57 protein-coding genes, 1 tRNA gene and 1 pseudogene (2 of these 59 only partly in view) are annotated in these 56262 nt (G+C 48.4%); 34 read left to right on the top strand and 25 right to left on the bottom strand.

Annotation, left to right across the window (positions count from 1 at the left end; genetic code table 11):
* The 6 genes in view from NC980_RS07965 to NC980_RS07940 are tightly spaced (at most 52 nt apart) and all read left to right on the top strand, a layout consistent with a single transcriptional unit that may run on beyond the window.
* A protein-coding gene (locus tag NC980_RS07965; RefSeq protein ID WP_190378377.1) for a polysaccharide biosynthesis tyrosine autokinase crosses the window boundary here: on the top strand, positions 1 to 1739 show its 3' portion. Its footprint begins 535 nt before the window's first position; only the last 1739 of its 2274 coding nucleotides appear in the window; its start codon lies beyond the left edge, outside the window; its stop codon occupies positions 1737 to 1739.
* Positions 1740 to 1791: 52 nt separating this feature from the next.
* Positions 1792 to 3192: a hypothetical protein gene (locus tag NC980_RS07960; protein ID WP_190378376.1), complete on the top strand. Its 1401-nt coding sequence runs from the start codon at positions 1792 to 1794 to the stop codon at positions 3190 to 3192.
* A 49-nt stretch (positions 3193 to 3241) separates the two neighbouring features.
* A complete protein-coding gene (locus NC980_RS07955; protein ID WP_199298650.1) occupies positions 3242 to 4408 on the top strand; it encodes a glycosyltransferase family 4 protein in 1167 nt (388 codons plus the stop codon).
* On the top strand, positions 4405 to 5559 hold the full coding sequence (locus NC980_RS07950) for a glycosyltransferase family 1 protein (protein ID WP_190378375.1): 1155 nt from the start codon (positions 4405 to 4407) through the stop codon (positions 5557 to 5559). The genes NC980_RS07955 and NC980_RS07950 overlap by 4 nt, the downstream gene beginning before the upstream one ends.
* Before the next feature lie 13 nt (positions 5560 to 5572).
* Positions 5573 to 6532: an FkbM family methyltransferase gene (locus NC980_RS07945; protein ID WP_190378374.1), complete on the top strand. Its 960-nt coding sequence runs from the start codon at positions 5573 to 5575 to the stop codon at positions 6530 to 6532.
* A gap of 6 nt (positions 6533 to 6538) precedes the next feature.
* Positions 6539 to 8065, top strand: a complete 1527-nt coding sequence (locus NC980_RS07940; protein ID WP_190378373.1) for a lipopolysaccharide biosynthesis protein — start codon at positions 6539 to 6541, stop codon at positions 8063 to 8065.
* A gap of 102 nt (positions 8066 to 8167) precedes the next feature.
* Here the strand turns inward: NC980_RS07940 and NC980_RS07935 are convergent, their stop codons facing one another.
* The gene (locus NC980_RS07935) at positions 8168 to 9124 is read right to left on the bottom strand and encodes a glycosyltransferase family 2 protein (protein ID WP_190378372.1); all 957 of its coding nucleotides are present in this window, start codon (positions 9122 to 9124) and stop codon (positions 8168 to 8170) included.
* 262 nt (positions 9125 to 9386) lie between these two features.
* Here NC980_RS07935 and NC980_RS07930 point away from each other — a divergent pair, with 262 nt between their 5' ends.
* From NC980_RS07930 to NC980_RS07905, 6 genes are read left to right on the top strand one after another with little or no spacing between them, the layout of a single operon-like run.
* The gene (locus NC980_RS07930) at positions 9387 to 10004 is read left to right on the top strand and encodes a class I SAM-dependent methyltransferase (RefSeq protein ID WP_190378371.1); all 618 of its coding nucleotides are present in this window, start codon (positions 9387 to 9389) and stop codon (positions 10002 to 10004) included.
* 16 nt (positions 10005 to 10020) lie between these two features.
* Positions 10021 to 11187 (top strand): glycosyltransferase family 4 protein, encoded by a 1167-nt coding sequence (locus tag NC980_RS07925; protein WP_190378370.1) that lies wholly within the window; start codon positions 10021 to 10023, stop codon positions 11185 to 11187.
* A 41-nt stretch (positions 11188 to 11228) separates the two neighbouring features.
* Positions 11229 to 12329: an acyltransferase family protein gene (locus tag NC980_RS07920; protein ID WP_190378369.1), complete on the top strand. Its 1101-nt coding sequence runs from the start codon at positions 11229 to 11231 to the stop codon at positions 12327 to 12329.
* A 25-nt stretch (positions 12330 to 12354) separates the two neighbouring features.
* Positions 12355 to 13281 carry an FkbM family methyltransferase gene (locus NC980_RS07915; protein ID WP_190378368.1) on the top strand — a complete coding sequence of 309 codons (927 nt, stop codon included), beginning with the start codon at positions 12355 to 12357 and terminating at the stop codon, positions 13279 to 13281.
* A 3-nt stretch (positions 13282 to 13284) separates the two neighbouring features.
* Positions 13285 to 14385: a glycosyltransferase family 1 protein gene (locus NC980_RS07910; RefSeq protein WP_190378367.1), complete on the top strand. Its 1101-nt coding sequence runs from the start codon at positions 13285 to 13287 to the stop codon at positions 14383 to 14385.
* A 3-nt stretch (positions 14386 to 14388) separates the two neighbouring features.
* A complete protein-coding gene (locus NC980_RS07905) occupies positions 14389 to 15585 on the top strand; it encodes a glycosyltransferase family 4 protein (RefSeq protein WP_190378366.1) in 1197 nt (398 codons plus the stop codon).
* A gap of 335 nt (positions 15586 to 15920) precedes the next feature.
* Here NC980_RS07905 and NC980_RS07900 read toward each other — a convergent pair whose 3' ends face one another.
* From NC980_RS07900 to NC980_RS07880, 5 genes are all read right to left on the bottom strand, one after another.
* Positions 15921 to 16631, bottom strand: a complete 711-nt coding sequence (locus tag NC980_RS07900) for an HpsJ family protein (protein ID WP_190378364.1) — start codon at positions 16629 to 16631, stop codon at positions 15921 to 15923.
* A gap of 15 nt (positions 16632 to 16646) precedes the next feature.
* A complete protein-coding gene (locus NC980_RS07895) occupies positions 16647 to 17318 on the bottom strand; it encodes a cyanoexosortase A system-associated protein (protein ID WP_190378363.1) in 672 nt (223 codons plus the stop codon).
* A 17-nt stretch (positions 17319 to 17335) separates the two neighbouring features.
* Complete coding sequence (crtA, locus tag NC980_RS07890) at positions 17336 to 18253, bottom strand: cyanoexosortase A (protein ID WP_190378362.1); 918 nt, start codon at positions 18251 to 18253, stop codon at positions 17336 to 17338.
* A 164-nt stretch (positions 18254 to 18417) separates the two neighbouring features.
* On the bottom strand, positions 18418 to 19332 hold the full coding sequence (locus NC980_RS07885) for a hypothetical protein (protein ID WP_190378361.1): 915 nt from the start codon (positions 19330 to 19332) through the stop codon (positions 18418 to 18420).
* Between the two features lies 1 nt (position 19333).
* Positions 19334 to 20431, bottom strand: a complete 1098-nt coding sequence (locus NC980_RS07880; protein WP_348253915.1) for a hypothetical protein — start codon at positions 20429 to 20431, stop codon at positions 19334 to 19336.
* A gap of 398 nt (positions 20432 to 20829) precedes the next feature.
* On the opposite strand from NC980_RS07880, the gene NC980_RS07875 reads away from it, so the two are divergent.
* Positions 20830 to 21345 carry a L,D-transpeptidase gene (locus NC980_RS07875; protein WP_347272776.1) on the top strand — a complete coding sequence of 172 codons (516 nt, stop codon included), beginning with the start codon at positions 20830 to 20832 and terminating at the stop codon, positions 21343 to 21345.
* 48 nt (positions 21346 to 21393) lie between these two features.
* Here the strand turns inward: NC980_RS07875 and NC980_RS07870 are convergent, their stop codons facing one another.
* Together NC980_RS07870 and NC980_RS07865 are read right to left on the bottom strand one after the other, a co-directional pair.
* Positions 21394 to 22872, bottom strand: coding sequence for a mannitol dehydrogenase family protein (locus tag NC980_RS07870; RefSeq protein WP_190378359.1), 1479 nt, complete (start codon positions 22870 to 22872; stop codon positions 21394 to 21396).
* A 137-nt stretch (positions 22873 to 23009) separates the two neighbouring features.
* Complete coding sequence (locus NC980_RS07865; protein ID WP_190378358.1) at positions 23010 to 24977, bottom strand: amylo-alpha-1,6-glucosidase; 1968 nt, start codon at positions 24975 to 24977, stop codon at positions 23010 to 23012.
* 171 nt (positions 24978 to 25148) lie between these two features.
* On the opposite strand from NC980_RS07865, the gene NC980_RS07860 reads away from it, so the two are divergent.
* The 3 genes from NC980_RS07860 (at position 25149) to NC980_RS07850 (ending at position 28069) form a co-directional block, all read left to right on the top strand.
* Positions 25149 to 25892, top strand: coding sequence for a sucrose-phosphate phosphatase (locus NC980_RS07860; RefSeq protein WP_190378357.1), 744 nt, complete (start codon positions 25149 to 25151; stop codon positions 25890 to 25892).
* A 9-nt stretch (positions 25893 to 25901) separates the two neighbouring features.
* Entirely contained in the window at positions 25902 to 26528 is a 627-nt protein-coding gene (ruvA, locus tag NC980_RS07855) for a Holliday junction branch migration protein RuvA (RefSeq protein WP_190378356.1), read from the top strand.
* A gap of 182 nt (positions 26529 to 26710) precedes the next feature.
* Entirely contained in the window at positions 26711 to 28069 is a 1359-nt protein-coding gene (locus tag NC980_RS07850; protein WP_190378355.1) for a DUF3370 domain-containing protein, read from the top strand.
* On the opposite strand, the gene rdgB is transcribed toward NC980_RS07850, so the two are convergent.
* Together rdgB and NC980_RS07840 are read right to left on the bottom strand one after the other, a co-directional pair.
* Positions 28070 to 28642, bottom strand: coding sequence for an RdgB/HAM1 family non-canonical purine NTP pyrophosphatase (gene rdgB, locus NC980_RS07845; RefSeq protein WP_190378354.1), 573 nt, complete (start codon positions 28640 to 28642; stop codon positions 28070 to 28072).
* Positions 28639 to 29331, bottom strand: a complete 693-nt coding sequence (locus NC980_RS07840) for a GDSL-type esterase/lipase family protein (RefSeq protein ID WP_190378353.1) — start codon at positions 29329 to 29331, stop codon at positions 28639 to 28641. The genes rdgB and NC980_RS07840 overlap by 4 nt, the downstream gene beginning before the upstream one ends.
* A 154-nt stretch (positions 29332 to 29485) precedes the next feature.
* Between NC980_RS07840 and NC980_RS07835 the strand changes: the two genes are divergently transcribed.
* From NC980_RS07835 to NC980_RS07825, 3 genes are read left to right on the top strand one after another with little or no spacing between them, the layout of a single operon-like run.
* Entirely contained in the window at positions 29486 to 29731 is a 246-nt protein-coding gene (locus tag NC980_RS07835; RefSeq protein WP_190378352.1) for a DNA-directed RNA polymerase subunit omega, read from the top strand.
* A 54-nt stretch (positions 29732 to 29785) separates the two neighbouring features.
* Complete coding sequence (locus tag NC980_RS07830) at positions 29786 to 30250, top strand: hypothetical protein (RefSeq protein ID WP_190378351.1); 465 nt, start codon at positions 29786 to 29788, stop codon at positions 30248 to 30250.
* On the top strand, positions 30247 to 30630 hold the full coding sequence (locus NC980_RS07825) for a DUF1818 family protein (RefSeq protein WP_190378350.1): 384 nt from the start codon (positions 30247 to 30249) through the stop codon (positions 30628 to 30630). The genes NC980_RS07830 and NC980_RS07825 overlap by 4 nt, the downstream gene beginning before the upstream one ends.
* Here the strand turns inward: NC980_RS07825 and NC980_RS07820 are convergent.
* From NC980_RS07820 to NC980_RS07810, 3 genes are all read right to left on the bottom strand, one after another.
* Positions 30627 to 31352, bottom strand: coding sequence for an SDR family NAD(P)-dependent oxidoreductase (locus tag NC980_RS07820; RefSeq protein ID WP_190378349.1), 726 nt, complete (start codon positions 31350 to 31352; stop codon positions 30627 to 30629). The two genes, NC980_RS07825 and NC980_RS07820, sit on opposite strands and share 4 nt — an antisense overlap.
* A gap of 336 nt (positions 31353 to 31688) precedes the next feature.
* Positions 31689 to 31964, bottom strand: a complete 276-nt coding sequence (locus tag NC980_RS07815) for an NIL domain-containing protein (RefSeq protein WP_190378348.1) — start codon at positions 31962 to 31964, stop codon at positions 31689 to 31691.
* Between the two features lie 143 nt (positions 31965 to 32107).
* Complete coding sequence (locus tag NC980_RS07810; RefSeq protein ID WP_190378347.1) at positions 32108 to 32578, bottom strand: DUF4383 domain-containing protein; 471 nt, start codon at positions 32576 to 32578, stop codon at positions 32108 to 32110.
* 250 nt (positions 32579 to 32828) lie between these two features.
* Between NC980_RS07810 and gltB the strand changes: the two genes are divergently transcribed.
* Positions 32829 to 37418, top strand: a complete 4590-nt coding sequence (gene gltB, locus NC980_RS07805) for a glutamate synthase large subunit (protein WP_190378346.1) — start codon at positions 32829 to 32831, stop codon at positions 37416 to 37418.
* A 124-nt stretch (positions 37419 to 37542) separates the two neighbouring features.
* Positions 37543 to 39021, top strand: coding sequence for a glutamate synthase small subunit (gene gltD, locus NC980_RS07800; RefSeq protein WP_190378345.1), 1479 nt, complete (start codon positions 37543 to 37545; stop codon positions 39019 to 39021).
* A gap of 69 nt (positions 39022 to 39090) precedes the next feature.
* Here the strand turns inward: gltD and NC980_RS07795 are convergent, their stop codons facing one another.
* Complete coding sequence (locus NC980_RS07795) at positions 39091 to 39513, bottom strand: hypothetical protein (RefSeq protein WP_242027101.1); 423 nt, start codon at positions 39511 to 39513, stop codon at positions 39091 to 39093.
* 134 nt (positions 39514 to 39647) lie between these two features.
* Here NC980_RS07795 and NC980_RS07790 point away from each other — a divergent pair, with 134 nt between their 5' ends.
* Positions 39648 to 40001 carry a phenylpyruvate tautomerase MIF-related protein gene (locus tag NC980_RS07790; protein WP_190378344.1) on the top strand — a complete coding sequence of 118 codons (354 nt, stop codon included), beginning with the start codon at positions 39648 to 39650 and terminating at the stop codon, positions 39999 to 40001.
* Here NC980_RS07790 and NC980_RS07785 read toward each other — a convergent pair.
* Entirely contained in the window at positions 39998 to 40528 is a 531-nt protein-coding gene (locus NC980_RS07785; RefSeq protein WP_190378443.1) for a DUF2808 domain-containing protein, read from the bottom strand. The genes NC980_RS07790 and NC980_RS07785 overlap by 4 nt on opposite strands.
* Before the next feature lie 553 nt (positions 40529 to 41081).
* On the opposite strand from NC980_RS07785, the gene NC980_RS07780 reads away from it, so the two are divergent.
* Positions 41082 to 41552, top strand: coding sequence for a DUF4149 domain-containing protein (locus NC980_RS07780; protein ID WP_190378343.1), 471 nt, complete (start codon positions 41082 to 41084; stop codon positions 41550 to 41552).
* A 61-nt stretch (positions 41553 to 41613) separates the two neighbouring features.
* Here the strand turns inward: NC980_RS07780 and NC980_RS07775 are convergent, their stop codons facing one another.
* Genes NC980_RS07775 through NC980_RS07765 form a run of 3 tightly spaced genes read right to left on the bottom strand, consistent with a single transcriptional unit; the run spans position 41614 to position 42680 of the window.
* Positions 41614 to 41910 carry a TMEM165/GDT1 family protein gene (locus NC980_RS07775; protein WP_190378342.1) on the bottom strand — a complete coding sequence of 99 codons (297 nt, stop codon included), beginning with the start codon at positions 41908 to 41910 and terminating at the stop codon, positions 41614 to 41616.
* Between the two features lie 3 nt (positions 41911 to 41913).
* Entirely contained in the window at positions 41914 to 42270 is a 357-nt protein-coding gene (locus NC980_RS07770) for a TMEM165/GDT1 family protein (RefSeq protein ID WP_190378341.1), read from the bottom strand.
* Positions 42271 to 42329: 59 nt separating this feature from the next.
* Positions 42330 to 42680, bottom strand: coding sequence for a YkgJ family cysteine cluster protein (locus NC980_RS07765; protein WP_190378340.1), 351 nt, complete (start codon positions 42678 to 42680; stop codon positions 42330 to 42332).
* A 111-nt stretch (positions 42681 to 42791) separates the two neighbouring features.
* Between NC980_RS07765 and NC980_RS07760 the strand changes: the two genes are divergently transcribed.
* Positions 42792 to 42868 (top strand) — tRNA-Met (locus NC980_RS07760).
* A 44-nt stretch (positions 42869 to 42912) separates the two neighbouring features.
* Here the strand turns inward: NC980_RS07760 and NC980_RS07755 are convergent.
* From NC980_RS07755 to NC980_RS07740, 4 genes are all read right to left on the bottom strand, one after another.
* Complete coding sequence (locus NC980_RS07755; RefSeq protein WP_190378339.1) at positions 42913 to 43506, bottom strand: CPBP family glutamic-type intramembrane protease; 594 nt, start codon at positions 43504 to 43506, stop codon at positions 42913 to 42915.
* A 92-nt stretch (positions 43507 to 43598) separates the two neighbouring features.
* Positions 43599 to 44645, bottom strand: a complete 1047-nt coding sequence (locus tag NC980_RS07750) for a DUF3326 domain-containing protein (protein ID WP_190378338.1) — start codon at positions 44643 to 44645, stop codon at positions 43599 to 43601.
* Complete coding sequence (locus NC980_RS07745; RefSeq protein ID WP_190378337.1) at positions 44638 to 44805, bottom strand: hypothetical protein; 168 nt, start codon at positions 44803 to 44805, stop codon at positions 44638 to 44640. The genes NC980_RS07750 and NC980_RS07745 overlap by 8 nt, the downstream gene beginning before the upstream one ends.
* Positions 44802 to 45125 (bottom strand): 2Fe-2S iron-sulfur cluster-binding protein, encoded by a 324-nt coding sequence (locus NC980_RS07740; protein WP_190378336.1) that lies wholly within the window; start codon positions 45123 to 45125, stop codon positions 44802 to 44804. Before NC980_RS07740 ends, NC980_RS07745 begins: the two co-directional genes overlap by 4 nt.
* A gap of 106 nt (positions 45126 to 45231) precedes the next feature.
* On the opposite strand from NC980_RS07740, the gene NC980_RS07735 reads away from it, so the two are divergent.
* Positions 45232 to 46260 carry a hypothetical protein gene (locus NC980_RS07735; protein WP_190378335.1) on the top strand — a complete coding sequence of 343 codons (1029 nt, stop codon included), beginning with the start codon at positions 45232 to 45234 and terminating at the stop codon, positions 46258 to 46260.
* Between the two features lie 58 nt (positions 46261 to 46318).
* Positions 46319 to 47314, top strand: a complete 996-nt coding sequence (locus NC980_RS07730; protein WP_190378334.1) for a pentapeptide repeat-containing protein — start codon at positions 46319 to 46321, stop codon at positions 47312 to 47314.
* 7 nt (positions 47315 to 47321) lie between these two features.
* Here the strand turns inward: NC980_RS07730 and NC980_RS07725 are convergent.
* From NC980_RS07725 to NC980_RS07715, 3 genes and pseudogenes are all read right to left on the bottom strand, one after another.
* Positions 47322 to 47777 (bottom strand): annotated as a pseudogene (locus NC980_RS07725) (M23 family metallopeptidase); the annotation flags it as partial.
* A 543-nt stretch (positions 47778 to 48320) separates the two neighbouring features.
* Positions 48321 to 50060, bottom strand: a complete 1740-nt coding sequence (locus NC980_RS07720) for a TolC family protein (protein ID WP_190378332.1) — start codon at positions 50058 to 50060, stop codon at positions 48321 to 48323.
* Positions 50061 to 50321: 261 nt separating this feature from the next.
* Positions 50322 to 50492 carry a type II toxin-antitoxin system HicB family antitoxin gene (locus tag NC980_RS07715; RefSeq protein ID WP_347272813.1) on the bottom strand — a complete coding sequence of 57 codons (171 nt, stop codon included), beginning with the start codon at positions 50490 to 50492 and terminating at the stop codon, positions 50322 to 50324.
* Between the two features lie 171 nt (positions 50493 to 50663).
* Here NC980_RS07715 and NC980_RS07710 point away from each other — a divergent pair, with 171 nt between their 5' ends.
* The 8 genes from NC980_RS07710 to atpA all read left to right on the top strand — a co-directional run.
* Positions 50664 to 51263, top strand: coding sequence for a hypothetical protein (locus tag NC980_RS07710; protein ID WP_190378331.1), 600 nt, complete (start codon positions 50664 to 50666; stop codon positions 51261 to 51263).
* 399 nt (positions 51264 to 51662) lie between these two features.
* A complete protein-coding gene (locus NC980_RS07705) occupies positions 51663 to 52073 on the top strand; it encodes an ATP synthase subunit I (RefSeq protein ID WP_190378330.1) in 411 nt (136 codons plus the stop codon).
* Positions 52074 to 52134: 61 nt separating this feature from the next.
* A complete protein-coding gene (atpB, locus tag NC980_RS07700; RefSeq protein ID WP_190378329.1) occupies positions 52135 to 52887 on the top strand; it encodes a F0F1 ATP synthase subunit A in 753 nt (250 codons plus the stop codon).
* 40 nt (positions 52888 to 52927) lie between these two features.
* Positions 52928 to 53173 carry an ATP synthase F0 subunit C gene (atpE, locus tag NC980_RS07695; RefSeq protein ID WP_017289641.1) on the top strand — a complete coding sequence of 82 codons (246 nt, stop codon included), beginning with the start codon at positions 52928 to 52930 and terminating at the stop codon, positions 53171 to 53173.
* Positions 53174 to 53243: 70 nt separating this feature from the next.
* Positions 53244 to 53666: a F0F1 ATP synthase subunit B' gene (locus NC980_RS07690; protein WP_190378328.1), complete on the top strand. Its 423-nt coding sequence runs from the start codon at positions 53244 to 53246 to the stop codon at positions 53664 to 53666.
* Positions 53667 to 53768: 102 nt separating this feature from the next.
* Positions 53769 to 54314 (top strand): F0F1 ATP synthase subunit B, encoded by a 546-nt coding sequence (locus NC980_RS07685; protein ID WP_190378327.1) that lies wholly within the window; start codon positions 53769 to 53771, stop codon positions 54312 to 54314.
* A 4-nt stretch (positions 54315 to 54318) separates the two neighbouring features.
* Positions 54319 to 54876, top strand: a complete 558-nt coding sequence (gene atpH / locus NC980_RS07680; protein ID WP_190378326.1) for an ATP synthase F1 subunit delta — start codon at positions 54319 to 54321, stop codon at positions 54874 to 54876.
* Positions 54877 to 54920: 44 nt separating this feature from the next.
* Positions 54921 to 56262, top strand: partial view of a F0F1 ATP synthase subunit alpha gene (gene atpA / locus NC980_RS07675; protein ID WP_190378325.1) — the 5' portion only. 176 nt of this gene lie beyond the right edge of the window; 1342 of the gene's 1518 nt are visible here — the first part of the coding sequence; the start codon lies at positions 54921 to 54923; its stop codon lies off the right edge, out of view.

The raw sequence follows: 56262 nt of genomic DNA, 5'->3' as shown, positions 1-56262 counted from the left end.
GTGAGCAACTGCGAAACCGCAATCTGCAGCAGGGAATTAAGTTTGTTGAGAAGCAACTGCCAACGCTCTACGATCGCGTGAATCAGATCCAAAGCAAGCTTGAAGGATTTCGGGAACAAAATAAGATAGTCAATCCTGAAGACCGCGCTCAGTATTTAATTGAAATGAGCGCCAAAATCGAATCCGACCAAAAGGCGACGCAGGCGAAATTAGCCGAGTCAAAAGCGCTCTATGGCACGTTGAGAAAGCAGGTGGGTAATAGTCCTGAAGTGGCGATCGCAGCCTCTGCACTCAGCGAGTCGAAAAACTTTCAAGCCTTGCGCGAACAACTTCAGCAGCTAGAGACGCAACTTTCGATGAACATCGAGCGTCTCACTCCCGACGCGCCGCCGGTGCAAGCCTTAATCAAGCGGCGGGACGGCGTTTTAGCACAACTGGAGCGAGAAGCAAAACGCACCCTGAGTAATACGGGTATTAAGCAAGCCTCTGGAAACCTCAGCGGAACCCTGATTGATCTCAATCGTCAGCTTGTGGCGGTGAGCAACGAGATTCAAGGCTTAGAAGCCAAAGATCGATCGCTTGTTGGCACTGCGCGGGAACTTCAATCTGCTCTAACTACGATTCCAGCCCTAGTGCGCCAAAATGTTGATTTACAGCGCGAACTGAAAGTGGCAAATGATAGTCTCGATCGCTTTCTTGCAAGTCGCGAGAGTTTGCAAATCGAAGCTGCTCAAAAAACTCAGCCATGGCAAGTGATTGCGTCTCCGGCTCAATATCCTGCTCCGATTTTCCCGACGATTCCTCAAAGTGCAGCCTTGGGATTCTTGGGCAGTATGTTTGTTGGTGTGCTTGCAGCATTGCTGGTCGATAAGCTTGATGATGTGCTGTACTCGGCAGATGACCTGAAGCAAGATGCAAAATTCCCTTTGCTCAGCGTGATTCCGTTCTACAAAAACTTAGGCGAACTCAGCTTACCTGCAATGACATCGCTGCGGAATCTGCCTGCATCGTCGATCGAAGCTTCAACTCACCCTGCTCAAACCTTCTCGATCGATCTGAGTGAAGATGCAGCCATCTTTCGCGAAGCGTTTCGTAGTTTGAACCTCAGCCTCTCGATGTCGAACTTGCAAAATCCCCTGCATTCGGTCGTGGTGGCATCAGCATTAGCAAGCGATGGTAAATCGACTGTCACCCTAAATATGGGGTTAGCAGCCGCAACAATGGGGCAGCGCGTTTTGATTGTAGATGCTGACCTGTATCGCTCCAAGCTTCACACCTACGCCAAAGTCTCAAACGAACAAGGATTAAGCCAATTCTTGACTTCCGATGCAACCGTGCATCACTTGATTCAACAATCGCCGATGGAGCAAAATCTCTTTGTTCTCACGGCTGGTAAGCCTCAAATGGATGCAAGCCGCTTGCTTTCTTCCGCCAAGATGAAACAGATGATGGAAGATCTCAAGGAGGATTACGACCTAATTATCTATGATGCTCCGCCGATTTTAGGATTCTCAGATAGCTTAATTCTGGCGGGTCAAGCGGATGGCAGCATCATTGTTGTAGGGCTTGGAAATACAGGACGTACTGCATTGATTGAATCGCTGCGAGGACTACAACTTTCTAGTAGTCCAGTTTTAGGCATCGTTGCAAACTGCCTCAAGCCTGGGACACACCTTGCACACAAATACCACGAGTACGTGCGGCGCAACTACAATTCCGAAACGGTAGGAACAGCTTGATTGTTGCGTTGTAAAGCATCAGGGCAACTTCAGATCAAGGATGAAACGCAGCATGAACGCAAAATATACTAGGTCAGTAGAGCGATCGACGCAATTTTCCCCAATTGCGCTTCCCACTTGGCGAATTCCGCTGCCGAAAGTCACTTGGTTGCATAGCTTTGTGTTGATGCAGTTTCTTCTTCAGGTTCTGTTATTAGTGCCTGAAATTGCAGACTTCAGAATTTTGATGCGTGCAGGGTCGTTTGCTCTAAGCTTGGGACTGCTGTGGAAAGTTCCCAAAGCTGGCATCAAACTTCCAGCGAAACCTTGGGTGATCGTAGTGCTATGCATTATGGCATTAGAGTTGTTTTGGCATCCTTATCACAGCAGCACGCTTGCAGCGGTGGCACAATGCCTGATGTACTTGGCGGTGCTTGCACCCTTGTTTTGGGTGAGCCGATTAGAGATTAGCGATCGTTCTTTTCGCGGACTACTCTACCTCATCTGGGGATTTCACGCCATAAGCTCAATGGTCGGGGTGCTGCAGGTCTACTATCCAGAGATGTTTGAGTTTGCTGTGTCTGCCGTGATTCGGAGCAATCCGTTTGGCGGAGAGAATTTAAAGATTGTGCTAGCGAATGGCATCTCGATCTACCGTCCAACCGGACTATCCGATGTACCAGGGGGGGCTGCAACCTCCGGCTTTTATGCGCTGCTTCTCGGAACAGGTATCGCATTGCAAGAGCGCAATCTCATCTTTCGATTATTAGGTATTGCGAGCGTTCCCGTGGGGTTGTTCTGTCTCTATCTGTCACAAGTGAGAACGTTGTTCATTCTGTCGTTTATCTGTTTGATTGTGATCGCGTTGATGCTCATTCAACTTAAACGACTTGGGCAGGTTGCAGCCATGTGCGCGATCGCAATAGTCGTTGTGATGATAACGACTCAATGGGCAATCAATGTGGGTGGAGAGACGACGAGCGATCGCTTTCTCTCACTGGTCGCGGATTCTCCTAATAAAGTGATTCATGAAAATCGCGGGACATTTCTTGAACATACGATTACCGAATACCTACCTGAGTATCCATTCGGAGCGGGCTTAGGACGATGGGGCATGATGAATGACTATTTCGGTAATAACTCCAATCCGATCACTTCTCCACTGTGGGCAGAAATTCAATGGACGGGTTGGTTGCTCGATGGTGGAATTGCATTAGTGCTTGCTTATGCAGGAGCAATTGTTGCAGCTTGCTCTGGAACTTGGCAGGTCATTTCTAATCGGCGGTCATCGCTGCAATTATGGGGTGCAATTGTCTTTGCTTACAACGTGGGTGTGATCGTGTTTACCTTTAGTTATCCTGTGTTCATCGGTCAGTACGGACTAGAGTTCTGGTTGATTAATACAGCGCTATTTGTGGCTGCACGGTCTGAAGCACGATCGCACCGTATTCTTTTCACTCAAAAAGAAGGATGAAGCTTGTTCCTATTGATAATCGTCAAAGTAATGAATGCGAGGGAAAATCATGGCTAAGAAAGTGATTCTGGTCATGGCTTCACCGCCTGTTCCCTTTGGCAAGGCAGATAGCCATTGGTACTATGTTCTGCTGAAAGGACTGGTCGATCGTGGTCATCAAGTTTCAGCGTTTGTCGCTTGTGAAACGCCAGAGGAAATTGAGCAAACTCAAGCTCTATTTACTGGCTATGATCTGCAATGTTATCTTTTCCGTCCGCCTCAAGGACTGCGGGGAAAATGGCAAAGCTTCCGTCGTCCTCACTCTTATATGTTTGATTCTGCCTTTCGTCAGGCGGTATCAAAGCGATTGGCTGAGCCATATGATGTTTTACAGTTGGAGGGGCTTTGGAGCGGATGGTTGGGACTAGCTCAACCAGAAAAGACAGTTACTAGCGTACATTATCTATTTTGCGAAGATGGTACGTTTGAATCTCCCCAGTGGAAGACAAGGCTTCAAGGGTGGATTAGTTATGGTGCAGAGCGGTATCTGTTAAAGTCATTGCCGCGATTTATTACGCTTTCAGAGCGCTTAGCCGATCGCATTCATCAGATTCACCCCGATGCAATCACGCATACTATTCCGCTTGGATTTGATCTTTCACACTCTCCGTTTAATCAGGACAAATCCCAACAGAGTCAGCCGATCGTCGGCTTGATTGGAAGTTTCGGTTGGAAGCCGACCTATTCAGCAGCAGAACGGCTTTTGACGCGCTTATGGGCAGAGATTAAGGCTCAAGTGCCAAATGCTCGGCTTCAAATCGTCGGACGCGGTGCTAGGGAAAGGCTTGCCGCTTTTGAGGGTCAGCCTGATTTGTCGATTCATCAAGATGTGCCAGATATTGCGCCTTACTTCAACCAGATGGACGTGCTGCTGTATGCGCCGAGTGCGGGTAGTGGGATGAAAGTAAAAGTGATGGAATCTTTTGCGTTTGGAACCTGTGTTGTGACAACCCCCGAAGGAGTCGAAGGACTACCCGCACAAGATGAGGTTCATGCTGGAATTGCTGAAGACGATCGCGCCCTCATTCAAAAAACTGTGGCATTACTGAAAGATCCGACTCGTCGAGAAACTCAGCGTCGCAATGCTCGATTGCTGCTAGAACAAACCTGTAGTCCTGATGTGACACTGGCTCAAGTTGAGCGCGTTTATGATGCGATCGTGGAGGCGAATCAATGAAGGTTGGATTCGATGCGCGGCATTTGAGAGCGAACTCGCTGCGCGGCATGGATCGCTATACGATTGAACTGATCAAAGAGCTAACCCGATTAGGAGTCGGTGTAACGCTCTTTCATCGAGAACGGGAGCCCTTAAATTTAGCTCATGTCCAAGGTTTCGATTGTCGAGTCGTGGGTTTGTCTGATTACTGCGGTTTGCATTGGGAGCAAGTTGCAGTTCCGATGGCACTGGCTCAGGGAAAGTTCGATCTTTACCATGCTCCAGCAGAACGGGGAGTTCCTTTATTGGCTCCGTGTCCTGTTGTGTTTACAGTGCATAGTGTGACAGCACATAGCTATTATCATTTTGTTCAACAAGGATTTCTACCGGGGACGGTGGCTGACTATCTGGGCTACGATTTTCAGCCGAATGCGATCGACTTCTGGAAGGTTCTGTTTAAATTACAGCTTAGAAAAGCCCGTCACATTCTTGCACCTTCTGATTTTTGTCGCAGTGAACTCCTTCAGTTTCTCGGTCTTTCACCCGATAAAGTGACAACAACGCATCTGGCAACAAGCGACAGTTTTCAACACGATCAACAATCAAAAATGCTGCTCGGACGCCTGAACATCAATCAGCCTTACATTCTGTATGTCGGAGGCTATGAACCTCACAAGAATGTATCAGGATTGCTTAAAGTGTTCGCTTTGGTGAAACAACACTGTCCTGAAGTCATGCTCGTGGTCGTTGGAACGCAATTTCCTTTTAAACAACTACAGCAAGAAGCTATCGCGCTTGGGTTAACGCTCGATCAAGATGTTCTCTTTCTCGTTGATCTCGGTGATGAATTGGTCGCACTCTACCGCAATGCAGAGCTGTTTGTGTCACTGTCTTGGCGCGAAACCTTTTGCTTGCCTGCACTAGAAGCCTTGACTTGTGGAACTCCAGCCATTGGTAGCAAATTTGGTGCTTTTCCTGAGGTGACAGGTGAAGCAGGAATTACAATTGATCCGCGTGATCTTCAGGCGACTGCAGAGACGATCGTTCAAAAGCTGAGAATACAACTAAAAGAACAGGTGCTTGAGACAGCTTATCAGCAGTCACAGAAGTTCTCTTGGACGGAAACCGCTAAAAAAACGTTAGGCATCTATCAAAAGCTTCTTGCTCATTAGAGAGATATTCAATATGACTACTGTAATTGAACATTCCTCCAGTTCCTTGCGACAAGAAATTCAGCGTCGCTTGCTGAATGTTTGGGGTGTAATGACGATCGCTCCAGGCTGGCACTACCAGGCTTTTGAGAAGTTTGGCGAGTGTCTCTCAAATCGTTCGATGTGCCGAGCAGTGCTTCCGAATGATTGTTCTCTCATGTGCGATCTCAGAGATCACGTACAGCGACAAATCTACTTTTTGGGAACTTACGAACCGATCGAGGCTTACTTGTTCAATCAATTGCTCAAACCCGGAATGACGGTGATTGATGCAGGAGCAAATATTGGGCAATACACGCTACTGGCGGCAACAGGTGTTGGAGAAACGGGCGCAGTTCATAGTTTTGAGCCTGTTCCTACAACATTTTCTCAGCTTCGTCAAAATGTTGAAGACAATTCTCTTCCTAATGTCTATCTCAATCAAGCAGGTCTCTGGTACAAATCAGCCTCGATTGCTCTGGGGTTGTCTTCTGAGATGCTGCAAAACTGTGGTGCTTATAGCATTGGTGTACTCGACCAAGCAACTGAAGTCAGCGCGATCGCACTAACTTTAGATGACTATGCAGCACAGCGCAACATTCAGAAGGTCGATCTGATCAAGATGGATATTGAGGGAGCAGAATACGCTGCCCTGATGGGAATGCAAGCGATCATTCAGCGCGATCGCCCGGTGTTTCTGATGGAAGTGAATACCATTGCGCTCGATCGCATGGGTTATCAAAAATCTCAGATTTGGCAGTTCATGGTCAAAGAACAGGGTTACACTGCATACGGGATTGGGATAACGGCTTGTAAACTGCTGCAAAACTTGGATGAGATCGCTCAAAGTAATGTAATTTTTGTCCATCCATCCTGCGGAATCGATCTCACTCAGACGACTTGGAATTTTAAGGGTGTTCTGCGTTGGAGTAGACGTTGTAAAGCATTGCTGTGAACCTGAATGACTCAAACCGTGACGAGATCGCGTCGATCAATCAACAATTTTGCTTCTGCACTGTTGCTACAAGTTGTTACAGTCGGAATTGGCATCGTCAGTACCCCGTTATTGCTGAAGTGGTTGGGTAACGATCGCTTTGGCGCATTTCGATCCGCAAGCGATTGGCTCGGTCATCTCAAACTCCTGGAACTTGGATTAGGTGGCTCTTTGATGCCGTTGATCGCGATCGCGTTGGGGCAAGGCGACCAAGCAAAGGTTCGTTTAACCCTTTCTGTGGGCATTCGTGCTTATTTCAAAGTTGCTTGCTTGATGTTGAGCGGCGCGATCGTTCTGGGCTATTTGATTCTGCATCTCGTTCCGGTTCAGGCAGCACTGACTCAAGAACTTCAGCTTGGCTACTGGCTCGGTCTCTTAAGTTTAATCTGGCTTCCTCTTACGCCTTTTCGATTGCTTGCAGATGCAGCACAACGCAGTGATTTAGTTAATTTTGTGTTTATTGTGCAAAGTTTAATTATCACTGGACTTTCGCTTTATCTGGCTCAGGCGAGTGTGGGTATACCTGGACAATTTTTGGCAGTAGTTGCAGGAACTGCGATCGCAAGTCTTCTCTTGAGTTGGCGAGGTATCTGTCGTTGTCCTGATGCGTTCTCAGTGGCGCTGCGCCCTCCTCGATCGGCAACTCACGCAATTCAGCAGCAAATTGATCAGCTTAGTGTCCCAACCCTTCTGTTTAATGTGTCAGGGCACATGAGTTTGCTGACCGATAATATGGTCATTGCCTATTTTCTTGGCTCTGCCAGTGTTGTTCCCTTTGTTCTGACTCAGCGGCTGGGTGCTCTAGCACAAGCACAAGTCCAAGTCATAGGGAACGCAGCTTGGGCTGCTCTAGCAGATTTGTATGCCAATAAACAACTGGCGGCATTTAACGCAAAGACTGTTTATCTGACAAAGCTGGTTGTGATTCTGGGCTTGATGCTAACGATTCCGATCACACTGTACAATCCAAAATTTGTGCAGTTGTGGGTTGGTCCAGAACAATTTGCAGGATGGCAAGTCAATGTTTTAGCGGCAATCAATGCGGTTTTGCTCGGAGTGTTATCGCTTTGGGGCTGGTGCTTTACTGGCACTGGAAATATCACCAAATTTCTACCGATCGCACTAACAGGATCGAGCGTTAATATTGCGGTCAGTTTGCTTGCGACCCCTGTTTTTAAGATGTCAGGACCACTGCTTGGCACGTTTGTTGCCTTGATTACGGTTTATCTCTGGTGGATACCTTGCCGGATGAAGCAAGTATTTGGCACGTCTGTAAGAGCCTTAATCGGCGCGATCGCACGTCCTTTGCTGGTTGCACTGTTTTATCTTCCGGGTGCAATCTGGTTTGCTCAAACTTATCCTCCAGATGGATGGCTAACGCTTGGCTTCTCGATGTCCGCGATCGCCATAACCTTTCTAGGAATTGCATGGTTGAGTCTACTCAACTCAGAAGAGCGATCTGAATGGAGCCAACGCTTCAAGCAGTTCTTTTAGCTCAACATCGAGGTAACTGTTTGAAGGATAGCGCATCCAACAATTTCTAGAATCTGATTCGAGGGTAGCGATCGCTATCCTCGTTTAACGTGGTTTTAATAGTTAGATTCCTCGTGCCTGGAGTCCATCCTGCCATCCTGCTATCCGCTCTGCCCAGACGGTTTGCAAAATCTTTAATTCTCGATATGGATGCCCATATAGTTGAATGGCTCGTAAACTTGCGAGTAGCCCAGGTGAATTAACAGAACCAAATAGGAACAGATAAAAAAGTCGCCAAAATCGGAGATGGACAGGGCTAAATTTTGCAAGAATGAAGCATTCGTTGTAGCAACCATTGACGATTTTTACCTGCAAATCTCCACCCCGACCACTGGTATAAACCGTATTCGTTGGATAGTGATTGACAACATTCGTAAAATCGAACAGGACCTGGTATCCTCTTGCTTTCACCTGAAGACAGGCATCGAGTTCAAACTTTTGCCAGTAGGGTCTAAGCGCGGATTCAAATCGATCGAACGCACTGCGTCTGAGGCTCATGTTGTATCCGACCAAATGATCACACTCGATCGGTTCACGATTTGTCCAGGCTTCGATGTGATCATACATATTGCCGTGGCTCTTGCCGTACCAAGTTAAGCGTCCGATTGGCTTGACCGATCGCTTTGGAAAGGGCGAAGCATCAGGATGATGATTGTTTGCTGATCCACCGACTGCTCCAACTGAGGAATCTGCATAAAACGATAGATGTCGAGCCAGCCAAGTTTCAGGCACAATCACATCATCGTCACACAGCAGAATAATGTCTGAGATAGCAGCATCGAGGGCTGCATTTTCCGCGTTTACAATTCCTGCTTCAGCGCAATGAAGTAAGCGCAACACATAAGGCAATGAGGGTAGCAGCCATTGCACGACATCACGAGTAGCAGTATCGTCTGCTTGCCAAACTACAATCACTTCATCTGGGAGTTGAGTTTGAGTAGCTAAGCTCAGTAAGCAACGACGCAAATACTCAGGGCGACGAAAGCTAGGAATGAGAACACTAGAAGACAACGACAGCATAAGTTTTCTTGCAATTTCGCTTAAATTTTGCCTTGATCAGGCTAAGCAAAAATCCGTAAATTTGCGCTATTCGATGCAATCGTCAATAGAATTCCCGTGTTTCTACGCTGGGTAGAATCGCACAAACATTACATAGTTCTACTCACAGAAAGCGCAATGCTATTCGCTTCAAGGATCTAATCTGAGTAGAGTTACTCAAGCTTGAGAAGACTCTGAAGATTTTGACCGGCGATAGTCGTTATACGAGGCTAACGTATTTTCCATGGATGTCATTTATCTGCTCCGTCGGATTGCTTACAAGTTCTACGAAGTTCTGCATCCAGATGAACCCTGGATTGCTCAAGGAGCAATTCAATATTGCGATCGTCATCTACAAAGAGATCAAGTCGGGTTTGAATGGGGAAGTGGTCGGAGTACCGCATGGTTTGGTAAACGCTTGCGGACGCTCGTTAGCATTGAATTTGATCAGGAATGGCATAACAAGGTGACAGAGAAGCTGCGTCGTCAAAATCTTACAAACGTGGAATGTCGCTATATTCCAGTAGAGCATCCTTTGTCGGAGCCGACTCCCGCCCATTATCCGAAGACGCCAGCCTATGTTATTGCAATCAACCAGTTCGACGATAACTCTGTTGATTTTGCTATGGTAGATGGCCACTATCGCCAAGCTTGTATCTTAGCGGCACTTCCTAAGTTAAAGCCAGGTGGTTTACTGCTAGTTGACAACACAGATTGGATTACACTTTCCGAGTGGGGTGTGCCTGCTGACTGGCAGATTGTTCATCAGAGCAGAAATGTTATGACCCAAACCACGATTTGGCAGAAGCCTGTTGCACAGCAATTGGAGCAGACGTTTGGCTCTTCGGGATTGTTCGTTTAGTGGCGTAATCGCAATTATGAAGTCTTTTCCCCGAAAACTCTTAACAATCGGGCATTCCTACATTGTTCCGCTCAATCGTCGTCTTGCAAATGAAATGTCCCGTGTGGGTCAAGCAAATTGGGAGATTACGGTTGTCTCGCCTTTGGCACTCAAAGGCGATCTGCGTCCTCTAAAGTTTGAGCCAGACCTGCACGATCGCGCCTCGGTTGAAGGAATTCCAGTTCTGTTTGATCGAGTTCCACACCTCATGCTGTACGGCAAGCGACTGCGGGAAATCTTGCACCAGGATTGGGATTTAGTCCATTGTTGGGAGGAGCCTTACGTTTTATCTGGTGGACAGATTGCTTGGCACACTCCTGCTCAAGCTCCTTTGGTTTACTTCACCTTTCAGAACAATTCCAAGCGCTATCCACCGCCCTTTAACTGGATTGAAGCTCAGACGATGCAGCAATCGGCAGGATGGATTGCCAGTGGTCATACAGTTGCAAATGCACTCAAGCACCGTCAAGGGTACGATCGACCGATGCAAATTATCCCTCTTGGAGTTGATGTAGAGCATTTTTCTCCATCTCCTGCAATCCGGCAAAGCATTCATCATCAATTGGAGTGGGATCACAGCGATGCTCCGGTGATTGGCTTTTTGGGGCGATTTGTGCCAGAAAAAGGACTGTCGATGTTGATGCGGGTGCTTAATCGCCTTGCTCAACCTTGGCGAGCGATGTTTGTCGGCACAGGAGTCATGGAAGCAGAACTGCGATCGTGGGCAGCTCAGTATGGCGATCGCGTCCGCATCTGTACTACGGTTACTCATGATCAAGTGCCACAGTATCTTAATGCAATGGACATGTTGTGTGCGCCTAGTCAAACGGCGCTCCATTGGCGTGAGCAGTTTGGGCGAATGCTGATCGAAGCCTTTGCTTGTGGTGTTCCAGTGATTGGTAGTGATAGTGGTGAGATTCCCTATGTGATTGGAGATGCAGGAATTGTGCTGGGTGAGAAAGATGAACAGGCATGGTTGAGAGCCATTTCGACGCTGCTAGATAATCCGACGCAAAGAACGGCACTGGCTGAAAGAGGACTCGATCATGTCCATTCTGTCTATCAATGGTCAGTGGTGGCACGACAGCATTTGAAGTTTTTCGACTCAATTTTAGGAGAAAAGCGAGTTAAGCAATATATTTAGCTCAACTTTCGGCAGCTAGTAGGATGAGGAAGTAAAAGACGATGCCATCGCAGCGATTGGTCGGGTTTGATTGCTTAAAAGTTGCAGCAGCTTACGGAGTCGTAGTGATTCATGGTTTAGGAGAAATTCCTAAGACCTACTGGGCAAGTACATTCTCTAGTTTTTTTGTCCAATTTTCTGTGCCTGTTTTCTTGATGATGGCATTCTACTTTGGCATCTCTAGTCTTTACAACTCAGATTGGAGAAAGTATCTGTTTAACCGCTTTAAGCGTCTTCTGGTTCCTTTTTATCTATGGTCAACAATCTATTTACTTGCCAGATTACTCAAGCAAGTTTTACTAAAAGATGAGTCGCTAGGAAAGCTTTTGGCTGATCCAATCTCGCTTTTGTTAGGGAGTGCAGGAGTTCAGCTCTACTTTCTGCCGTTGCTATTTACGGGGATGGTTGCTGCGGTTTTTATCACTCGTTGGGTGCGACCCGATCCATTTTGGGTGCCCTTTTGCCTCCTGATGGGAAGTTTGTGTCTCAGTACGCCGCTACAGATGAATGGTGGGTTACTAGATGCTCAGCAAATTATGGCTGTTACTCAAAGTTTTATTTTGGTGAATTGTTATAGCCTCCTGCTTAGGCTTGGACGGTCTCAGCAAATTGCTGAGGGCTTTGTGATTGTGGTTGTTTGGGTGTTATATTGCTTGCCCTACATATGCGTCAGCATTCTGTTCCTCAATTCCGAAGTGCGATCGCTGCTCACTCGATACACCAATAGTCGATCAGTTGCGATCGTTGGTATCTCTTTAACCCTTACCTTAATTCTCATTGTTTTCTTTGGATTTCATTGGCTGCGATTTCTAGTTCCTGTGTTAGCGTTGCTTATTGGTGTTTTAAGCTCGAAAATGCTGAGACAGAGATTGATCTGGATCGAGCGTTTTAGCTACCTCAGCTTTGGTATCTACTTAGTTCATGGTTTACTCACCGCAGGACTCAGCCCGATCTTGATTCGGTTGAATTTTATGGCTTCAACTATGAAGCTCTCTTTACCTGGTCTATTGATCATTTCTACGCTAATTTTCTGCCTAAGCGCGTTAATTACTGCTTTGATTGCACGTCATAAGCAAGCTGCTCAGCTTCTATTTGGTATATAGCTCACTCTTCAGGAGAAGCCCAACAGTGCTAAAATCTAACCTTCGCGACCCGATCGCAGCAATTTTCAGAGCTTTACCTTACTTTCGGGGTAAGTATCGCTTAGCTCCAGGATTACTGCCTTTGATGACGGATTATCAAAATGAGCAGGATTGTTTAGTCGATATCAAACTGCGGGACGGCGGCTTGATGCGAATCGATCTACGAAGCTTTACAGAACAAAGAGCCTTCTTTGCGGGAGATTATGATGGTGGGGTGCTGAAGCGCTTTGCCTCAATCCTGAACTCAGATAGTGTTGTGTTAGATGTGGGCGCAAATGTCGGGTTTTATTCGATCGCGCTCGGTCGAAGACTACAACAGCTTGGGAATGGGAAGCTTTGGGCAGTTGAGCCTGTTCCAACAAATTATGATCGTCTACTCTACAATATACGGCTCAACCATCTAGAGGATGTTGTGTTTCCGCTACAAACCGCGCTCGGAAATCATACAGGTACAATTCCTCTGCACTTAGGAAAAGGGACTGACAATCTAGCAACTACGGGCAATGCTTTTATCTGTCAAGGCAACACTGCAACAGAGATCGCGCCAAATTGCTCTGCGCCAATTACGACTCTAGATGCGTTGGCTCAAACTCATAATATTACAAGCTGCACTTTCATCAAGGTTGATATTGAAGGGGCGGAACTTGACTTTCTTCAAGGCGGTCAAAAACTTCTGGCTCGTTGTAGACCAATAATCTATGGGGAGTTTAGCCCCTATTGGTGTCAGGAGTTTGGCTACTCTTTCTTAGATGTCGCAACACTGTTCTCAGAGTGGGATTATCGCTTTTATCAACAAGTCGGACGCGCTCGCTTTGTTCAAGTTAAAGCGATTACTCCAGAGCTACAGGATGTTTTACTGGTTCCGCAAGAAACGAGTGCAGAGATTTTAGCCAAGCTCGGAGCTTCTAATTAAGTCATGCGTGCGGCTCTAATTCTCGACTATCCGGAGGAACAATGGCACAGTATGGATCTCTGCGCTCAAATGTTGTTGAATCATTGGCGCAGCGATCGTACTTGGCAACTCGATCGCATTTGTCCCTCGTTTCAGCATCGCCTAACGCGCTTTCCCAAGTTTGGAAGCCGTAAAGCTGCGTTTAATAGCGATCGCTTACTGAATCGCTTCTGGGACTATCCCAACTATGTGAGAAGGATTACTCCACAGTTTGATGTGTTTCATGTTTGTGACCACACTTATGCTCAGCTAGTCCATGAGCTACCTGCGAATCGAGCAGGAGTGTATTGTCATGATATTGATGCGTTCCGATCTCTCGTTGAACCCGAACAAGAGCCTCGCCCTCGTTGGTATCGAGTAATGTCGCAACGAATTTTAGACGGTTTGCAGAAAGCTGCGATCGTGTTTTATTCCACTCAATTTGTGCGGCAACAATTAGAACATTATCAATTGGTTAATCCGGCTCAATTAGTTCATGCCCCTTTAGGCATTGCGCCGGAGTTTTCGATTGATTCAGGGGTTCCTGTGTCGATCAAGTATCCATTTATCCTGCACATTGGAAGCTGTATCCCGCGTAAACGGGTTGATATCTTGCTGGATGTATTTGGTGAGCTAAGCCGATCTTATCCTGATTTGCATCTGGTGAAAGTTGGGGGCGACTGGACATCTGAACAACGGCAACAACTCTATCGCTTGAACATTCGCTCTAAGATCATTCACTTACACAATCTTCCGACTGCGACGATCGCAGCTTTGTATCGTCGGGCTGAAGTGGTGCTGATTCCTAGTGAAGCAGAAGGGTTTGGGCTGCCGTTGATTGAAGCGTTAGCGTGTGGTGCGATCGTGGTTGCCAGTGATTTACCGGTGTTGCGCGAAGTGGCTGGAGATGCAGCGCTCTACTGTCCGGTCGGCGAGATCTCAATTTGGGTGAAGACAATCCAAACTGTTTTGAACAACCCTGACAAAGCTCCAGATCGATCGCTGAGACTCGTTCAAGCGAGCCGATATTCCTGGCAAACTCACGCTGACACAATTATGCAAGCTTATCTTCGACTCGGAGCTTAGGTGATGAGACTGTTGTTTTTTAATGCAATTGGGGCGATCGGTGGAGCAGAACGATCGCTGTTAACGATGCTGGAAAGCTTACGCAAGCTTGATCCATCAATCGAGATTTTTTTAGTGGTTGGCACAGAGGGAGCGCTGATTGAGGCGGCTGAAAAGCTTGATGTGAGAGTGATTTGCTTGCCTCTGCCCCAGTCGATTAATCGCTTTGGGGATAGTGGAGCACGATCGCAGTTCTCAAAATTGAAACTTTTATTCAAAGCTGGAATTGCTCTACCAAAGTTTCTCAACTACTTGAAACAGATGCGTAGAACAATTCAAAGAATTCAACCAGACTTAATTCACTCAAACAGTATTAAAACTCATATTCTCCTAGCCTCTCTACCGAGAGTTCAAGCCCCGATCGTTTGGCATATTCATGATTTTTATCAGTCTCGTCCTCTAGTTGCACAGATTCTACGCTGGGCACAACGGTCGGCAACAGGCGCGATCGCAGTTTCAAATGTGGTTGCTAAAGATGCAAAGCGGTTACTGTCTCATCTGCCGATTCAGGTGATTTACAATGCGGTTTCTGTGTGTTCGATTCGCGATCGTTCCACTCAGAATCAGTGTGTTCGAATTGGATTGGTCGCAACGTTTGCACGCTGGAAAGGACATGATGTATTTCTAAAAGCGGCATCGCAAGTGGTGGCACAGTTTCCTGACGTGCCTGTACAGTTTCTGATTGTGGGTGCGCCAATCTATCAAACTCAGGGATCACAGTTTTCATTGCTAGAACTGCAAGCAGAAGTCAACCGATTAAAGATCGATCGCTATGTGCGGTTTCTCGGATTTCAGTCGGAGATGGCTGATGTTTATCAGTCTCTGGACATTGTGGTTCATGCCAGCACTCAGCCTGAACCGTTTGGTTTAGTGATTGCAGAAGCGATGACGTTTGGGAAAGCGGTGATTGTTTCTAATGCAGGAGGCGCAGCAGAACTGGTCACGCCGAATGAAGACGCGATCGCACTCCCGCCCGGAGATGTGAATGCTCTAGCGCAAGCATTGATCCACTTAATTCAGAATCCGCAAAAACGGCAGCAGCTTGGACAGAATGCTAGACAAACTGCGATCGCACGATTTAACAGTGATCGGATTGGTGCAGCGCTCTTGCAGGTTTATCGCGATTGTGGATGCGTCGATCGGAGCTTAGAAAAGGTCTGATGAAGTATGGAGCGTGAAGTGTAATTTATCAACGCCGAAGTGTTTTAGCCCGATCGTCAGCAAAAAAGATTCAGCCGCAACTCCCAAAGATTCAATCACGACTCTTAAAGACTCAGCCGTGACTTCCGAAAGCTGAACGCCCACTATCAAAGACTCAGAGGAGAAATGCACAACTGCGACGATCGCGCTTGATCAAATTTCTCCCTTTCCTCAAAGTTCCCCACTCGTGGAGGATTTAGGGGGCACGCATCTGCTCTCAATTGCAAGCCCAAAAAAACATGGAGCAAGCAAAACGCCCACTCCACGGTAATCAACTCTCTATCTAAAAGCTTTCATTATCGCGTAGCAGCCATCGGACGGTTCCGAACCTTCTTCACCCGTGCCCAACCCGTCAAAGACCAAAGATAGAGAAACACAACGCCCGAAATCACCGCACCTAATGTCCACTTCGTCCCCTTCTTCAGTAGATTCTTAGTCTGTTGTTCCAACGCTGCCTTTGCTTGAACTTGAGTCTGCTGTGCCGCCGTTTCAAGTCCCTCTAGCTGGCGCTTACGAAACTCATCCGCATTGAAGTTCTGCAACCCTCCAACCGTCGATCGCGCTACCAGTTCTTTCACCTGCTCATCGCTCAGCTTACCGAGTTGCTCCTGAGCCGACTTTGCTCGTTCACGCTGCTGCGATAGCTGTGCAACCATCTCCGCATTGTTCTGATTATAAATCCGCCAGCCAGAACTCACCGTCAGCGGCACCAACAGGAAATACGCGATCGCATACACGAGCAATATCCAAGACAACGGCTTCAACAAAAACCGTTCCGCCTTAGTCCGATTCGTCTCTTCACCCAGAAAGATCAGACCTAACCCAATCAGCGGAAAACCCACTCGCTCAATCAAATTACCAGCCGTATTAAACTCCCATCCTGAGTTAAATAATTGTAGTGGATATAAGATATCAACCAAATCAAACAAACACAGCACTAAAATACCGTAACCAATCACGCGCAACCCAGAGATTGCTTTACCTGCCGAAGTAGACTCAAACTGCATCACAAATCCTCACGATTAAAGCTTTGGAAATCTTGGTAGCCACCAAGCGTAAACATCTTGCCAAACGGCTTCTAATTGTTGATGAACATCCTGCATCGAACGATCGATGATCGGGGTCGAAATCGTCACCCACAAACACCGCGTATCGCGCACATCTTCAGCTCCCAGCACAATGGGTAAGATGCGATCGACGGTCAGATCATGAGCATTGCGATTCGCAAAAAATTGCTCTCGATTGATTGTACTGGAACCTTGTGAATTGATACAGGAACTTAGATAAGCAGTGCGATCGTGTTCAAACAGTTGGTAGAATCCGGTTTGTCCTTGTTTTGTCGTTGGATTAACCGTTACACTCTGATGATTCAAGCCATAGATGTCTAAATAAACTGGAATATCTCCATGCGTGGTGGTGAGATAGTGGACTTGAACATTAAAGGCACGATCGTTGACCTGATACTTATACTGATAGCCATTTGCGCTCGGTGCATTGACCTGAGTTGGAAGCGGTTTCAGCACCAGTGCAGTGCCTTCGACCAACTTAGACTGCTTTAAAGGCATCTGGCTCGGAAACGTGAAAGGTGTGTACTGACCAAGATTCGGATCAAACACCGCTCTACCAATCACTAGAACTGTGCAAAATAAAGTTAGCCTGAGCAGCGGAAAATACAGCGACTTCGATGAAATCATAAACTTAGTGCATAGACTTAGTGCGAGGAGTGTTCTAGCTCTTCAGGAGTTTCCGTTGCCTCAATAGAAGCCTCTGGCTCTAGCTTTCTGTATTCGACCAAATACTGACAGTAACTCGTGAAAATCGTCATCGAGATCATCGAAAAGACTTGTGCTCCACCTGTGCCATGCCAGTAATCAAAGCTTGCCGTATCTTTCTTTGAAACGAGATACGCCAAAAACATGACGCGAAACCCATTAATGATGAATGCAGACAGAATCGCGATCGTGGGCACCATGAACTTCTGCTTCAATGTTGTAGGAAAAATCAGCAGAAATAGAGCGGCTACCTTCAACGTCACGACGATCGCCTCTAGCCCAGAGCAACCCGAATAAACTTGGACAGCTCCAGTCGGCATAATTAGCTTCGTGCCTTGACGCTCCACCAAAAAGCCGAGATACCACATCAGAGTGTGAGCGTATTTTGCAGTAACCACACTCGAATCGACCAGACTTTCGGATATGACCATCAAGAAATGAATCGGGATGACCATCACAAGGATAATCCAGAGTTCACGCCGATAATCCTTGAACTGCCTAAACCCGACTGCAATTAACCCGATCGCGCCTCCAATGAATAAGGGCGTTACCTCTAATAAAAGGGTATAACCGACCTGGTAATTTAGCCCTCGCACTAGCAATAACGCAATCAAAAACCAGCCGACACATTGAGAGAGCTTTTCCCGCTTTAACAGCAAACGATCGCGCTTCTGCCATAGGGAGTAGCCAAGCGCAGACCATTCGACCATTTCTAGCGAAAGATGACTAAAATCGCCCGACAACCGCCAATATAGCTGTAGGTGCAGTACCACCAAACCCAGTGCAATTGCCAACAGCCAGTAGTTTGAATCATTGACAATCTGGGTAAAACGGGCGCGATACTCAAGCAAACGCATGAAGCTAACTTTCCGTAATAATTTGCGATCGCATTCCAATCTTAATACCGGAGTTTTCGCCCTCATCCCCTAACCCCTTCTCCCTAGGGAGAAGGGAATCAGACTCTTGCTCCCTCGGGAGAGGGTTGGGGTGAGGGCACAGATACTAAAACTCAATCACTCTATCAATTGCCCTTAGCTCGTGCATTGCGCGATTGACGTAACACCTTACCCAACGTTTGAAACTCTGAATTGTTTGACAACGTGACTAGAACTTCTTCCCTCATTGTCAGAACGACATTATTGTAAGCACGGATCGCGGTCGCAAGTGAATTCTTACTGATATTCGTACAGGTTGGTGCAGCAATATCGCTACCGCAGCCCGCTAACAATGGCTCACTCGCAATCAATGATTCTGCAAGCCCTTGAGCAAGTTGCTGAATCTCAGTTGAACTCAAGCTGAGATTGCCTAGTGAAAGCACAATCTTCGCTGCGGTTTGCATCGTTGGTAGTGAGGCTTTTGCAGCATCCAAAGCAGGTAAAACGCCTGCTAGAATCGCCGCAATTTTTGCATTCTGTGCAGTAAACGACTGAATTATCGGTTTTCCGTCTACGCCTTTGAGCGCATCAGAGTTCGAGGTAAATCGAATCTCGACTTGGCGATCAAGCTTAGGAATCAGAACAACCTCAATGTTGCGGGTCACTCCGAGTCGATCGTTGCCAAAAATCGTAAACTGTCCAGATTGAGTGTTCAGTCTATCTACATAGCGCGAAAACCGTGCTGCGATACTGGCAGGTGTACTGCCTTCACGCTTGAGGTCTAAACGCACAAATCCCGGACGCTCAACCTCAACTCCCGGCTCATTCGGAGGCACCGCAGGCTGAGATACGATCGCTCTTAACTCGCCAATAATCTCGATAAAGCGACCTCCCGCAGGTGAACCAGGCTGCGGCAGAGATGGAGGAGCCTTTTCAGAGCCGGGATTATAGCCAGGAGTTCCAGTCGGGGTGTGTGCAGCAACCGGAGTTGCGATCGACAGCGTAAAGATTGCTCCTAGCACCGTCGTAGACTTGAGTAGAACAGCAATTTGCTTCATCATCTTAGTATCGATATCCGAGATAGTTAAACCCATAGCCAACGCTAAAAGAGAACACGGTGTTGTTATCATTCCGATTCAGAACATTACCGACAACAAACGTGAGAAACAGCGGCGTTGTTTTAATCGGAACATAAGAAACACCCAGATTTAAGTCTTGTCCTGTCCAACTTCCAATCACTGATGCTTGAGGAACAACACGCAGACCCGCACTAGCAAAAACTCCAACGCCACCGCGTCCGTTCACAGTGTTGTCATACGATCGAAACCGTCCTCCTCCCACACCGAGCGTTAAGGTCAGAGGCAGTGAATCCTCGACGTTTCCGGGGCGTAAGTCAAAGATTTTGCTGGCAACGCCATACAGGGACGAGTCAATTCTGCTGGCTTCATCACCCCAGCGGATGCCAGAATCAAATCCAAGCGCGATCGCAGCTTTGCCGGGAAGAGAGCGGTGTAACTTTAGCCCAACTTCACCGTTGGCACCAAAGCGACGAAGGCTACCGATGTTGAAGTTGACTTCTAAGCCAAGTTCGCGTTCAGAGTCACCCAAACCAAATCCAAAGCTGAGTGCAGAATCGGCTTCATTAATTCTTGGTCGACGATTTGCGAAAAATAGTCCCACAAACGCATCGCCAAAATTTGCGCCAAACGCACTTGGAACACCGACAGTAGAACCCGGAGAATATGCAGGAATCCGAAGCTCTTCTAAAGGTTCAATCAGCAATTGCCTACGGAGATCCTGAGAGTTCCCAGTTTCAGGAGCCTGAGCAATAGGGGAGTCAGCAACAGAGGGTGAGTTGAGGAGTTTTTCAGCACTGGTTTCTGGCTTCTGCTGTAAAAACTCTGCTCTTGAAATAATCTTTGGCTCCCGATCGATTGCTGCGCCTTGAACAGTTGGAGCGGCAACTGCTGGTTTTACTTTCTGTTCGGGTTTTACCTTTTGATTGGGCTTTACTTCCTGAGCAGGTTTTAGCCATGAGGCATTAGGAACCTCTAACGCGATCGCTGCCACTTTTGAGGCGATTTTGCTCGAATCGTTTGCGGCTGCAATTTTAACGCCTCCGAATCCCGCCAGAACAAAAGTAACTGCAAAACAACGCATCCAGAAGGTTGATATACGAAAATGTCGAATAAATTGTCTGTCCTTCATAGTGATCACAGCTTCAGAACTGTTCGTGGGGTGAAATCAGGGCAAAGCCTACTGCATCGATAGTTTACAAACAGTTTCTCTACGTATACTCCGTGAATATCTGTATATTTTTTATGAATCACAGAATTAATTGGGTAATCTTACGGGTACGGTCTATAAATCAGAAGATTTCTGAGTAATTTTGCTTCTGGAATTTTCCGGAATAGCGCTCACTGTACTGTAGTGATCTCCACAAGCTTGCAAATAGAACTCACGCTGCAAAAACTTGAACTATTTTTTCAGGCTGCCTCTCTACTGCGATCGACGATTCTAATTGCACTTGTCATCCCACTTAGTTTCGGGCTGGCATTATGAAAGGGTTTATTCGCTCTAATTTATTTCGTTGCTCGATGTGCATTATTGCAACTGCTGTTTTTGCGGCTGCACCTTCTCAGATAGTGCAGGCTCAATCGACAGGATCGAACCCTACGGGAAGCGAAGCTACCGTACGAGCAATGACAACTTACAAAAATACCAATCAACGTTGGGTCGAGATTCGGCTCTCGACGCAGCGACTGATTGCTTGGGAAGGCAAAAAGCAGGTTCATGCGGTGATTGTTTCAACCGGAAAGGCAAGCACCCCGACTCCTCAAGGAGTATTTCGCATTCAATCGAAGTATCGCGTTGCCCGAATGCAAGGGGATGACTATGATATTCCCGATGTGCCTTACACGATGTATTACTCAGGAGGCTACGGAATTCATGGGGCGTACTGGCACAATCGTTTTGGTACACCTGTCAGTCATGGTTGCGTGAATGTTGCAGTGGATCACGCACAGTGGTTATTCAATTGGGCAAAAGTTGGAACTCCAGTGGTTGTTCGTTGAAGTTGAGCCGCGATCGTTGCCGAACTAACCACTGGAACGATTACAAGTTTAGTGAGATTGAGAGAGCGCTGCTCTAACTCCGGTTTTGGAGAGTTGGCGTAGCGCTCTTTCAATAGCTTCTACAAATCGCAGAGATTGTACTAAATCATCGCCAAAAATCTCGCTTAAGCTGAGTAAAGGACGGACATCGGCTTTGTTAACTCTCGCTGTCAGTACAGTCGATAATGGGTCTTCAATGGTGATCGCTTGTCCTTGGTCGTCTTGCCCCATCAAACAGTAGAACCAAGCCGCGATCGTGAAACTAAGATATTTAATTTCACCCTGTTGTTGCAGCAGATCGCGCAGTGAACCTAGTAGAAACTTAGGAACTTTAACAGAACTACTAGAGCAGAGACGAGAGACACGATCGCGAATCTTAGGATTTTCAAATCGCTCAATCAGTGTTCTCTTGTAATCTGTTAAACCTAATCCAGGAACAGGCTGAAGCGTCGGTGTCACTTCTTCCATGAACGCCATGACTGCATTTCGGCATTGCACATCTGCCATGACTTCATGCACATAGGTATAACCAAGCAATGTTCCCAGATAACCAATTAACAGATGGCTTGCATTTAACAGTCGAATTTTAATCAATTCATAGGAATGCACATTAGTTGTGAATTGCACTCCGACTGTTTCTAACTCCGGTCTTCCTGCACAGAACTGATCTTCAATCACCCATTGCAGAAAAGGTTCCGCCATCACTGGAAAATCATCAATAAGCCCAAACTGATCTGCAACCAAAGCACGATCGCTATCCGTCGTGGCGGGTGTAATCCGATCAACCATACTATTCGGAAAGGCTCCGTGTTCAGAGAGCCATTGTCCTAAAGCTGGATCATGGAGTTCAGCAAAGGTCGTCAGCATCTTTCGAGTAATGTTGCCATTGCCTTGTAGATTGTCACAAGACTGCACGGTAAAGGGTGCCAATCCTTGCTCGCGACGTTGATTCAATGCTGCTGTTAAAAAGCCATAAGTGCCGATCGGCTGTTCCGGCTGCTGTAAATCATGTTGAATGGTGGGATGGTTGATCTCTAATTCGCCGCTGGCTTCGTTGTAGTAATATCCTCCTTCTGTAATCGTGAGGGTCACAATTCGACAGTCAGGCGATGCCATTGCAGCAATCACAGATTGTGGGTCTTCAGGGGCGAACAGATAGCGATCAATTGCTCCAATAATCCGAGCGCGATCGTGGTTGGGCGATCGCTCGACTAAGGTATAGAGATGATCTTGAGACTGGAGTGCATCGCGCATTCGTCGGTCTTGCTGTAACAATCCGATGCCACAAATTCCCCAGCGAAAATCAGAGGTTTGATGAAAATAGTTATCCACATATAAAGCTTGATGCGCTCGATGAAAACCGCCAACACCGATATGCACAATGCCGTTTTTCAGGAGATAGCGATCGTACTGTGGAACACGGATTGTCTTTGATAAACGAGATAAAGCTGCCTGATTAAGCTTGGTAGCTGAGTGGGTCTGACTCATGGATTGATTGGTGTAGAGAGAATAACAATGTTTTCTGCTTCCTAACAAAGCAAAACATTGCTCAATACTTCAGATCATAGTCAGCCTAAAGCTAGATGATCAGAACTAGAAATATATGTTTATCCCAAAATATAGGTTTATCCGATCGTCATCCAAGCCCTAAGCACTTCTGCAACTGTCCAAGCCTGGGCGATACAGCCATGCGGCATCATCGGGGCATCGCCATCAAAAATCTCACTCAGGCTTCCCAATCCCTGAGCGCGGAGGTGATTTGCCATCGGTTCAAGAAATTCCCGCGCTTTGGTTGAGTCGCCATACACTCGATAATGCGCGATCGCATACGCCCCAATCAGCCACCCCCAAACCGTCCCTTGATGATAAGCGCCGTCACGATGCAGTGGATCGCCTGCATAATGTCCGTGATAATTTGGATGATGCGGATCGAGCGATCGCAACCCGTAAGAAGTGAGCAGCGATCGAGAACAGGCATCAACCACCCCTTTTTGCTGGTTTTGCGTTAAAGGACTTTCTGGCAGCGAGACGGCAAAAATCTGGTTTGGACGCAGCGCTGCATCATTCCCGTTTGCGGTATCAAGAACATCAAAACAGTAGCCCGTGTCAGGGTTCCAGAAGCGCTCAAAGCGGGCAAGCACTCGTTCTGCCATTGCATCGTATTCGCGGTAGGGTTTACCGATGCGACGGGCGAACTTTGCGATGATGCGAAGCGCGTTGTACCAGAGGGCATTAATCTCGATCGGCTTACCAATCCGAGGCGTAACGACCCAATCGCCGATTTTGGCATCCATCCAGGTGAGTTGCGTTCCGGGTTCTCCCGCATAGAGCAAACCATCTGCGGAATCTAGGTGAATGTTGTAGCGAGTACCGCGACAATGCCAGTCGATGATTTCGGACAACATCGGAAATAAGTTTTCGATCACGTCATGGTCATCAGTTGCGTTGTAGTAATCGAAAATCGCAACGAAATACCATAAGGTCGCATCAACGGTATTGTATTCGGGAATGATTCCAGCGTCAGGAAAGCGATTCGGAAGCATTCCTCGATCGACATATTGAGCGAACGTGTAGAGAATCGATCGCGCAATTTCAACTCGCCCAGTCGCAAGCGTTAACCCTGACAGGCTAATCATTGTATCCCGTCCCCAATCGCTGAACCAGGGATAGCCTGCAATAATCGTTTTGCCGCTTGGAGGACGACTGACGATAAACTGATCCGCCGCCAGCACCAATTGGCGAATCCAAGCAGGAGAGGTTTCGACTTGCTTCACGCGATCGAGCCGCCAACAGTCGAATATTCGCTGCTCGTAGTTGCGCTGCGATCGCAAAGCAGTTTCGCCATCCAGATTCGGAGCCGTTTCGGTGCTCGTGACAAATGTGAGCGATTGACCCGGATACAGTGTGGCTTCAAACGTGGCGATGTGTAGGTGGTCTTCGAGATCACTGAGTCCTCTTGTCCGTTCGATCGCCAAATCAAATCCGTAATACCAATCGTGGGTTGGGGTGAGCGTTGCGCCCCGACAGAATAGATAAAAGGGTACTGCTTCGGGATGGGCAGAAACTTGTAAACCGTGTCCGATCGCTGCGGTTTCCATCCGCCAACCCTTACCGGAAGTATTGCCGTGATAATCCCGATAATTGATAAAAGCTTTGAACGTTAGCGTTAACGGTTGTGTTGCTCGGTGTAGCTGATAATGCACATAGGTTGTATTTTCTCCCTGCTGCATCCAGATGCGTTTTTCTAAAATTGCATCGCCGCAAGCATAGCGCCATACGGGAACTGTACCTTCAAGAAAAAATCGCTCAATCTGTTTATATCCTTGGGGTTTCACGGTGCGATCGACCCAGCGATTTGTGCTGAGTGGATAGATCTCTGTCCCGTATTGAACTGATTCTTCGAGCTTTGAGGTGAGCAAGGTGCGATCGAGCGGTGGGTTTAAGGCTGCGATCAAAAGTCCGTGATAGCGACGGGTCAGGAGTCCCGCGATCGTCCCAGAAGCAAATCCTCCAATTCCATTTGTGACGAGCCATTCTCGCGCTTCTGAGGTCGGCAAGATGCCACAAATTTCCCGCCCAAAATCAATCACCATAAAAATATCCCAGCCAGTCTCATGATTCTAAAAGACGGAAGCGATTAGGGTCGGATCTTGCTATAAGAAATTTGGATTTTCAATATGGGTCAATCTTGGGGATCAAGATATTCTTCTGATTTGACTCTAAACTCAAGCATGGCGTTTGGGAGATAGTTTGGGAGATAGATTGTGACCCCGATCCTTTTTGTGACTGATTTAGACCATACTCTGGTGGGCGATGACTTCGCGCATGAGGAACTAAACGAATGGTTCCAACAAACACGATCGACCGGAAGTAAAATCGTCTATTCCACCGGTCGATCGCTGATTCGATACCAAGAACTTGCTGCCGAAGCCCCGCTGATCGAACCCGATTTATTAATCGCGTCGGTGGGCACAGCAATCTACTCGCGGCTAGATGGCGCGCCTGATTTAGAGTGGCAAAAAAAGCTCACGGTCGGATGGAATCGCGATCGAGTGATGGCTGTTACCGCCCATTTTTTAGATCTCGTTCTGCAAGCCGAAACCGAACAGAGTGACTTTAAAGCGAGCTTCTTTTTGACTGAAGAAGCCGCGATCGAGCTTTTACCGCAGCTAGATTATCAACTCAAACAGCAGGAGCTAGATGTCCAACTGATTTACAGTAGTGGACGAGATTTAGATATCCTTCCACGTCACGCTAATAAGGGATCAGCCCTGACTTTCGTGCGACAGACTTTGGGATTTGCACCAGAGCAAACGATCGTCTGTGGTGATTCTGGGAATGATATTGCCTTGTTTGCGGTTGGATCAGAGCGTGGAATTATGGTGGGCAATGCACAACCAGAATTGCGGTCATGGCATCGTGATCATCCCGCTCCGCATCACTATTTGGCGAAGTCCTACTGTGCCGCTGGCATCCTCGAAGGGCTAGAATACTTCGGGTTTCGCTAGAATGAAGGCATGATTGGTTATCTCAAAGGCACGATCGCGGCAATTCAAAAAACAACAAACAATCGCGTCACCTTAACGCTTGAGGTGAATCAGGTTGGCTATGATGTGCAGGTTGTGCCGCGCTTACTACAGTCGCTTCCATCTGAGGGCGAACAAGCCCAGATTTTTACTCACTTAAACATGCGCGAAGATCAAGTGACGCTGTTCGGGTTTGGCTCGGCAGCAGAGCGTGATTTGTTTCGGCAGTTGGTTAGTGTGAGCGGCATTGGCCCACAGCTTGCGGTGGCACTGCTCGATACCTTAGGGCTGCAAGATTTGGTGCAGGCGATCGTGTCTGGCAATACTCGCTTGTTGTCGCGGACTCCGGGTGTGGGTGCAAAAACGGCTGAACGGATTGCTTTAGAACTGAAAACGAAGCTCTCGGAATGGCGGCAACAGTCGGGAATTGTGGTGACTCCGGGTGCAGGCCCCGCCTCGAATATTCTCGAAGATGTGGAGATGACGCTGCTGGCATTGGGCTATACCGATCAAGAAATTACCCAAGCCCTGCAAGCGGTCGGGCAAAATACCGCCCTGTCAAAATCTGGGGATGCAGAAGCCTGGATTCGACAAGCGATCGCTTGGTTGAGTCAATAATGGAAGACGAGTTGTCTCGCTCCGGTTTAACCGCGATTCTACTCAGCTCAAAAGCAGCGCTTCAAAGATTTTGACGTGGGGAAGACATCAAAAGTTCTGTGGTGAGAATGAAATCGGGCTGTTGCGTTGGCGATCGCGCTTTTTCGGTATGATTGTCACCGCTCCCGATTTTGCTTTGGTTTATGTTGTCGCTTCTCTCTAGTTTGATTGTGTCGCAAGCTACTCCCTCACCCTCTCCACAGTCTCCACAAACGATCGTGCAGCCTCAAGAAATGCGCGTTCTTCCGGGTGAACTCGATTCCGTGCTGGTGTTTAACAGTAACAGCCCTGAAGTGGTGCAGACTGAAGGGATTTTGCTATCAACTTTTCCACCAACTGGAAAGCAAGCTCCTGCGGCTCACCTCGATCAAGTCTTTTCGGGACGCTTTGACATTTTCGCGCATCACATTGCGAAACCTGTGACACCGACGGATTTGAGAACGCTTTATCTGGGAGTGATTGCGAACAATCCGGGCAAAGAGCCTGTGACGATCGACATTTTGCAAGCAGCAAGCCATCTCAGTCAGCCAGATGCCCCGTTTATCAAGCTTCCGACTGCGGTGGAAAATAACGACGGTAAGGCGTTTTCAGGCCCTGGAAGTCGGGCAGTCGGTGAAGTGTTACGCGGACTGAGGCAAGATATCTTTCCGGCTCAGGTTGTGATTCCGCCGGGAGAGAGTCGGATGCTGTTGAATCTGCCGATTCCGGTTAAGCCGCTCACACCGCCGCTCAACGGTCGATCGACGTTGATGAGACTCCGCAGCACTGGAGCGGTTTATCTTGCAAGCTTGGGAATGTTTGCCAAGCAAAATCCGGACGGAACCGAACGCGAACCGAGTTTAGCGGAATGGGAAACGCTACTGGATACTGCAAATCTTTCAACGCCTCGCGACAAAGTACCCACCCCGATCGAGCAGACCACGGGAAATGTAATCTATGGACGAGTGGCAGGCGTTGGGGTTGGATCTCAATGGAACGGGCGGATTTTGGATCAAGGGCAAGATTTTCTCAGCACACCCGAACCCGGCAAAGGAATTTCATATGGTTTAGCGACTTTGAATCGCGGCACATTGGGCACAAACCAAAACCAGAGCGCAAAACTGATTCGGCGTTACCCGGACACAGCTTATCAAGCGCATGGAAACTACGCGATTCAGTACAGCCTCACGATGCCTTTGAAAAATACCACTGATCGAGCGCAAACCGTTGTGGTGACGGTTGAAACCCCGCTAAAACGCGAAGACACTAACCAAGGACTGCGCTTTTTGCAGCCACCTGGACCGCAAATGAACTTTCGCGGAACGGTGCGACTGTTGTACAACGACGATCGCGGCTTACCCCGAACTCAATATGTCCACCTGGTACAACAGCGAGGGCAGCAAGGCGATCCGCTGATTACACTACAGATGAAACCGCAAGAACGGCGTTTAGTGCAGTTTGATTTCCTCTATCCGCCGGATGCAACTCCGCCGCAAGTTCTCACCGTGAAAACCTTGCCGTAGTTAGCTTAACGACTTCAACTGCGGTAATAGCTCTTGAAAAGCTCTTCCACGATGGCTAATTTCCTGCTTCATCTTTAGCGGCATTTCTGAAAATGTCATGCCCTTTTCAGGAACGTAGAAGATCGGGTCATAGCCAAATCCACCTTCGCCGCGTGGAGCCGTAAGAATTTCACCCGGACAAATTCCTTCAGTTAGAAGCGCGATCGTGCCATCGCGTTTAGCAAGCGCGATCGCGCAGACGAACTGCGCTCGTCGATCGGAAATTCCCTCTAATTCTCCTAACAGCTTGCCGATTCGCGCTCGATCCGAGTCAGCATATCGGGCTGAGTAAATACCGGGTCTGCCATCAAGCGCAGCGACTTCTAAACCGGAATCATCTGCGATCGCCCAGTGCCCGGTTGCGATCGCGACTTGAGTGGCTTTCTGAGCGGCGTTTTCTCGGAATGTCGCTCCGGTTTCTTCCATCTCTAAGTCGGGTGGCTTCAGGTGCAATTCCCAATTCAGCCCTGCTAAATAAGGCTCAATTTCTTTGACTTTACCTGGATTCCCGGTCGCTACTACTAAAACTGTCATGGTTCAATCCACTGCCGAAACGCATCCCAATTGGAAATATCTTCTAATAATGCCTGATATCCGCTGACATTGGGGTGTAAGCCGTCTTCGGTGAATTGCTGCTTGCACCAGTCTGACCCCCGCGATCGCCAAATTTCCAAGAGATTCAGATGCGGAATTTGACGTGCTTCACAGGTCGATCGGATCGCTTCGTTGTAGCGCATTTGATCGGCGTGATTGTAGTACATACAATCGAGGAACGGCATTTTTGCTTCATCGACCGGAATCATGCCAACGAAGAGAACGGGGCAGAGGCGCAGAGAGCGATCGAGCAAGTCTGCAATCTCGGTTTGGAACACTTCAAACGGCAGCACGTTCTTACCATCGGGCTTGCTTAACCGGGGAGAATCATTCACGCCGACTGACAGAATAATTAAGTCTGGAACCCGATTGCGTAACTCCCCCCGATGGCGAAACTCATCTTCGAGCCGTCGCGCCACCTGTCGCACTCCATCGCCGCGCACTCCCAGATTGTACAGCGCGTGATTTGCCTCACCGGGACTCATCCAGCGTCGTCTGAGTCGCTCGACCCAACCGCCTCCAACTGGGTCGCCAAATCCATAGACGATGCTATCTCCGATCGCCAAAATTCGCAGCGAAGCTGTAGGAGAAACGGTTGAATGAGCCGAAGGAGAAACCAATATTTGCATGAAACTGTGCGAATGAGACAGGTCTGCGTTATTAATAGAGTCTGAGCTAACTCGGACTTTATCACTGTAGACGGATTTTCTCAAAACTTTACACAAGGTTTGGAAATCTGTCACGATCGAGCTTTCTGTCAGTCTTTATGGGAGAGAACAACTAATGGCAAAATCTGGCTCTTTACACAAGCGTCCTACGTTCGATACGGTTCAACTGATGCGCCGCGCTGATGATTTGATTGGCGCTGCTTCTAACCGCTATCGGATTACGGTTCAAGTTGCGAATCGGGCAAAACGTCGTCGTTTTGAAGACTTTGACAGTGGCGATGATCCGATGATGAAGCCAGTGATGCGGGCGATTATTGAGATGTCAGATGAACTGACGCAGCCCGAAATTATTGGAGAATAATTTATTGGGGCGAGAGAAGCGATCTTTAGCCCCAGTTTTTTAGCGAGTGAAGCGATGAAGCGATTTTTAATTCTGACAAGTGTGGTGGTGCTGTTGGTCTGGGCGAGTCCGGTTGTTGCTCAGACTATTGTTGCCCAAACCACGCCGACTCCTGGGCGGGTTCGGATTCAGGACGCATGGCAGCAAGTGTACAAGGATGTTCCCGATTTGGCGCTGGAAAATCAGTACGTCAATCGCGAGACAGGCAAAGCCGATCCGAGCAATACGTTGGTCACTCGTTTGATTCGATATCACTACTTCATCAAGGGTCGTCCGGTTAGTTTTCGGCTCGACTGGAAATATACACTCGCAGATTATTTAGGCATCAATGATCCGATGCAGGCTGAATCGTATCCGGGGTCGGATAATTTGCGTAAGAATCCGTTTGAGAGCGATCGAGCCATTATCAAAAAGCTCAATCGCAAACAGCGCGACGCGCTGGTTCAAGCGTTGGTGAATGTGTTTACTCGTCAGCAATGAGTCGAATTCTTAAAACTGGGAACGGTTGGCGGTTGGGTTGGAATGCAGCAGCTTCGGAGTTTAAGGGCTTAGTCGGTGGAAATGATTGGGCGATCGAACTTACCGAAGAAGAATGGAATGATTTTCGGCGTTTGAGTGATCAACTGCATGAAGCCTTACAGCAGATTGCTCAAGAACTGATGGACGAAGAACGGATTGCTTGTGAACTGGAGAGCGATCGCGTTTGGCTTGAGGCTGAGGGTTTTCCCGATGCTTACAGTTTGCGCTTGATTGTGCAGACGGGGCGTAGAGCAGAAGGGTATTGGGAGAATGCTTTGGAGTTGCGGCAGGCATTGAACACGTTGCCTTTAGGCACAGCAGAGCTGACCGGAGGCTTCTAAAAGGGTAGCTTTGTGCCATCCCAGGAAAAGAATTCGCCGCTATCGCTAGCCTGTAGCTTGTCGAGAACGGCTATCAGTTGTGGAACAGTTCGATCGACTGAAAATAGTTTTTCCGGCGGAACATTGCGCTGAAAAGGTTTCGATAGTCTGGTATCCGTTGTTCCAGGATGCAAGGTGACGACGATCGCATTTGGACAGGTGCGCTTGAATTCGATCGCAGTGGTTCGCATGAACATATTTAAGGCAGCTTTCGAGGCGCGATATCCATACCAACCGCCGATTTGATTGTCTTCGATGCTTCCGACTTTGGCGGAAATGGTCGCAAGAATTGCGCGATCGCGATGTTTTAACAAGGGCTGGACGTGCTTTGCTAACAATGCGGCAGCAATACTATTGATTTGAAAGTATTTCAGTAACTGATTGGCATTGAGATGACGCAAGCTTTTCTCAGGCTGCATTGTGCCATCGTGTAGAACGCCGACGCAGTTGATGACGTAGTGAAGTTCGGATGTTTCTGATTTGATTTGGGCGATCGCTTTCTCGATCTGAGTTTCATCAGTGAGATCAAGCGATAAGCGCTCTAAGTTGGGATGCTCAAGGTTGAAGAGGTCACACTCTGGACTGCGGTAAGTGGCGTAAACGCGATCGACTCGATTGAGAAACTGTCGCGCAAATTCTAGTCCGATTCCTTGACTCGCTCCCACAATTAGCGCTGTTGTCATCGTTGCAATTCTTTACAAACAAAAGTGTTTTGAGTATAGCATCGGAATTTGCAACACCTGCCTGATCACTGCAGGGTTCTATGGTAATGATCGCGATCGCATTGATGCTCCAGCAAGACTTGGAGGATGTCTGAACAGTATAGATAGTTCCTTTGCTGCCTTGCGTTCCCGCCCTAAGTTTATTTCAGGGCGGGATGTGGCAATGAGGAAGACCGCTCAAACATCCTCGTTGGAGATCAGCACGATAGAGATCAGCACGATCGCGCCTAGCATTCGATTATTCGCAGTTCGCTAATCCTTAACGATTCTGCTTGGGTTTACGGCTTATCGATCGACTCACCAGCCGTCTGATTCTTCGCCGCGCCACACTTCTAAATCGAGTTCATCGAGATAAGACAGCGCCGCTTGAATATTCGCATGGCTGCCCTTGAGATCCAAATCAAACCAGCCATCTCCATTTGCGTTTGCGCCCAGAATTGCCGCAACAATATTCACCGTTAAATCATAGTGCGAAACTAACTGAGAAATCACAGGCTCTTGGTGGTAGTGCTTTGGAATGCGAAGGCGGACTCGCTGCGCCGTCGTGCGCTCATCATTCGTCGCGATCTGCATCTCTTTTCTCCAATTTACTTAAAGTCGATAGAATAACCGTAGATTTATTTTACCCGATCAACCCCGCCACAAAACCATAAAAAATCGGGACAACACTGAAGATCACTCAGATTGCCCCGATTTTACCGATGATAGATTAACTATTAGTGAGTAACCGAGTTATCAAGCTGAACTGCGTTTTCTGGCGCTTTCGCTGCAATTTCCAGCAGTCCGGGCGAATCAATAAATCCAAAATAGAACGAGATAGCCGATACCGCTGCATATAAAGCAGCATTGCTACCAAACAGAGGCATGAAGCCAAAGAAAGTATTGGTCGGAGTTAGTGATCCGAGAATTGCCAGAATTGCAAACAACTCGAACAAGCCACGACCATAAAATCGCGCACCACCTAGACCCATCGAGCTAACTAAACCTAGAATACCAACGATCGCATATACAGTATTCAGAATAGGGTTGGTCGGGAACAGACCAAAGAGATAACCGAGTTGAATTTGAATTCCGTTGTGGACTTCCACAGCATTAATTGGGTGCTGTAGCTGAGGAATGAATCCTAGAATTGCTAATGCTAAGAAAAAAATGCCTGTGACAAAGGCGTAAAGTTGTCCGCGTTTCATGATATTTTTACCTGCTGAAAATCACCAATTTCGTGAATCAAATATTGAATTTAATTAACAGTAAGCACAGACGATCGAAACTCCATCACGATAAAGAAAGAGACTTGAATATTCTCTTCTTCAGATCTGACGATTTCCTTAAGACCTTTGGGGTATTTCGGAAGTGTGTAAGAGAATTTCAAGAGAACTAGAGATATCTTCACCGGAACTCTAGCCGTCGCGCTCTCTGCCACTGAATAGGGTAATGATAATGACTAGATACGGACTGCCAGCGAAGCAGGGTTTGTATGATCCGCAGTTCGAGCATGATGCCTGCGGAGTCGGGTTTATTGTGCAGATGAAGGGAAAAGCGTCTCATGCGATCGTGCGGCAAGCGCTGACGATTTTGGCGAATTTGGAGCATCGAGGGGCTTGCGGTGCGGAAACGAACACGGGAGACGGAGCAGGCATTCTAATGCAGGTGCCGCATCGATTTTTTCAAAGAGTTGCAGCGGAGTTGAATATCGTTCTGCCGGATGCCGGACAGTACGGCGTTGCAATGATTTATTCGTCTCCCGATCGTGCTGCGCGTGAACAAGGTCGGCGGGTGTTTGAACAGACTGTGGCAGAAGAAGGACAAACGGTTCTAGGTTGGCGCGATGTACCGACGAACAATTCGACGCTAGGCGAAACCGCAAAGTCGAGCGAACCCTTTATGCAGCAAGCCTTTATCGGGCGTGCTGCTGATTTAACGGACGATCTAGCGTTTGAACGGAAGCTGTATGTGATTCGTAAGCGATCGCACAGTGCAATCCGGACTCCGGGTATCGATAGTTATTGGTATCCTGCCAGTATTTCTTGCCGAACGATCGTTTACAAAGGCATGTTAATGCCTTTGCAGGTCAGTGAATATTATCCGGATTTGAGCGATCCGGATGTCGAAAGTGCTTTAGGCTTGGTGCATTCCCGCTTTAGTACAAATACTTTTCCAAGCTGGGAGCGATCGCATCCTTACCGCTACATTGCTCACAACGGCGAAATCAACACCTTGCGCGGCAACATCAATTGGATGAATGCACGACAAGCCTTGTTTGAATCTGAATTGTTTGGCGACGATTTAAGAAAAGCTCAGCCTGTTATTAACATTGATGGCAGTGATTCCACGATTTTTGATAATGCTTTAGAACTGTTGACGTTATCGGGTCGATCGCTGCCTCATGCGGTGATGATGATGATCCCAGAACCCTGGACAGCGCATGAATCGATGAATTCGGAGCGCAAAGCGTTCTACAAATATCATTCTTGTTTGATGGAACCCTGGGATGGGCCGGCCTCGATCGCGTTTACCGATGGTCGGATGATGGGGGCGGTACTCGATCGCAATGGTTTGCGTCCGTCGCGCTACTATGTCACGAAAGATGATTTTGTGATCATGGCATCGGAAGCAGGTGTTCTACCTATTGCACCAGAGAATATTGCTCAGAAAGGACGCTTAGAGCCGGGACGAATGTTCTTGGTGGATATGGAGCAAGGGCGGATTGTTTCGGATGAAGAGATTAAGCAAGAGATTAGCACTGCTCATCCGTACCAAGAATGGTTAGATCAGCATATGGTCAGTCTGGCAGATTTCAAAGATGCACTAGAACTACCACAGACTGATCCCAACACAGTGATTCAGCGTCAACTCGCTTTTGGCTATACGTTTGAAGAGTTGCGATTGTTGCTGACCCCAATGGCGCGAGATGGTGTAGAAGCCACTGGAGCAATGGGAGCTGATACGCCATTAGCCGTGCTTTCGGATCGACCGAAGCTGCTGTATGACTATTTCAAACAGTTGTTTGCTCAGGTGACAAATCCGCCGATCGATTCAATTCGCGAAGAAATCATTACCTCAGCAGAAACGACGATCGGATCAGAGCGCAACTTACTCAAGCCTGAACCCAAAAGCTGTCATTTGATCGAGCTAAAAACGCCAATTCTCAGCAATGAAGAGTTAGCAAAGCTTAAACACATCAATGAACAAGGGTTTAGCTCGATCGTGCTGCCGATCGTGTTTGATCCGAAATCTGGTGTGACTGGGTTAGAGCAAACGATCGTGGATCTGTGCAAGCAAGCCGATCAAGCAATTGAATCGGGTGTGAATATTTTGATTTTGAGCGATCGGAGTGTGAATGCTGAGCAAGCTCCGATTCCTGCACTTCTCGCTGTGTCTGGATTGCACCATCATTTGATCCGAGCAGGCACAAGAACAAAGGTCGGCTTAGTGCTTGAATCCGGTGAACCGCGTGAAGTTCATCACTTTGCTATGTTGATCGGTTATGGCTGCGGTGCAATCAATCCGTATCTGGCATTTGAAACGATCGGTTCAATGATTGCTCAAGGTTCAATGGCCGGCGTAGACTACAAAACCGCTTGTAAAAACTACATCAAAGCCATTACCAAAGGCGTGATCAAAGTTGCCTCTAAGATTGGGATTTCAACGATTCAAAGCTATCGAGGTGCACAAATCTTTGAAGCGATCGGCTTAAATCATTCGGTGATCGATCGATATTTCACTTGGACTGCTTCTCGTGTAGAAGGAGCTGATTTAGAAGTAATCACCAAAGAAGCATTGTTGCGTCATCATCATGCGTTTCCGGAGCGTCAAACGAACGGACACACGCTCGATGTCGGTGGCGAATATCAATGGCGCAAGGAAGGGGAAGCCCACCTATTCAGCCCCCAAACGATTCACACCTTACAAAAAGCCGTCCGCGAAGGCAGCTATGATCTGTTCAAACAATACGCAGCTTTAGTGAATGAACAGAACCAGCAGCACTTTACTTTACGCGGACTGCTTCAGTTCAAAGATCGTCAATCGATTCCACTTGAAGAAGTTGAACCGATCGAAGCGATTATGAGCCGCTTCAAAACAGGTGCCATGAGCTATGGATCGATTTCAAAAGAAGCGCACGAAGCTTTGGCGATCGCCATGAACCGCATCGGCGGTAAGTCCAACACTGGAGAAGGCGGCGAAGATCCCGATCGTTATACCTGGACAAACGATCGCGGTGATTCTAAGAACAGTGCGATCAAACAAGTGGCATCGGGTCGCTTTGGGGTCACAAGCTTGTATCTCTCTCAAGCAAAAGAACTCCAGATCAAGATGGCACAAGGCGCGAAACCCGGAGAAGGCGGACAGTTACCGGGCCGCAAGGTCTATCCCTGGATTGCGAAAGTTCGACATTCAACCCCAGGGGTCGGTTTGATTTCGCCACCGCCGCACCATGACATCTATTCGATCGAAGATCTCGCCGAACTGATCCATGACCTGAAGAATGCGAACCGAGCAGCGCGAATCAGCGTCAAACTTGTTTCAGAAGTCGGAGTTGGAACGATTGCGGCGGGAGTCGCGAAAGCTCACGCTGATGTGGTGTTAATCTCTGGCTACGATGGCGGAACAGGGGCATCACCGCAAACTTCGATCAAACACGCAGGTTTACCTTGGGAGTTAGGGTTAGCTGAAACGCATCAAACATTAGTCTTGAACAATCTACGATCGCGCATCGTAGTTGAAACCGATGGACAGATGAAGACCGGACGTGATGTAGTAATGGCTGCATTGCTGGGTGCAGAAGAGTTCGGATTTGCAACCGCACCACTGGTCACACTCGGCTGTATTATGATGCGCGTTTGTCACCTGAACACTTGTCCAGTTGGGATTGCAACTCAAGATCCACATCTGCGCGAGAGCTTTACAGGCAATCCTCAGTACACCGAAAACTTCATGAGGTTTATTGCTCAAGAAGTGCGGGAACTGATGGCACAACTTGGATTCCGCACGCTGAACGAAATGGTGGGACGCACTGATGTTTTAGAACCGAAACAAGCGATCGACCACTGGAAAGCAAAAGGCTTAGACTTCTCGAAGATTCTCTATCAGCCGAATGTTGATCCGGCAGTGGGATTGTACTGTCAGATTTCTCAAGATCACGGTTTAGAAAAATCGCTCGATATGACGGTGCTGTTGGATCTGTGCAAAGATGCGATCGAACACGGTACACCCGTTAAAGCAACCTTGCCGATTCAGAACATCAATCGTGTGGTGGGAACAATCCTCGGTAACGAAATCACCAAACGTCACTGGAACGGATTACCTGAAGATACAGTGCATCTCCACTTCCACGGTAGCGCTGGTCAAAGCTTTGGAGCATTCGTACCGAAAGGCGTGACGTTAGAACTCGAAGGCGATGCTAACGATTACGTGGGCAAAGGGTTGAGCGGTGGAAAGATTGTTGTTTATCCGCCGATCGAGTCAAGCTTCAATGCCTCAGAAAACATCATTGTGGGGAATGTTGCCTTCTATGGTGCAACCCAAGGTGAAGCTTACATTAGTGGCATTGCAGGTGAACGATTCTGTGTTCGCAACTCTGGGGTCAAGACAGTCGTTGAAGGGGTCGGTGATCATGGCTGCGAATATATGACAGGCGGTACAGTGGTCGTGCTTGGAAAAACTGGACGCAACTTTGCAGCCGGAATGAGTGGCGGAACTGCTTACATCTATGATGAAGCGGGCGATTTTGCAACTCGGTGTAACACTCAAATGGTTGCAATAGAAGCATTTGACGATCCAGAAGACATTGCTATCGTGCGTCAAATGATTCAAAATCACGCAACGCTAACTCATAGCCACAAAGCCAAAGAACTGTTAGAGCAATGGGAGGAAGTACGATCGCGCTTTGTGAAGGTGATGCCGAGGGACTATAAGCGGGTTCTACAGGCGCTGAAACGGGCGGAACAATCGGGGCTGAGCGGCGATGATGCACTGACGGCTGCGTTTGAAGAAAATGCGCGGGATGTGGCGCGGGTTGGCGGGGGCTGATTGAGCCGCATGGAATACGGATGATCGAATCGCCCAATCGAACAAACGCGATTTTGAACTGACATCGTAGAGACGCGATTAATCGCGTCTCTACCGAATTACGAAACACAATCATTCTTGAATTATGGGAAAACCAACTGGATTTATCGAATTTCTGCGTGAACTGCCCTCGGAACTTTCCCCGATCGATCGCACCCGCAACTGGGATGAGTTTCATTTGCCGATGCCCGAAGAGAATCTTCGCACTCAGGGCGCACGCTGTATGGATTGCGGCATTCCGTTCTGTCATACCGGAACCGTAATCAGCGGCATGGCAAGCGGTTGCCCGATCAACAATCTGATTCCTGAATGGAATGATCTGATCTATCGCGGACTGTGGAAAGAAGCGCTCGATCGCTTACACAAAACCAACAATTTCCCTGAATTCACGGGGCGGGTGTGTCCTGCTCCTTGTGAGGGTGCTTGTGTGTTAGGCATTCACAATCCGCCTGTGACGATTAAGAACATTGAATACTCGATCGCTGAAAAAGGCTGGAATGAAGGCTGGATCACTCCCGAACCGCCGCAAAAACGCACCGGGAAAAAGATCGCGATCGTCGGTTCCGGCCCTGCCGGATTGTCTGCTGCGGCTCAATTGAACAAAGCAGGGCACTGGGTCACCGTGTTTGAACGTGCCGATCGTCCGGGTGGATTGTTGATGTACGGCATTCCTAACATGAAGCTCGACAAAGAAAACGTCGTGATGCGGCGATTGAATGTTCTCGAAGCGGAAGGCGTGAAATTTGTCTGCAATACAGAAATCGGTAAGGATGTAACGACTGAGGATCTGTTGAAAAACTTTGATGCGGTCGTATTGTGTACCGGAGCGACTAAGCCGCGTGACTTGTCGATCGAAGGTCGTCAACTGGGAGGTGTTCACTTTGCAATGGACTTTCTCACCGCAAACACTCAAGCGGTCTTAGACCAAGCTGATCCAGCACTTTCCGCCCAAGGAAAAGACGTGGTGATCATTGGCGGCGGTGATACCGGAACCGATTGTGTCGGAACTTCAATTCGGCATGGTTGTAATAGCGTGGTACAGCTAGAAATTCTGCCAAAGCCACCCGAAGAACGCGCTGCCAACAATCCTTGGCCCGAATATCCCAAAGTCTACAAAATGGACTACGGACAAGAAGAAGCTGCTGCAAAATTCGGCTCTGATCCGCGTACTTATCTAAGAACCACAACCCGATTTGAAGGCGATGAAAGCGGCAACGTCAAAGCCATTCACACCGTTGAGGTAGAGTGGGAGCGCAACGAGCAAGGACAATTCATTCCGAGGCACATTCCAGGAACTGAAAAGATCATTCCCGCGCAACTCGTTCTACTCGCAATGGGATTCTTAGGCCCTGAGCAACCGTTACTCGATGCAATGGGACTCGATCGCGATGCCCGCAGCAACATCAAATCCGAATACGGCAAATACACAACCGCCATTCCGGGTGTGTTTGCTGCGGGAGACTGCCGACGCGGACAAAGCTTAGTCGTCTGGGCATTTAACGAAGGTCGAGGAGCCGCACGAGAATGCGATCGCTATCTCATGGGCGAAACTGATTTGCCTTAATCAAAAAGCCAGAAATGAAGTTTCATTTCTGGCTTTCCAAATGCTCTAAAATCACCCGCTAATCGCTCGCTATTGTGGAGCGATCGACAAAGTGTAAGGATTCTGACTTTGTGCGCGATCTCCCACAAATACCGAGTAAGTTCCTCTAGTCCAGCGTCCCGGTATTTCGACTTTGCCGTTCGATAAGCGATCGGCTTGAACACAAAACGCCTGTCCTTGCGCTCCAGTAATTAATAAAGTCGGTTGACCACTTCCTTGCAGGATAAACCTCAAATTACTATCCGCCGTAACCTGGACGGTGTGATTTGGCTGATTGGCAATAAATCCGGCACAGCTAGAATCTTTCTTTGTGCCACCGGATGTTCCATTGAGCGTAATCGGCTGCGTATTCGGTGAAACTGACACCATTTGACCCGCAGCCATACCGGATATTGCTAAAACGGCTGCGATCGCAGTCGGAAAAATTGACCACCGTAGAGAAGCTTGCATCATATTCACTCCTAGAGACTCTGAACACCGCTTATCTTCAGTATGACGAGTGATACCTTCACTTTTTGAGGGACTGTTCCTGTTCCACAAGTGGCACGGGCATTACAATGCTCTCATTGAGTGCGAGACCCTTAACAATGCCATTAATCAAAGTTCAAACCTCGATCGCGAATCCCGATTCGAGCCAAGTCACTGACCTACTCAAACATCTGTCTGCCGCCCTCGCAAACCACACCCGCAAGCCAGAATCGTATGTAATGACAGCATTTGAGTCCGGCGTACCCATGACCTTTGGCGGCACAACTGATCCAACCTGCTACATCGAAATCAAAAGCGTTGGCTCAATGACCCCAGATCAAACGAAATCAATGAGCCAGGATTTTTGTCAGCAAATTCAGCAGTCCTTGAATGTTCCTGTCGATCGCATCTACATCGAGTTTGCAGATGCAAAAGGTTATATGTGGGGCTGGAACAGTGCAACCTTTGGCTAGTGCCGGAAGAAGGGGCTAAAGCGGAATAGCGAATGATGGCTCTCGTAGATCGAAATCCGCCCAAAGCCAAGAAACTGACCGTAAGCAGGTTCCCCTTGCGGAAAGGCAGTCACTCCAAACAGGTAAACGCCCCCATAAGCTGGATTTTGGTACGGCTCAAGCGCGATCGTCACTCGTTTTCCGGGTGCAACAGGCGGATTGAAATTCACCGTGATCGCTCTGGTTTTGTCATCCTGAGTGACTTCTCCTAAGCCGATTTTGCGGTTTGAGTTGCGATCGCCCTCGAAGGCTTCGGTGTCTTTGAGATTAAAACGAACCCGATCCACACCCTCATTTTGGGCGATCGTCACTCTTTGCAAAGGTTCTCCCGCATTCTCTGGGACATCCAGCGTAAAATAATACGTCACGCTCCACGCATAAACATAATTCTGAGTGGTGGAAGCGCCAACCAATCGAGGCGGAGACGTGAAATAGCTGGTGCCGCGAACTTGAACAGCTTGGGTCGGAAGCGCCACGCTGGAGACCATCGAACCTAAGAAAATTCCCAGCGGGACAACAAAGTGACGAGCAAGGTGGCTTTTCATAAAAGAATTTTCAGGCTAATAATTCTAGTGTAATTGATCGGACTTAGAGCCGAATTTGTACCCAGTTTAAGACAAGATTAACTTGTATTAACTTCGGTCTTTAACTATTAAAAGGGTGCTCCACGCTCGGTTAGGAATGCTAATTTAAACGTAGACACAGAGAGATATCTCCTCAATCTCCACACCACCGCTTTGAGAACTGTGTCTCCCGCCTCAAAGCACCTGCAACTGAATGTCTCAATGATTTCGATACGTTGCTGATTAAGTTCGTACTGTTAGATATCAAGGAGGAATTTGTATCTCTTCAGTTTGGATGTTGCAGGATTTTAGTCCACCTCGATTCACATTATTTTCGTTTGAATAAAGGGTCTAGTTTTTGTGAGCTAGACCCTTTATTGTTAAATTGAATCATTTGCTAAGTTTTCTATCCATGCCAACTGCTTACAGGGGGATTTGTTAGTCTGAATTTAGAACATTTCAAGCATAGGTTTAGGCGATGGCGATCGTTTCAAGAGCCGATTTCAAGTCTATTAGTTGGCACAAAAGTTTAGTGCTCGCTTTATCATTCTGGATCAGCAGTAGCATATTGCTTGATTTTGTGATCATGCCAAGCCTTTTTGCGGCTGGGATGATGTCGCAAGCTGACTTTGCAACGGCTGGGTATGGAATTTTTTGGATATTTAATCGTTTAGAGTTGCTGTGTGCTGCCTTTGTTTTGACGGCGGTATTAGTCCGGCAACAATCCGAGAATGCACCCATTTCAACGGTGCTGGCAGGTGCTTTATTTGCAATTACGATCGCTTGCACTTATTTTCTATCCCCGCAAATGAGTTCGCTCGGATTAAACCTGAACTGGTTTGAACCCGCTCACATTCCAGCAGGAATGAATCAGCTTCATGTCGCCTATTGGGTGCTGGAAGCGTCTAAGTTGCTGGCAGGCAGCTGGCTGCTGAAGCGCGAATTTTAACAAGTTTGGATGCGGTGAACTCCATTAAAAAAAGCCTCCAGCATTGGAGGCTTTTTCCTTGTTATTTAGCGGCTTCTTCTTCGGTGCCGCTAAACCATAACAATCGAACCGCTAGAATCACAAAGCCGATCGCAGCAATAATCTTTGTCCACTTCGTGGGTAATAAGTGCGCTGTGCCTTCACCCAGCACGACCCCAATCAAACTCGCAAGAATCAGCGCTGTCACAGTTCCAAAGAAGATTGCTTTTGCGGAATTATTACAATTACTGCTGAGCGCGATCGCTGCAAGCTGACTCTTATCGCCTAGCTCTGCGAGAAACACAGTGACAAAACTAATTCCAATCAGTTGCCAGTCCATTGTCTACATCCTCACTACGTCTAGAACCAACAGCGCCGCGACCAAAAGCAGAATTCCGCCTGTTGCCTTCTCTAAGGTTTTCGGAGAGATATTCTGACACAGCCAGCGCCCGACAAGAACCCCGACCAAGCTGGTTGCAACCAGTGCAGAAGCCGCTCCCGCAAACACGACCCAGGGAGCGTGAGATTGGGCGCTCATCAGTAGCGTTGCAAGCTGTGTTTTGTCTCCGAGTTCTGCAAGAAAAATGGTGATAAACGTCGAGCCAAACACGCTAAGAAAGGAAGACTTTGCTTTCGCGGGTTGAGTCTGTTCGAGAATCAGCAGTTCTCTGGTTTCTGTAACGGGTAGATTGGAAGACATGAAGCTGTTTTCATTTTCTTTTCATTATCTGTCACTATACTCGGATTTGCAAATTTTTGCTAGAGACCGATCTCTCGCTCGAATTTCAGCAGTTCTAGACTGCGATCGCCATAAACGCCTTCAATTTGTTCACGGCAGCAGTCGATCGCGAAATCGTTCACTTCTTCTGGCTCAACCCCAAACATTTCCTCGAACGTCTCCGGCGTAACGCGACAGAAGCGGGGGCGATCTTCATAAATGCTGCATTCGCGGGTAATCTTGTCGAAATTGACGCACCAGCCATCTTCGCCGACCATGCTGAGATAAAGGTAGAGTTCTTCGGGGTTGAGGTAGTCTTCTAAATCGGGTCGATCGCTCGGATCGAGATTGCAGCAAGCTCCACAATATTTGACGCAGCGCCAAGTTGCCATGACTAGATTCTCTAAAATTGGCTCGAACAGAACTTCTCTATCTTCTCGCTTTAAATTAGGTATTGCAACTTTCGGGGAGTTATGGTTATACTAGACGAGTTGGGAATTCGACGCGGGGTAGAGCAGTCTGGTAGCTCGTCGGGCTCATAACCCGAAGGTCCATGGTTCAAATCCATGCCCCGCCACCAACTTAAAAAGCCCAGTTCTTCAATGGAACCGGGCTTTTTTGATGTCATATTTTTGAAGCTCGATCGCTCAACTTCCAAAACGCTCCAGAAATCAGATTCGTTAGAACGTGCGCCACGATCGGCACCAATAAATTCCCTGTCCAAACCGCACTCATTCCCAGCGCAATCCCGACGATCGATGCCCAGACCACATACGACCATTGCTTCAAATTGCTCATGTGCAGCACTCCAAAGCAAAGACTAGAGAGCAGAACGCCTGCAAAATCCAGCCCAATCTCCGGCAGCATCACACCCCGAAATAATAATTCTTCGCTTAATCCAGGGAGCAGTCCCAGCCAGAGGATGTCCGGAAGTAGCAGCGGCTTTATCACCAGCGTCAGATATTCATTTGCACTTCTACGGTACTCCGCCCAGATGCGGTAGACGATCGCACTCGCAACCGAAATCCCAATTCCCAATCCAATCCCTTGTAGTAGCGATTGCACCGAAAATCGCACCGCAAGCAGCGGCACTGCGCTGAAGTGCAACCAAACTTTAGAGACAACTAATAAAACAACAGCAGTCACACCCATCGCAATCAGAACTTGGATGCGGGTGAGCGGCTGCATTTCAGGTGTATCAGGGATTTGTTCTGCCACTGGAGTCTTACCGCGCTTATTTCTAACTGAGCCTTGAATATAACTCAAGACTCAGAAAGGATACTAGGGCGTTCCACCCCCAGAAATTACGATCAATCTAAAGGGCGAAGTGAAGAAATTTCTGGACTCAAAGCAGCAGGATTGATCCCCGCGCGATCGCAGATTAGAACCCCAATCGCTTCAAGATAAGACTTTACGATCATTGATCGAATTCCCAATGCTTCCGGTCGAACCTGTAATTTTGTTTGATTGTCCTCAACTGCAATAACTCGCGTTTTAGACTGGCTCAAACTTAAGATTGCACTGCCTCCTGCCGCCGATGCCGGAATTACCAGCGCATTCATCTGATCCGCCCAAATCGCATGAGCATTCGGAAATTCCGTAAACTGGGGGGCGCGGCTCAGTCCAACTAACACACAAGGCAGAAAGGTATAACCGAGTTCTTCAGCAGCCGATCGCGGTGATAAATTCGGATCAATCGGCAATGGAGACAACGCAGGTGCATGAGCGCAAGGAACTCGGAAGGTACGAACAATCAAATGACTAATTACCGCCTCTGCTCCAGCTAAATGATCCACGCCTTGACCGTATCTATAATCCTGCAAAGCCTCACTGCTCGGATCATCAGGAAATCGAGCTACAACCGCGATCGCAGTCGCTCCTGCTTGATCGATCAATTTTTCAGCTGATCTGAGCAAGCTATCGGGATGTCCGATCGTTCCCCAAGTTGCCCCCGATTTCGCTGTTCTCAGCTCTACATTTAACGCCTGATCCGTTACAACATAGTCTGTTAAATTCAGTCCCAACGTCGCTCTAGCCGCATCTGCAACCTGTAGATGTCTGAGTTGTAGATCAGGTTCGATCGCCCGGTCGAGAATCAATCCAATTCGGTTCGAGGCTTGCGGTAATAAGCCCCAATGCCCCGCTGCAAACTGATCTAAACCATAGCCTTCAACATAGAGAGCATTCGGCAGATTCCAGTAAAGCTGTGCCCCATTCAGGACATTGGGGTGCGTGATCAAGCGATCGGCAACTTCAGCGATCGCACGAGCAACAGGCAACGCATCGCCTGCATACCCGCCGATCGCGGCTCCGATTCCGGTTGGAACAATCAATCCGACAGTGTACGGTTTATTCACGAGTGACGACTGCTTCAATTTCAACGGTTTGCGAATTCACTCGCGTAATTGCCCAACGTAACGGCTCTCCGAATGCGCGTAGCTGCTGCTCGATCGAGTGATGTAGTTCGCCAACAGAACCCGGAAGGGTTAGTTCGATCGTAATGAAATCCGTAATCATCCTTGCTGTCCGAATTGTTTTTGATAAACGGTTTCTTCTTTTTCGGTTTCAAGCTTGATGTTCGATCGAGGATAAGCGACGCAAAGCAGCGTATAACCTTGAGTTTGCAGATCAGGACTGACACCCATTCCCTCACTTTGATCGACAGTTCCTTCTGTAATCAATGCGGCACAGGTTGTACAGACCCCTGCTGTACAAGATACAGGCAGCTCTAAGCCTTTCTCGTTGTTGGCAACGTCCAGAATAGTGCGGTCTTCGGGAACTTCGATGATGTGAGTCTGCCCCTGATGCCGAATTTCAACCGTGTATAGGTTAGCCATATGAATGCGCGTGTTTAATCAAAGATCACCATTATAAAGCGATGGTGATGCGGGTTAACGCTTCGAGCCATCGGGGAACTCTAGCCCCGAAGAGTTAACCAAGACGATGCGCGAATCGATTACCCCCATCGGAGCGACACTACCGAGTGCAATTCTCAATGTGATTGGCGAACTTCAACACAATCCAAATGCCGTCCGCATCCAAAAGCTGCTGTTTTATCTCTGTCGTGATCAATGGGAGAGCGATTGTACTCGTCTCGATGCACTGAGTTGGTATTCGCTGATAGAAGAAGTGAGGCAAGCCTATCCGACGTTCGCACAGCTACGATCGCGCTTAACATATCAAATCGGAACGCTGAATAAATCGGCTGAATATGCTTTGATCGGGCAAATTATTCTCTCTATTTTAGAACGAGCTTATGCCCAAGATGCCACCACGATCATTACTGCTTCAAAGCGATCGACGACATTAGATCAAGATGTCAATATCAGCCGGATTAAAAAGCTATTAATCTATACTTGCCGGCGATATTGGGAGGCGAATTCATGCGTGATCGACCAGGTATCAACGGCAGAGTTGCTGAACGAGTTGATGCAACGTTATCCCACTCTAGAAGACTTACGACCGGGCTTGAGTACGATCGTCAAAACGCTGAATAAACCGGCTGAGTATTCGCTAGTTGCAGAGATTATTCTGCGCGAAGTGGAACCTTTTTATGGGGAAGAAGATTCAGGCTCTGAACCTGCTCAGGCAGAACGGATTGATCTGTTCGATGTGCGTCGAGAAATTTTGAAATACACAAATCCGTTGAAAGCAAAAATTCTTTTATTTTCAGCGGTCTATTATGTGTTTGAATTCTGTCCCCAAGATTGGTCAAACCTCAAGCTTTATAGTTTAGATGGATTGCTGAGAACGAGTTTGACTCAAGTAGAAACGATCGACGAATTTCAGCAGCTCCTAATTCACAAAGCCAGCCAGCTTAAAGAGCCAGAGACTTATTTAGAAATCGTGCCTGTTTTGACGCGATCGCTCAAATCAAGTTACTACACTTTGCGTCAAACCCTTTTGGTCTCACTGAGAGCCAGTAGCGTTGCAGATGCGACTCTCGCAAGCTCCACCCAGCCCAGCTTGTGAAACAAAGCGATCGCAACGGGCAAACTAGGACTGAGGATCTTCAAAAGCTTGCTTCGCCATGAATGCTCAAGAATTGCTGCAACGATACGACGCGGGAGAATTAGAGTTTATTGGCAAAAACTTTGCAGGCATTGATCTCACTTACGCAGATCTGATCGGCGCTAATCTCACCCAAGCCGACTTAAATCATGCAGTCTTGACCTTTGCCTATCTCAATCGCGCCACCTTAACTCGCGCCAATCTTACTCATGCCAGCTTGAGTGGTGCAAACCTAAGCCAAGCAACTCTGCTTAATGCCAATTTGCGCGATGCCGATCTACATGGCGCAATCCTCAAGGATGCTGATTTGCGGGGAGCTGATCTCTCGCTTGCCTCGATCGTAGATGCCAATTTCAGCGGTGCGGATTTACGCAACACCAACTTTAGCGGCGCTGATTTGCGCGGGGCGGATCTGCATGGAGCCAATTTTCGACAGGAGAAAAGAAGCTACGAAGGCGCGGTGTTACGCGGTGCAGATCTGCGGGGAGCGGATTTACGAGGCGCGAACCTAACCGGAGCGGATTTAAGTCGATCGAATCTCGCAGGAGCCAATTTAAGCGAAGCAAATCTACGCCAAGCCACGCTAACCCAAGCCAGCCTCAGTGAGGCAATCCTGACCGGAGCGTTTCTCACGGAGGCTGATTTAACCGAAGCCAACTTGAGCCACGCGAACCTGAAAGACGCTAAGTTAAATCGAGCGATTCTCACTCAAGCGGATCTGCGATCGGCAATCTTGACCGAAGCCACACTGAATCACGCCAAATTACATAAAGTTGTACTGACTCACACAACTCTTACCCGCGCTAAATTAAATCACGCTGATCTCAGCCGTGCGAATCTTCAACACGCTCAGTTGATCGATGCTGTTTTAGTCGAAGCTTACCTTGGACGTGCTGACCTGAGCTACGCCGACCTTACTCGCGCCAACTTTACCCGCGCAGAGATGAGTAGCGCACTCCTGAAGTCAGCGATCGTCCAAGGCATGATTCGATCGGATGGCACTGTTGAAGATTAGGTGAAGATTAGGGCGTTTGCGGTTTCTGAGCGACTTGCATCGACTTAACCAATTCTGCCATCGCTGTTTCTAGCGATGCTCCCGCATCCAGCGCCACCCATCCGTCTGTGGTTTGCTGCCGCACTTCAAAGTGCAAATGCGGCCCAGTCGAGTTTCCGGTGCTGCCAACTCGTCCCACGACCGCACCCTGTTTCACAATGTCTCCAGGCTTGACGAAAATCTCAGACAAGTGAGCGTAAAGGGTTTGCTGTGCGCCCGCATTGTGTTCGAGTGCTACGGCTAACCCATATCCGCCAAAGAATTCCGCCATGATTACCCGACCTGTCAGCGCTGCTAATACCGGAGTTCCCAGTGGCGCACCTAAATCTGTTCCGGTGTGCAGTCGCGTATCACCGCTAATCGGATGCACCCGCCAGCCAAAAATCGACGTAATCGGAGACGGAATCGCTAGGGGGAAAATGAGCTTCAAATCCCCGTTGCCGACTCGACCGATCGGGCGAATCGTGCGATTGAAATAGGTTTGAACAGTGCTGTAGGCGGAGCCGATCGGGTTTGAGGGAGCCACTGCATTCCACTCAATCCCCCTAGACGATAAGTTAAAGCCGCCGACTTCAACGGGGGCTGCGCTCACTGCTTCCGCCACTTCATATCGACGCGGAGCAACGGGGGCAGATGGCTTTGCGACCACCGCAGGCGTTTCGATGCGCTCGGTTGCTCCCAAACTGTAATCGGTGCGATCGATAAAGGCATCTCCGCTAGGCGGAGTGGCGGGTGCGGCAGGTTCAATGTTTACGGTTGGAATTGGATCTGCGCTTTGCTTCGCCTTGGAATCGAGAGTTTGCGCCTGAACGCGGGCGATACCACTGACCCCGATCAGACCCGACAGGATTAGAATCCGAATCATCAAAGCAGCATGAGAAAAAGAGTGAGTCATAAAACGAGTCGAGAGAACAACAGTGGGTCGAGAAGGCTCAGAACTATTGTGCCGAGAATTGAGCAAAATGGCTCAGGGACTTAAGTTACTCACGGCGCGTCGAAGCTGGGCAAGCGCGAGGTTGTAGTTGATGATGGCGCTAACGCGGTTGCCTTGGGCTTGGGTCAGGGCTGCTTCTGCGCTAATGCGATCAGTTTGTGTACCAACCCCTGCCTGAAAGCGCAAAATCGCCAGCCGCAGCGCTTCTTCTGCCTGTGCTACCGATTGCTGCGTGGTATTGATATTCGCTAGGTTTGCTTGCAGGTTGGCGAAGGCTTGCTCGACTTGGAAACGAACCAGGTTGCGGTTTTGGGCAAATCGAGCTTCAGCAATTTCGCGGTTGCGCTCTTGCTGAGCGATTTGGGCGTTGGTTGCGCCGCCGTCAAACAAGTTCCAACGGGCTTGCAGTCCTAGACTGTAGTTGTCTGAATTGCGGGCGGAGCTAGTGGTGGTGTCCGATCGCTGAAAATTGTAAGCCCCAACAAGGCTTAGGGTTACGCCATTTTGGGCGCGAGCGGCTCGAATTTGCGTTTGACTAATTTCGCGTTGTACAAGCTGCTGTTCTAGCTCTGCCCGATTTTTGTACGCTAAAACAATGCTGTCTTCGAGCGGAATTGTCCAAGTCCCGGCAGGCTGCACGGGATCAGCGGCGGTGAGCGTTGCCGTTTCAGCTAAACTAAGCCGCTGTGCCAGTTGTCGTCGCGCAATTTCTTGGTTGGCTTGGGCGTTGCGTAACAACTGAGCCGCATTGGCTAAGTTGACTTCGGCTCTAAGCGTGTCGAATCGAGTCCCTAGCCCTGCGGTTTCCTGCGCTCTAGAATCTCGCAGGTTTGCTTCAGCATTGCGAACCGCTGCTTCGTTGATTGCTACTTGAGAATCTGCGTTTTGCAGGCTGTAATAATCGTTCGATACCTGTAAGCGCAAGTCTTCGCGAGTTTGCTCAAGCTGGAGTTCTGCGCCCCGCGATCGACGCTCTGCGGCTTCGATCTGGGCAGGACGTAATCCTGATGTGAAGAGGTCGTAGTTGAGCTGTGCGCCTGTGCTGAAGGCGGTACGGGTGGCACCACTGTTGCCGGAATCAACGCCAAGCTGATCGAGAAAACTGTTTTGCTGCGTGTCTTGCGTGATGAAGACACTGCCCGATCGAGTTAAGTTTGCCGTCAGTCCGAGCGTGGGAAAATTACCTGCTCTGGCTTCACGAATCGCAGCGCGGCTTTGCTCGACTTGTAAACGCGCCACTTCTAAATCGCGGTTATTGCGTTCTGCCAGTTCTAAAGCTTGCTGGAGAGTAATCGGCTGCGTCGCTCGGACTTGAACTTCTCCGGGCTGGGTAGGAAACTGAAGGCGGTTGGGCGAGGGGTCGAGGGAGGCGGGGGTAGGAACGAGTTGATTCGCTCCTCCGGTTGCCGGCGTGGTTGGAGCCGGGGTGGTCGGAGTGGGAGTTGCGGCGGGTGCGGGAGTCGGAGTGCGCGGCGATCCCGCTGGAGCAGGGAGGGGTGCAGAAGGGGATGGAGTCGCTCCGCCTTGAGCGGTCGTCTGCGGCTTGAGCGTGAGTTTTGCGGGGTTGGGCTTGCGTGTTGCAAGAGCTTGCGTGATCATAAACGGCGGTGTTGGATCGCCCTCTGCGTCGCGGCTTGCGGCTAGGGTGAAATTGGAGGTGGGAGGTTCCGGATCGGTTTGAGTCCGGGCAGGATTGGCGAATGCCGCACCGATCAATCCAAGGATCATCCAAACTCCCACACCTAAAGTCAGTAATCTAAGAGACGGTTTCATACGATTTCGGTTCGCCCACGGTATCACAATCAGCAAGAGACGAGTGACTGTGTTTTAGTTAACTCGCTCTCAGTTCTTCAGTCTTATGCAGGATACCGCTTCAAGCGGTCGATCGACAAAGTTCCTGCGTTTCTTCTATTCAAGGATCGTGGATTAAATCAACCCTGAATCTACTCTCACTCAGCCCACTTCCTGGAGAAGCTATCATGTCCACCCAAGCTCCTGTGGAAGAGAGTTGAGGTGAGGGCGGATCGGTTTTAATTAAGCTTGTCTACTTAAACACGTTGCGATCGCATCGCTAATATTTTCAAGCGCTTCCTGCTTGGTTTCACCTTGGCTCACGCATCTAGGAATACTAGGACACTCGACAATCCAGACTCCATCTTCATCTTGATCGAGCGTTACACTAAATTTCGCAAGGAATTTCCTCACCAAAAGCGAACATCTTTATTTTACGAGAAGTCGATCGAGCAACTTCCATTCAGAGACACAGACAGGGAAGTTTCTTCAAATGAAGCCGTCGCCGCTACAGGAGAAGTTGGCATTTTCCTATATTGACATTCAAAATATACTAGTACGTCTATATCTTAGGTTTAATAGCTTATGTCTTGGAAAAATTATGGCGACCATCCTATCGTTGTGGCAATAACTGTTGTTGGTACAGTAGTCACAATTGGACTGGCAATTCATGGTGCTTCTAGTCCTCAGAAATCTACGCAAGAACCCGCCACTCCAAGCATCAGTAACTCAAATGGAGATGCTGAAGTTAACGCCCACAGTTCTCGGCAATCTACGCAGGGTGATAGCAGCCCAAACATTACCAATTCCAATGGAACCGTCCAGGTCAATCTTGGAGGGTCGGAAACTTACAAGCCTTCTCAAACGATTCCTCTCAAGCAGGGTATGGAGTACAAAAAAGCGCGTGAACTTCTGATAAGTCACGGTTGGCAGGCCAAACTGCCTACTTTGCGGGATTACAACGCATTTGCTAAAGATTCTACAATGAAGCGTCTTGCTAGCCAGGGATTTACAGAGGTTGTCTTATGCTCTGGAACAGGAGCTGGCCTCTGTCGATTTGAGTTTAAAGATGCAAAGGGACAGCTTTTAGCAGTAACAACGGTTAATAACCACCCCCCGAGTAAGGCAAGCATCGTTACTCATTGGCGTATCGAAAAGGGAAGTTACTCAGAGGCTACTCTGTAAGTCGATAAGGTATTGGCAGATCAGTAGCGTAATAACTTAGCAGAAAACTCTAGGTGGTTTTTTAGATAAGGAGACTTGATCGGGAAATGGCTCAATGAAGTCTCCTCTTGTTACCTTGATCGATACTTTATCAGTGCGTTCATCGGTAAATCATTGCTGACATCAGAACGATCGCACTCCTAACCCCACCCAGCACACAACGGTCACTTCCGATCGCCCACAGATTAGAAATTCTTCTATCGTCAATCAAGAAAATCGCCCTGGCAAAACTCCATTAAGTATTATTACCTCCACATGATATGATGACTCGTGGTTCAACAGTGTCGGGATCGCTCGGATATCAACTGAATTCGATCGTTATCATGGCAATGTAGACCTAACTTTGGAGCCGCGCCTGCTATGGAAGAAACGATCCAAACTGGTACAGAAACACCAGAGCCGAGTGCCTCAATGGTGGAATATTATCGACTCCAAAACGAGTTGTTAATTACGACCATTGTTCTCACCGGATTGATCTTCTTTCCCGTCTGGTATTTCTATTCGCTAAACACTGCTCTGAATTATTTAATTGGAGCGTGTACAGGTGTGGTTTACTTAAAGTTATTGGCACGAAACGTAGAGCGCCTGGGTACCGAGAAACAACAGATCAGCAAAACACATTTAGCCGTCTTTGCCGGGGTGATCATCGCCGCTACGCAAGTCAAACAGCTTCATGTCCTTCCTGTTTTTCTGGGATTTCTCACGTACAAAGGAACCTTACTCGTGTACACTTTGCGAACTCTATTCACGCCTGATCAAACTCAGAGTTAAGTAATAGAAATTCGCAGACAAATATTGCTCCTTGAATCTGGGAAAAGCCGCCTGAACTGAAATGCTAAATTTCCTCGACTCGAAAACCGTTTTCCCGATCGCCAACCTAGAGGTGGGTCATCATCTTTATTGGGAAATTGGCAATCTAAAGATTCATGGGCAGGTTTTTATCGTCTCCTGGATTGTAATCGGGCTGTTGGTCGGTGCTTCGGTACTGGCAAGCCGCAACCCGCAACGCATTCCTAGAGGCATTCAGAACTTAATGGAGTACGCGCTGGAGTATGTGCGGGAGTTGACCAAAAACCAGCTTGGCGAAAAAGAGTACCGTCCCTGGGTTCCCTTCGTTGGAACGCTGTTTCTGTTCATCTTCGCCTCTAACTGGTCGGGTGCCCTCGTCCCCTGGAAATTAATCAAATTACCAGAAGGCGAACTGGCTGCCCCAACGAACGACATCAACACCACCGTGGCTTTAGCGCTCTTAGTGTCGCTGGCATATTTCTACGCGGGCTTCAGTAAGAAAGGCTTGGGCTACTTTGCGAAGTACGTTCAGCCGACTCCGGTTCTCCTGCCCATTGCGATTCTAGAGGACTTCACCAAGCCGCTTTCCCTCAGCTTCCGACTTTTTGGCAACATTTTGGCGGATGAGTTGGTGGTCGGTGTATTGGTGCTTCTAGTGCCGCTCTTTGTTCCCCTGCCTGTGATGCTGCTGGGATTATTTACCAGCGCGATTCAGGCGCTCGTGTTTGCGACTCTGGCGGGTGCTTACATTCACGAAGCACTCGAAGGTCACGGCGAAGAAGAACACGCGCCGTAGACCCAATCTGTTCACCGTATTCAACTCAAAGGAAAGAATTATGAATCCTACCGTTGCTGCTGCTTCTGTGATCGCTGCTGCTCTTGCGATCGGTCTTGCTGCAATCGGACCTGGTATCGGTCAAGGTAACGCTTCGGGAGAAGCGGTTGCAGGGATCGCTCGTCAGCCTGAAGCAGAAGGAAAAATCCGGGGTACTTTGCTTTTGACCCTCGCGTTCATGGAATCACTGACCATCTACGGTCTTGTGATCGCGCTGGTTCTGCTGTTCGCGAACCCCTTCGCATAAGTATGAAGCCTGAGATCTGGAATGCATTCCAGATCTCGCTTTCTTATTCATCTTCATTCTTCTCCTCATCATGTTTGATTTTGACGCAACGCTGCCGTTGATGGCGGTGCAATTTTTACTGTTGGTCGCAGTGCTGAACGCTGTGTTCTTCAAGCCATTAACTAAAGTGGTTGAAGATCGGAACGACTTTATTCGGGGCAGTGAAGCAGATGCGAAGGAGCGATTGGCAAAAGCAGAAGCGTTAGCGAAGCAGTACGAAACTGACCTCGCAGCATCGCGTCGGGCGTATCAAAATACGATCGCTCAAGCTCAAGCCGAAGCGAATCAAATCGCAGCACAAAAAATTGCAGCGGCACAGCAAGAAGCACAACAACAACGGGAACAAACTCAGAAGGAGTTAGACCAGCAAAAACAAGAAGCGCTTCAAACGTTAGAACAACAAGTTGAAGCCTTAAGTCGTGAAATTCTAGACAAATTACTAGCTGGAGTTTAACGAGGCTGCTGGTTAATCAAGGCTCCCAATGAATTTTAGGTTCCCCGTCCGGTTTGATTTCAACGAACTTGGGATAGTCACGCGCAGTTTTGGATAAGTGTCATGGAAATATATTTGCGACTCGCCAGCGGAGTGAGTTTACTGGCAGAAGCAGAGGGGGGCGGTTTCGGATTCAATTTCGATATCCTCGAAACCAACCTGATTAACCTCAGCATCGTGATTGCGATCGTCGTTTACTTTGGACGAGGTTTCCTCGGTAAAACCTTGACCGAACGCCGCACCGCGATCGAGACTGCGATTTCAGAAGCAGAAACCCGCAAAAAGACGGCTGCGTCTAAACTCGCTGAACAACAGCAGAAACTTGCTCAAGCCCAACAAGAAGCCACAAAGATTCGTTCTGACGCGGAAGCTGCTGCGAAGAAAGCAAGCGACGATATTTTGGCGAAAGCTGAACAAGATATCGTTCGGATGCGTGAAACCGCAGCCGCAGATTTGTCCTCAGAGCAAGAGCGTATCATTAATGAATTGCGTCAGCGAGTGGCAACTCTAGCACTGCAACGCGCAGAAGGCGAATTGCCGAGACGCTTGAATGATGAGTCTCAGCAACGGTTAGTCGATCGCAGTATTGCGTTATTGAGCGAGGGATAGAGCGATGGCAGAGAATATTTTAAGGTCAGAAGTTTTAGATCCCTACGCTCAGGCGTTGATGTCTTTGGGAAAGTCGAATGATCTCACCGATCGATTTGCTGAAGATGTTGGCAACATTCTCGATACATTGAACGGTTCACAAGACCTGAAGGGCTTTATCGCGAATCCTTTGGCAAAAGGCAATCTCAAGAGAGAAGTTTTGTCTCAGGTGTTCGGTGATGCGGTGCATCCGTTCATGCGGAACTTCATCATGTTGCTCGTCGATCGTCGTCGCGTGATGTTTCTCGAAGGCATCTGTCAGCAGTACCAGAGACTGTACCGGAAGCTGAAGCAAGCCGTTTTAGCAGAAGTTACTTCGACAGTTGAACTGAACGACGATCAGAAGAATGCGATTCGCGAGAAAGTCATTGCAATGACGAATGCGAACTCAGTCGAAATCGAAACTAAGATCGATCCAGAATTGATCGGTGGTGTGATCATCAGAGTAGGTTCACAAGTGATTGATGCGAGTCTGCGCGGTCAGTTGCGACGGATTACGCTACGTTTGAGCAGTTCAAACTAACTCCCTTTTTCCTTTCATTTCTCATCCTTTAACAGAGGTTTCCAATGGCAGCAATCAGACCAGACGAAATTAGCAATATTATTCGCCAACAGATCGAAAGTTACGATCAAGGCGTGAAAGTTTCCAACGTCGGAACCGTGTTGCAGGTCGGTGACGGCATTGCGCGGATCTATGGGTTGGATAAGTGCATGTCCGGTGAACTGGTGCAGTTTGAAGATGGTTCCGTCGGCATGGCGCTGAACCTGGAGGAAGATAACGTCGGTGCGGTATTGATGTCCGACGGTCGCAGCATCCAAGAAGGAAGCTCTGTGACTTCTACCGGACGGATTGCTCAAATTCCTGTCGGTGAGGCAATGATCGGTCGCGTAGTCGATGCTCTGGCACGCCCTTTAGACGGAAAAGGCGACATCAATACGACTGAAACTCGCCTGATCGAGTCAATGGCTCCGGGCATCATTGCGCGGAAGTCGGTCTGTGAGCCGATGCAAACCGGAATTACCGCGATCGACTCTATGATTCCGATCGGTCGGGGACAGCGTGAGTTGATTATCGGAGACCGTCAAACCGGCAAGACTTCGGTTGCGGTAGACACGATTCTGAACCAAAAGGGTGAAGACGTGATCTGTGTGTATGTTGCGATCGGTCAAAAAGCTTCGACCGTGGCAAACATTGTGCAAGTGCTGCAAGATCGGGGCGCGATGGAATATACGATCGTGGTTGCTGCAAACGCAAACGATCCGGCAACTCTGCAATACTTCGCGCCTTACACGGGTGCAGCTTTGGCTGAGTACTTCATGTACAAAGGCAAAGCAACCTTAGTTATCTATGATGACTTGTCGAAGCAAGCTCAGGCTTACCGTCAAATGTCGCTCTTGCTGCGTCGTCCACCGGGACGTGAAGCTTATCCGGGAGATGTGTTCTACGTTCACTCCCGCTTGCTCGAACGTGCAGCGAAACTCAGCGATGAATTGGGCGGCGGTAGCATGACTGCATTGCCGATCATCGAAACTCAAGCAGGTGACGTTTCGGCATATATTCCGACTAACGTAATTTCGATTACCGATGGTCAAATCTTCTTGTCGTCTGACTTGTTCAACGCGGGTCTGCGTCCTGCTGTAAACGCGGGTATCTCGGTATCGCGTGTGGGTTCGGCAGCACAAACCAAAGCGATGAAAAAAGTTGCGGGTAAGGTCAAACTGGAGCTTGCACAGTTTGCAGAATTGGAAGCATTCGCACAGTTCGCGTCTGACTTGGATAAAGCGACTCAGAATCAATTGGCGCGTGGTGTTCGTCTACGTGAAATTCTGAAGCAGCCGCAATACTCGCCGCTGTCGGTTGCGGAACAAGTTGCCGTCATTTACTCCGGTATCAATGGATATTTGGATG

It is taken from the genome of Leptolyngbya sp. AS-A5 (assembly GCF_039962495.1).
GTDB lineage: Bacteria > Cyanobacteriota > Cyanobacteriia > Leptolyngbyales > Leptolyngbyaceae > Leptolyngbya.
The sequence above is the reverse complement of the archived record's forward strand: the minus strand, read 5'-3'. Positions and strand labels throughout refer to the sequence as shown.

Excerpts from the sequence above, each read along its gene's own strand:
- NC980_RS07960 (WP_190378376.1), top strand. The coding sequence starts at position 1,792 with ATGAACGCAAAATATACTAGGTCAGTAGAGCGATCGACGCAATTTTCC.
- NC980_RS07955 (WP_199298650.1), top strand. The coding sequence starts at position 3,242 with ATGGCTAAGAAAGTGATTCTGGTCATGGCTTCACCGCCTGTTCCCTTT.
- NC980_RS07950 (WP_190378375.1), top strand. The coding sequence starts at position 4,405 with ATGAAGGTTGGATTCGATGCGCGGCATTTGAGAGCGAACTCGCTGCGC.
- NC980_RS07945 (WP_190378374.1), top strand. The coding sequence starts at position 5,573 with ATGACTACTGTAATTGAACATTCCTCCAGTTCCTTGCGACAAGAAATT.
- NC980_RS07940 (WP_190378373.1), top strand. The coding sequence starts at position 6,539 with ATGACTCAAACCGTGACGAGATCGCGTCGATCAATCAACAATTTTGCT.
- NC980_RS07935 (WP_190378372.1), bottom strand. The coding sequence starts at position 9,124 with ATGCTGTCGTTGTCTTCTAGTGTTCTCATTCCTAGCTTTCGTCGCCCT.
- NC980_RS07930 (WP_190378371.1), top strand. The coding sequence starts at position 9,387 with ATGGATGTCATTTATCTGCTCCGTCGGATTGCTTACAAGTTCTACGAA.
- NC980_RS07925 (WP_190378370.1), top strand. The coding sequence starts at position 10,021 with ATGAAGTCTTTTCCCCGAAAACTCTTAACAATCGGGCATTCCTACATT.
- NC980_RS07920 (WP_190378369.1), top strand. The coding sequence starts at position 11,229 with ATGCCATCGCAGCGATTGGTCGGGTTTGATTGCTTAAAAGTTGCAGCA.
- NC980_RS07910 (WP_190378367.1), top strand. The coding sequence starts at position 13,285 with ATGCGTGCGGCTCTAATTCTCGACTATCCGGAGGAACAATGGCACAGT.
- NC980_RS07905 (WP_190378366.1), top strand. The coding sequence starts at position 14,389 with ATGAGACTGTTGTTTTTTAATGCAATTGGGGCGATCGGTGGAGCAGAA.
- NC980_RS07900 (WP_190378364.1), bottom strand. The coding sequence starts at position 16,631 with ATGCAGTTTGAGTCTACTTCGGCAGGTAAAGCAATCTCTGGGTTGCGC.
- NC980_RS07895 (WP_190378363.1), bottom strand. The coding sequence starts at position 17,318 with ATGATTTCATCGAAGTCGCTGTATTTTCCGCTGCTCAGGCTAACTTTA.
- crtA (WP_190378362.1), bottom strand. The coding sequence starts at position 18,253 with ATGCGTTTGCTTGAGTATCGCGCCCGTTTTACCCAGATTGTCAATGAT.
- NC980_RS07885 (WP_190378361.1), bottom strand. The coding sequence starts at position 19,332 with ATGATGAAGCAAATTGCTGTTCTACTCAAGTCTACGACGGTGCTAGGA.
- NC980_RS07880 (WP_348253915.1), bottom strand. The coding sequence starts at position 20,431 with ATGCGTTGTTTTGCAGTTACTTTTGTTCTGGCGGGATTCGGAGGCGTT.
- NC980_RS07875 (WP_347272776.1), top strand. The coding sequence starts at position 20,830 with ATGAAAGGGTTTATTCGCTCTAATTTATTTCGTTGCTCGATGTGCATT.
- NC980_RS07870 (WP_190378359.1), bottom strand. The coding sequence starts at position 22,872 with ATGAGTCAGACCCACTCAGCTACCAAGCTTAATCAGGCAGCTTTATCT.
- NC980_RS07865 (WP_190378358.1), bottom strand. The coding sequence starts at position 24,977 with ATGGTGATTGATTTTGGGCGGGAAATTTGTGGCATCTTGCCGACCTCA.
- ruvA (WP_190378356.1), top strand. The coding sequence starts at position 25,902 with ATGATTGGTTATCTCAAAGGCACGATCGCGGCAATTCAAAAAACAACA.
- NC980_RS07850 (WP_190378355.1), top strand. The coding sequence starts at position 26,711 with ATGTTGTCGCTTCTCTCTAGTTTGATTGTGTCGCAAGCTACTCCCTCA.
- rdgB (WP_190378354.1), bottom strand. The coding sequence starts at position 28,642 with ATGACAGTTTTAGTAGTAGCGACCGGGAATCCAGGTAAAGTCAAAGAA.
- NC980_RS07840 (WP_190378353.1), bottom strand. The coding sequence starts at position 29,331 with ATGCAAATATTGGTTTCTCCTTCGGCTCATTCAACCGTTTCTCCTACA.
- NC980_RS07835 (WP_190378352.1), top strand. The coding sequence starts at position 29,486 with ATGGCAAAATCTGGCTCTTTACACAAGCGTCCTACGTTCGATACGGTT.
- NC980_RS07830 (WP_190378351.1), top strand. The coding sequence starts at position 29,786 with ATGAAGCGATTTTTAATTCTGACAAGTGTGGTGGTGCTGTTGGTCTGG.
- NC980_RS07825 (WP_190378350.1), top strand. The coding sequence starts at position 30,247 with ATGAGTCGAATTCTTAAAACTGGGAACGGTTGGCGGTTGGGTTGGAAT.
- NC980_RS07820 (WP_190378349.1), bottom strand. The coding sequence starts at position 31,352 with ATGACAACAGCGCTAATTGTGGGAGCGAGTCAAGGAATCGGACTAGAA.
- NC980_RS07815 (WP_190378348.1), bottom strand. The coding sequence starts at position 31,964 with ATGCAGATCGCGACGAATGATGAGCGCACGACGGCGCAGCGAGTCCGC.
- NC980_RS07810 (WP_190378347.1), bottom strand. The coding sequence starts at position 32,578 with ATGAAACGCGGACAACTTTACGCCTTTGTCACAGGCATTTTTTTCTTA.
- gltB (WP_190378346.1), top strand. The coding sequence starts at position 32,829 with ATGACTAGATACGGACTGCCAGCGAAGCAGGGTTTGTATGATCCGCAG.
- gltD (WP_190378345.1), top strand. The coding sequence starts at position 37,543 with ATGGGAAAACCAACTGGATTTATCGAATTTCTGCGTGAACTGCCCTCG.
- NC980_RS07795 (WP_242027101.1), bottom strand. The coding sequence starts at position 39,513 with ATGATGCAAGCTTCTCTACGGTGGTCAATTTTTCCGACTGCGATCGCA.
- NC980_RS07790 (WP_190378344.1), top strand. The coding sequence starts at position 39,648 with ATGCCATTAATCAAAGTTCAAACCTCGATCGCGAATCCCGATTCGAGC.
- NC980_RS07785 (WP_190378443.1), bottom strand. The coding sequence starts at position 40,528 with ATGGTCTCCAGCGTGGCGCTTCCGACCCAAGCTGTTCAAGTTCGCGGC.
- NC980_RS07780 (WP_190378343.1), top strand. The coding sequence starts at position 41,082 with ATGGCGATCGTTTCAAGAGCCGATTTCAAGTCTATTAGTTGGCACAAA.
- NC980_RS07775 (WP_190378342.1), bottom strand. The coding sequence starts at position 41,910 with ATGGACTGGCAACTGATTGGAATTAGTTTTGTCACTGTGTTTCTCGCA.
- NC980_RS07770 (WP_190378341.1), bottom strand. The coding sequence starts at position 42,270 with ATGTCTTCCAATCTACCCGTTACAGAAACCAGAGAACTGCTGATTCTC.
- NC980_RS07765 (WP_190378340.1), bottom strand. The coding sequence starts at position 42,680 with ATGGCAACTTGGCGCTGCGTCAAATATTGTGGAGCTTGCTGCAATCTC.
- NC980_RS07745 (WP_190378337.1), bottom strand. The coding sequence starts at position 44,805 with ATGATTACGGATTTCATTACGATCGAACTAACCCTTCCGGGTTCTGTT.
- NC980_RS07740 (WP_190378336.1), bottom strand. The coding sequence starts at position 45,125 with ATGGCTAACCTATACACGGTTGAAATTCGGCATCAGGGGCAGACTCAC.
- NC980_RS07735 (WP_190378335.1), top strand. The coding sequence starts at position 45,232 with ATGCGCGAATCGATTACCCCCATCGGAGCGACACTACCGAGTGCAATT.
- NC980_RS07730 (WP_190378334.1), top strand. The coding sequence starts at position 46,319 with ATGAATGCTCAAGAATTGCTGCAACGATACGACGCGGGAGAATTAGAG.
- NC980_RS07720 (WP_190378332.1), bottom strand. The coding sequence starts at position 50,060 with ATGAAACCGTCTCTTAGATTACTGACTTTAGGTGTGGGAGTTTGGATG.
- NC980_RS07710 (WP_190378331.1), top strand. The coding sequence starts at position 50,664 with ATGTCTTGGAAAAATTATGGCGACCATCCTATCGTTGTGGCAATAACT.
- NC980_RS07705 (WP_190378330.1), top strand. The coding sequence starts at position 51,663 with ATGGAAGAAACGATCCAAACTGGTACAGAAACACCAGAGCCGAGTGCC.
- atpB (WP_190378329.1), top strand. The coding sequence starts at position 52,135 with ATGCTAAATTTCCTCGACTCGAAAACCGTTTTCCCGATCGCCAACCTA.
- atpE (WP_017289641.1), top strand. The coding sequence starts at position 52,928 with ATGAATCCTACCGTTGCTGCTGCTTCTGTGATCGCTGCTGCTCTTGCG.
- NC980_RS07690 (WP_190378328.1), top strand. The coding sequence starts at position 53,244 with ATGTTTGATTTTGACGCAACGCTGCCGTTGATGGCGGTGCAATTTTTA.
- NC980_RS07685 (WP_190378327.1), top strand. The coding sequence starts at position 53,769 with ATGGAAATATATTTGCGACTCGCCAGCGGAGTGAGTTTACTGGCAGAA.
- atpH (WP_190378326.1), top strand. The coding sequence starts at position 54,319 with ATGGCAGAGAATATTTTAAGGTCAGAAGTTTTAGATCCCTACGCTCAG.